This window comes from Enterobacter sp. Cy-643 (genome assembly GCF_011752815.1).
Classification (GTDB): domain Bacteria; phylum Pseudomonadota; class Gammaproteobacteria; order Enterobacterales; family Enterobacteriaceae; genus Cedecea.
This window is the reverse complement of the sequence record NZ_VWWV01000001.1, coordinates 55,347-113,017: the sequence shown is the minus strand read 5'-3', so window position 1 is coordinate 113,017 and position 57,671 is coordinate 55,347. Positions and strand designations below refer to the sequence as shown.

At 56.4% G+C, this 57,671-nt stretch carries 49 protein-coding genes and 1 pseudogene (2 of these 50 cut by a window edge); 18 read left to right on the top strand and 32 right to left on the bottom strand.

The genetic code is table 11. The annotated features are described in order from the left end of the window. Positions 1 to 960: the 5' portion of a M24 family metallopeptidase gene (locus F3J29_RS00550; RefSeq protein ID WP_166862179.1), read on the bottom strand. The gene continues 246 nt to the left of window position 1, outside the view; the window shows 960 of its 1,206 coding nt (coding positions 1-960); its start codon is at positions 958 to 960; its stop codon lies beyond the left edge, outside the window. 211 nt (positions 961 to 1,171) lie between these two features. Here F3J29_RS00550 and F3J29_RS00545 point away from each other — a divergent pair, with 211 nt between their 5' ends. The 3 genes and pseudogenes from F3J29_RS00545 to F3J29_RS00535 form a co-directional block, all read left to right on the top strand. Then, positions 1,172 to 1,414: a type II toxin-antitoxin system CcdA family antitoxin gene (locus F3J29_RS00545; protein WP_034809527.1), complete on the top strand. Its 243-nt coding sequence runs from the start codon at positions 1,172 to 1,174 to the stop codon at positions 1,412 to 1,414. Positions 1,415 to 1,416: 2 nt separating this feature from the next. Then, positions 1,417 to 1,728, top strand: a complete 312-nt coding sequence (locus F3J29_RS00540) for a CcdB family protein (RefSeq protein WP_166862177.1) — start codon at positions 1,417 to 1,419, stop codon at positions 1,726 to 1,728. Positions 1,729 to 1,735: 7 nt separating this feature from the next. After that, positions 1,736 to 1,894, top strand: a pseudogene (locus F3J29_RS00535) (DUF2000 family protein); the annotation flags it as partial. Between the two features lie 66 nt (positions 1,895 to 1,960). Here F3J29_RS00535 and guaA read toward each other — a convergent pair. Both guaA and guaB read right to left on the bottom strand, forming a co-directional pair. After that, a complete protein-coding gene (gene guaA / locus F3J29_RS00530) occupies positions 1,961 to 3,538 on the bottom strand; it encodes a glutamine-hydrolyzing GMP synthase (RefSeq protein WP_008459400.1) in 1,578 nt (525 codons plus the stop codon). Positions 3,539 to 3,604: 66 nt separating this feature from the next. Continuing rightward, positions 3,605 to 5,071 (bottom strand): IMP dehydrogenase, encoded by a 1,467-nt coding sequence (gene guaB, locus F3J29_RS00525; protein ID WP_166864831.1) that lies wholly within the window; start codon positions 5,069 to 5,071, stop codon positions 3,605 to 3,607. A 160-nt stretch (positions 5,072 to 5,231) separates the two neighbouring features. On the opposite strand from guaB, the gene xseA reads away from it, so the two are divergent. Then, the gene (gene xseA, locus F3J29_RS00520; protein WP_166862175.1) at positions 5,232 to 6,617 is read left to right on the top strand and encodes an exodeoxyribonuclease VII large subunit; all 1,386 of its coding nucleotides are present in this window, start codon (positions 5,232 to 5,234) and stop codon (positions 6,615 to 6,617) included. 5 nt (positions 6,618 to 6,622) lie between these two features. On the opposite strand, the gene F3J29_RS00515 is transcribed toward xseA, so the two are convergent. Further along, on the bottom strand, positions 6,623 to 6,844 hold the full coding sequence (locus F3J29_RS00515) for a zinc ribbon domain-containing protein (protein ID WP_166862173.1): 222 nt from the start codon (positions 6,842 to 6,844) through the stop codon (positions 6,623 to 6,625). Between the two features lie 259 nt (positions 6,845 to 7,103). On the opposite strand from F3J29_RS00515, the gene F3J29_RS00510 reads away from it, so the two are divergent. Genes F3J29_RS00510 through biuH form a run of 3 tightly spaced genes read left to right on the top strand, consistent with a single transcriptional unit; the run spans position 7,104 to position 10,555 of the window. Continuing rightward, on the top strand, positions 7,104 to 8,552 hold the full coding sequence (locus tag F3J29_RS00510; RefSeq protein WP_166862171.1) for an amidase: 1,449 nt from the start codon (positions 7,104 to 7,106) through the stop codon (positions 8,550 to 8,552). Continuing rightward, positions 8,545 to 9,855, top strand: coding sequence for a purine-cytosine permease family protein (locus tag F3J29_RS00505; protein WP_166862169.1), 1,311 nt, complete (start codon positions 8,545 to 8,547; stop codon positions 9,853 to 9,855). The genes F3J29_RS00510 and F3J29_RS00505 overlap by 8 nt, the downstream gene beginning before the upstream one ends. Next, the gene (gene biuH, locus F3J29_RS00500) at positions 9,848 to 10,555 is read left to right on the top strand and encodes a biuret amidohydrolase (protein ID WP_166862167.1); all 708 of its coding nucleotides are present in this window, start codon (positions 9,848 to 9,850) and stop codon (positions 10,553 to 10,555) included. Before F3J29_RS00505 ends, biuH begins: the two co-directional genes overlap by 8 nt. A gap of 52 nt (positions 10,556 to 10,607) precedes the next feature. Here biuH and der read toward each other — a convergent pair whose 3' ends face one another. The 10 genes from der to F3J29_RS00450 all read right to left on the bottom strand — a co-directional run bounded on the left by der (position 10,608) and on the right by F3J29_RS00450 (position 27,418). Next, the gene (der, locus tag F3J29_RS00495; RefSeq protein ID WP_166862165.1) at positions 10,608 to 12,113 is read right to left on the bottom strand and encodes a ribosome biogenesis GTPase Der; all 1,506 of its coding nucleotides are present in this window, start codon (positions 12,111 to 12,113) and stop codon (positions 10,608 to 10,610) included. Between the two features lie 123 nt (positions 12,114 to 12,236). Further along, positions 12,237 to 13,418 carry an outer membrane protein assembly factor BamB gene (gene bamB, locus F3J29_RS00490; RefSeq protein WP_039296126.1) on the bottom strand — a complete coding sequence of 394 codons (1,182 nt, stop codon included), beginning with the start codon at positions 13,416 to 13,418 and terminating at the stop codon, positions 12,237 to 12,239. A 10-nt stretch (positions 13,419 to 13,428) separates the two neighbouring features. After that, entirely contained in the window at positions 13,429 to 14,049 is a 621-nt protein-coding gene (locus F3J29_RS00485; protein WP_166862163.1) for a YfgM family protein, read from the bottom strand. Between the two features lie 35 nt (positions 14,050 to 14,084). Beyond that, entirely contained in the window at positions 14,085 to 15,359 is a 1,275-nt protein-coding gene (hisS, locus tag F3J29_RS00480; RefSeq protein ID WP_166862161.1) for a histidine--tRNA ligase, read from the bottom strand. A 115-nt stretch (positions 15,360 to 15,474) separates the two neighbouring features. After that, positions 15,475 to 16,596, bottom strand: coding sequence for a flavodoxin-dependent (E)-4-hydroxy-3-methylbut-2-enyl-diphosphate synthase (ispG, locus tag F3J29_RS00475; protein ID WP_166862159.1), 1,122 nt, complete (start codon positions 16,594 to 16,596; stop codon positions 15,475 to 15,477). Positions 16,597 to 16,634: 38 nt separating this feature from the next. Further along, positions 16,635 to 17,627 carry a cytoskeleton protein RodZ gene (gene rodZ, locus F3J29_RS00470; RefSeq protein ID WP_166862157.1) on the bottom strand — a complete coding sequence of 331 codons (993 nt, stop codon included), beginning with the start codon at positions 17,625 to 17,627 and terminating at the stop codon, positions 16,635 to 16,637. Between the two features lie 422 nt (positions 17,628 to 18,049). After that, a complete protein-coding gene (gene rlmN, locus F3J29_RS00465; protein WP_166862155.1) occupies positions 18,050 to 19,213 on the bottom strand; it encodes a dual-specificity RNA methyltransferase RlmN in 1,164 nt (387 codons plus the stop codon). Between the two features lie 298 nt (positions 19,214 to 19,511). Next, positions 19,512 to 19,943, bottom strand: coding sequence for a nucleoside-diphosphate kinase (ndk, locus tag F3J29_RS00460; RefSeq protein WP_039296136.1), 432 nt, complete (start codon positions 19,941 to 19,943; stop codon positions 19,512 to 19,514). Positions 19,944 to 20,111: 168 nt separating this feature from the next. Next, complete coding sequence (gene pbpC, locus F3J29_RS00455) at positions 20,112 to 22,439, bottom strand: peptidoglycan glycosyltransferase PbpC (RefSeq protein ID WP_166862153.1); 2,328 nt, start codon at positions 22,437 to 22,439, stop codon at positions 20,112 to 20,114. A gap of 11 nt (positions 22,440 to 22,450) precedes the next feature. Then, positions 22,451 to 27,418: an alpha-2-macroglobulin family protein gene (locus F3J29_RS00450; protein WP_166862151.1), complete on the bottom strand. Its 4,968-nt coding sequence runs from the start codon at positions 27,416 to 27,418 to the stop codon at positions 22,451 to 22,453. Between the two features lie 239 nt (positions 27,419 to 27,657). On the opposite strand from F3J29_RS00450, the gene sseA reads away from it, so the two are divergent. Further along, positions 27,658 to 28,506 carry a 3-mercaptopyruvate sulfurtransferase gene (sseA, locus tag F3J29_RS00445; RefSeq protein ID WP_166862149.1) on the top strand — a complete coding sequence of 283 codons (849 nt, stop codon included), beginning with the start codon at positions 27,658 to 27,660 and terminating at the stop codon, positions 28,504 to 28,506. 51 nt (positions 28,507 to 28,557) lie between these two features. On the opposite strand, the gene sseB is transcribed toward sseA, so the two are convergent. The 11 genes from sseB to trmJ all read right to left on the bottom strand — a co-directional run bounded on the left by sseB (position 28,558) and on the right by trmJ (position 37,442). Further along, the gene (gene sseB / locus F3J29_RS00440; protein WP_039296146.1) at positions 28,558 to 29,334 is read right to left on the bottom strand and encodes an enhanced serine sensitivity protein SseB; all 777 of its coding nucleotides are present in this window, start codon (positions 29,332 to 29,334) and stop codon (positions 28,558 to 28,560) included. A gap of 209 nt (positions 29,335 to 29,543) precedes the next feature. Beyond that, entirely contained in the window at positions 29,544 to 30,830 is a 1,287-nt protein-coding gene (gene pepB / locus F3J29_RS00435; RefSeq protein WP_166862147.1) for an aminopeptidase PepB, read from the bottom strand. Between the two features lie 66 nt (positions 30,831 to 30,896). Then, complete coding sequence (gene iscX / locus F3J29_RS00430; RefSeq protein WP_126355229.1) at positions 30,897 to 31,097, bottom strand: Fe-S cluster assembly protein IscX; 201 nt, start codon at positions 31,095 to 31,097, stop codon at positions 30,897 to 30,899. Positions 31,098 to 31,108: 11 nt separating this feature from the next. Then, entirely contained in the window at positions 31,109 to 31,444 is a 336-nt protein-coding gene (fdx, locus tag F3J29_RS00425) for an ISC system 2Fe-2S type ferredoxin (protein WP_008459424.1), read from the bottom strand. 1 nt (position 31,445) lies between these two features. Continuing rightward, the gene (gene hscA / locus F3J29_RS00420; RefSeq protein WP_166862145.1) at positions 31,446 to 33,296 is read right to left on the bottom strand and encodes a Fe-S protein assembly chaperone HscA; all 1,851 of its coding nucleotides are present in this window, start codon (positions 33,294 to 33,296) and stop codon (positions 31,446 to 31,448) included. Between the two features lie 35 nt (positions 33,297 to 33,331). Continuing rightward, complete coding sequence (hscB, locus tag F3J29_RS00415; RefSeq protein ID WP_166862143.1) at positions 33,332 to 33,847, bottom strand: co-chaperone HscB; 516 nt, start codon at positions 33,845 to 33,847, stop codon at positions 33,332 to 33,334. Between the two features lie 84 nt (positions 33,848 to 33,931). Next, positions 33,932 to 34,255 carry an iron-sulfur cluster assembly protein IscA gene (gene iscA / locus F3J29_RS00410; protein WP_039296157.1) on the bottom strand — a complete coding sequence of 108 codons (324 nt, stop codon included), beginning with the start codon at positions 34,253 to 34,255 and terminating at the stop codon, positions 33,932 to 33,934. A gap of 75 nt (positions 34,256 to 34,330) precedes the next feature. Then, positions 34,331 to 34,717, bottom strand: coding sequence for a Fe-S cluster assembly scaffold IscU (gene iscU, locus F3J29_RS00405; protein WP_038479961.1), 387 nt, complete (start codon positions 34,715 to 34,717; stop codon positions 34,331 to 34,333). A 42-nt stretch (positions 34,718 to 34,759) separates the two neighbouring features. Beyond that, positions 34,760 to 35,974, bottom strand: coding sequence for a cysteine desulfurase (iscS, locus tag F3J29_RS00400; protein WP_039296161.1), 1,215 nt, complete (start codon positions 35,972 to 35,974; stop codon positions 34,760 to 34,762). Positions 35,975 to 36,089: 115 nt separating this feature from the next. After that, positions 36,090 to 36,578: a Fe-S cluster assembly transcriptional regulator IscR gene (gene iscR, locus F3J29_RS00395; RefSeq protein ID WP_008459430.1), complete on the bottom strand. Its 489-nt coding sequence runs from the start codon at positions 36,576 to 36,578 to the stop codon at positions 36,090 to 36,092. 129 nt (positions 36,579 to 36,707) lie between these two features. Continuing rightward, complete coding sequence (trmJ, locus tag F3J29_RS00390) at positions 36,708 to 37,442, bottom strand: tRNA (cytosine(32)/uridine(32)-2'-O)-methyltransferase TrmJ (protein ID WP_166864828.1); 735 nt, start codon at positions 37,440 to 37,442, stop codon at positions 36,708 to 36,710. A gap of 119 nt (positions 37,443 to 37,561) precedes the next feature. Between trmJ and suhB the strand changes: the two genes are divergently transcribed. Next, positions 37,562 to 38,368, top strand: coding sequence for an inositol-1-monophosphatase (gene suhB, locus F3J29_RS00385; RefSeq protein WP_166862141.1), 807 nt, complete (start codon positions 37,562 to 37,564; stop codon positions 38,366 to 38,368). Between the two features lie 96 nt (positions 38,369 to 38,464). Here the strand turns inward: suhB and F3J29_RS00380 are convergent, their stop codons facing one another. Together F3J29_RS00380 and F3J29_RS00375 are read right to left on the bottom strand one after the other, a co-directional pair. Further along, positions 38,465 to 39,445 (bottom strand): nickel/cobalt transporter, encoded by a 981-nt coding sequence (locus tag F3J29_RS00380; RefSeq protein WP_166862139.1) that lies wholly within the window; start codon positions 39,443 to 39,445, stop codon positions 38,465 to 38,467. Continuing rightward, positions 39,436 to 40,083 (bottom strand): DUF1007 family protein, encoded by a 648-nt coding sequence (locus tag F3J29_RS00375; RefSeq protein ID WP_166862137.1) that lies wholly within the window; start codon positions 40,081 to 40,083, stop codon positions 39,436 to 39,438. The genes F3J29_RS00380 and F3J29_RS00375 overlap by 10 nt, the downstream gene beginning before the upstream one ends. A 124-nt stretch (positions 40,084 to 40,207) precedes the next feature. On the opposite strand from F3J29_RS00375, the gene csiE reads away from it, so the two are divergent. Further along, on the top strand, positions 40,208 to 41,488 hold the full coding sequence (gene csiE / locus F3J29_RS00370; protein WP_166862135.1) for a stationary phase inducible protein CsiE: 1,281 nt from the start codon (positions 40,208 to 40,210) through the stop codon (positions 41,486 to 41,488). Here csiE and F3J29_RS00365 read toward each other — a convergent pair. The 4 genes from F3J29_RS00365 to F3J29_RS00350 form a co-directional block, all read right to left on the bottom strand. Continuing rightward, entirely contained in the window at positions 41,485 to 42,639 is a 1,155-nt protein-coding gene (locus tag F3J29_RS00365; protein ID WP_166862134.1) for a 3-phenylpropionate MFS transporter, read from the bottom strand. The two genes, csiE and F3J29_RS00365, sit on opposite strands and share 4 nt — an antisense overlap. A 103-nt stretch (positions 42,640 to 42,742) precedes the next feature. After that, the gene (locus tag F3J29_RS00360; protein ID WP_166862132.1) at positions 42,743 to 43,564 is read right to left on the bottom strand and encodes an aldose 1-epimerase; all 822 of its coding nucleotides are present in this window, start codon (positions 43,562 to 43,564) and stop codon (positions 42,743 to 42,745) included. Continuing rightward, positions 43,564 to 45,003: a sugar porter family MFS transporter gene (locus F3J29_RS00355; RefSeq protein WP_166862130.1), complete on the bottom strand. Its 1,440-nt coding sequence runs from the start codon at positions 45,001 to 45,003 to the stop codon at positions 43,564 to 43,566. Before F3J29_RS00355 ends, F3J29_RS00360 begins: the two co-directional genes overlap by 1 nt. 66 nt (positions 45,004 to 45,069) lie before the next feature. Then, complete coding sequence (locus F3J29_RS00350; RefSeq protein ID WP_166862128.1) at positions 45,070 to 48,342, bottom strand: DUF5107 domain-containing protein; 3,273 nt, start codon at positions 48,340 to 48,342, stop codon at positions 45,070 to 45,072. A gap of 116 nt (positions 48,343 to 48,458) precedes the next feature. On the opposite strand from F3J29_RS00350, the gene F3J29_RS00345 reads away from it, so the two are divergent. After that, positions 48,459 to 49,652, top strand: a complete 1,194-nt coding sequence (locus F3J29_RS00345) for an ROK family transcriptional regulator (RefSeq protein ID WP_166862126.1) — start codon at positions 48,459 to 48,461, stop codon at positions 49,650 to 49,652. 60 nt (positions 49,653 to 49,712) lie between these two features. On the opposite strand, the gene F3J29_RS00340 is transcribed toward F3J29_RS00345, so the two are convergent. Beyond that, the gene (locus tag F3J29_RS00340) at positions 49,713 to 50,207 is read right to left on the bottom strand and encodes a DUF2569 family protein (RefSeq protein WP_166862124.1); all 495 of its coding nucleotides are present in this window, start codon (positions 50,205 to 50,207) and stop codon (positions 49,713 to 49,715) included. Between the two features lie 177 nt (positions 50,208 to 50,384). Here F3J29_RS00340 and F3J29_RS00335 point away from each other — a divergent pair, with 177 nt between their 5' ends. From F3J29_RS00335 to F3J29_RS00305, 7 genes are all read left to right on the top strand, one after another. After that, positions 50,385 to 50,807, top strand: coding sequence for a DoxX family protein (locus F3J29_RS00335; RefSeq protein WP_166862122.1), 423 nt, complete (start codon positions 50,385 to 50,387; stop codon positions 50,805 to 50,807). A gap of 383 nt (positions 50,808 to 51,190) precedes the next feature. Further along, a complete protein-coding gene (locus F3J29_RS00330) occupies positions 51,191 to 52,174 on the top strand; it encodes an autoinducer 2 ABC transporter substrate-binding protein (protein ID WP_008459446.1) in 984 nt (327 codons plus the stop codon). Positions 52,175 to 52,281: 107 nt separating this feature from the next. Beyond that, entirely contained in the window at positions 52,282 to 53,781 is a 1,500-nt protein-coding gene (locus F3J29_RS00325) for a sugar ABC transporter ATP-binding protein (RefSeq protein ID WP_166862120.1), read from the top strand. After that, complete coding sequence (locus F3J29_RS00320; RefSeq protein ID WP_166862118.1) at positions 53,774 to 54,763, top strand: ABC transporter permease; 990 nt, start codon at positions 53,774 to 53,776, stop codon at positions 54,761 to 54,763. Before F3J29_RS00325 ends, F3J29_RS00320 begins: the two co-directional genes overlap by 8 nt. Before the next feature lies 1 nt (position 54,764). Beyond that, positions 54,765 to 55,718 (top strand): ABC transporter permease, encoded by a 954-nt coding sequence (locus tag F3J29_RS00315; RefSeq protein WP_166862116.1) that lies wholly within the window; start codon positions 54,765 to 54,767, stop codon positions 55,716 to 55,718. A 16-nt stretch (positions 55,719 to 55,734) separates the two neighbouring features. Continuing rightward, positions 55,735 to 57,372, top strand: coding sequence for an FGGY-family carbohydrate kinase (locus F3J29_RS00310; RefSeq protein WP_166862114.1), 1,638 nt, complete (start codon positions 55,735 to 55,737; stop codon positions 57,370 to 57,372). Continuing rightward, positions 57,369 to 57,671: the 5' portion of a KpsF/GutQ family sugar-phosphate isomerase gene (locus F3J29_RS00305; RefSeq protein ID WP_008459451.1), read on the top strand. 297 nt of this gene lie beyond the right edge of the window; 303 of the gene's 600 nt are visible here — the first part of the coding sequence; it begins with the start codon at positions 57,369 to 57,371; its stop codon lies beyond the right edge, outside the window. Before F3J29_RS00310 ends, F3J29_RS00305 begins: the two co-directional genes overlap by 4 nt.

Here is a 57,671-nt window from a genome sequence, read left to right as displayed (position 1 = left end):
GCTGGTTTTAATTTTGCTCATCGTGTCGTTAAACACGTGGCTGAGCTTCACACCCGGGCCAATCAGGCTGAGCATGTGCTCGTGGCCCTGCAGGATGGTTTGGTAGATCCGCTCCGCCATTTCCGTTGGCTGGCCGAACACTACCGTACGCGCCAAATCCGCGCCGTAGCCAGCGACATCCACGCCGCAGTCAAATTTGATTAAATCCCCGGATTTAACCGGTTCGCGGCTCGGGATGAGTTTGGGGGCAAAATCATCCCCTACTGAGATCAAATGGAAGCGTGAAAGGTTGGTCTCCGGGTGCTGCATCACGGCCGCTTTATAGGCGGCGGTGAGATCCCACGCCGAACAGCCCGCGCCAATCGCCTTAAAGGCTTCGCTGATGCCGTACTCGGTTACCTGCGCACTTTTACGCAGAAACGCTATCTCCCACGGGCTTTTGACCATTCGTAGCTCATTGAAGATTGCCGTGGAGTCCACCAGGCGTAGGTTCGGGATCACCTTATCCAGCGTCTGTTTGCCGCCGTTGCTCATCGCATTCAGCTCAATAGCGATGTTTTTATCCAGCACGCCCGCGTCCGCCAGGGTGGACTTGAGCAGCGTGAAAACGGACTCAACCGGCGGGCCAATCGGCCGCTCTTTCACTACCCGCTGCGGGTTGAAAGGCTCATCGACGTCCACCCAAACCGGGAAGGTCTTCAGCTCATAGTTTGCCAGCTCAAACTGCAGGCCAGCCGCCTCAAACTCGTTCATCACGACCAAAGATGGCAGCTTTTCATCCCGGAAAATGACCGCCAGCGCCGCGCCGGTATGGCGGAAGGTGTACATAAAGAAACTGGCAAACCCGGTGACATGGCAAAAGTTGTCCGGGGTTGTCACCACCAAAGCCTCAATATTGTTCCGGGCCATGATCGCCCTGGCTTTGGCCGTGACCGCCTGGAGATGATCTGCTTTATTCATGGTGCTCGTTACCTCAGTCTTGTTTAACTTTTGCCGTAGCGGGATCGCCAGATGTTTTAACAGATCAATCGGGATTTATATAGCGGGCTTGAAACCCGGACATGAAGTCGATTTTTAACCAAAGACATTTGGTGATATTTTAGCCATACAGTATATGTGCTACTGTATGCGTTATTAACACATACAAAAACACAGTTCTTGAGGGGGAGCCATGCCTGCATCAGCAAGTATACGAGTGAAAAAAACCGTCACCGTCACACTAGAGCCAGATCTGATTCAGGAAGCAAAAGCGGCAGGAATCAACTTGTCACAAACGTTACGTAAAGCGCTAAAAGCCGAAATCAAGGAGATTGAAGCCGCTCGCTGGAAGAAAGAAAACGAAGCCGCAATCGACTATCTGAACCAGCTCACGGAAGAAAACGGGCTTTTATCCGACACCTACAGGACGTTCTAATCATGCAATTCACCGTCTACAAAAACACGGGAAAGCCCACGGCTTATCCGTATTTATTGAATGTTCAGAGCAACATTATCGGGCGCAGAAATACCCGAGTCGTCATTCCTCTCTTTCCGGCTGAAAACTATAAAGGGCCACGCACGGACAAACTCACCCCATCCATTCATCTGGCCGGTGAAGATTTTATTGTGATGACTCATGAACTCGCGAGCATCCCTGAACGGATCCTGGGCGCAGAACACTGCAGCGCGGCTGAACATGAAAATACAATAAAAGCGGCGCTTAACTTCCTTTTCTATGGCATCGAATAGCTAGTTCCCTTACGTACACGCCATGTTTTCCACCGGGCATGACGAAACCCACCGGGAAGTGTTCAAAGCAGAAGATGCCGACAGCATGAACCTGGTCGGCCTGTCGATGCGCGGCCCGAAGAAGGTGGTGGATAAGGTGATAAAGGGGATGAAGCTGCATAAGTAAGGGAAGATAAATATAAAAAAGCCCGCAATCGCGGGCTTTCAGCACGTCACACAACGAAAAGAGTGATTATTCCCACTCAATCGTCGCCGGTGGCTTACCGGAGATATCGTAAACCACGCGGGAGATGCCGTTCACTTCGTTGATGATGCGGTTGGACACGCGGCCGAGGAAGTCGTACGGCAGGTGCGCCCAGTGCGCGGTCATAAAGTCGATGGTTTCTACCGCACGGAGGGAAACAACCCAGTCGTACTTGCGGCCATCGCCCATTACGCCTACGGAACGGACCGGCAGGAACACGGTGAACGCCTGGCTCACTTTGTTGTACAGGTCGGCTTTGTGCAGCTCTTCGATGAAGATAGCGTCGGCGCGGCGCAGCAGGTCGCAGTACTCTTTCTTCACTTCGCCCAGCACGCGAACGCCGAGGCCTGGGCCCGGGAACGGGTGGCGGTAAAGCATGTCGTACGGCAGGCCCAGCTCGAGACCAATTTTACGCACTTCGTCTTTGAACAGCTCGCGCAGTGGCTCAACCAGGCCCATCTTCATCTCTTTCGGCAGGCCGCCCACGTTGTGGTGAGATTTGATGACGTGTGCTTTGCCGGTCGCGGAGGCCGCAGACTCGATAACGTCAGGGTAGATGGTGCCCTGCGCCAGCCATTTAACGTCTTCCAGCTTCAGCGCTTCTTCGTCGAATACTTCCACGAACACGCGGCCGATGATCTTACGCTTGGCTTCCGGGTCGTTCTCGCCCGCCAGCGCGGTCAGGAAGCGGTTTTCGCCTTCAACGTGAACGATGTTCAGGCCGAAGTGATCGCCGAACATGTCCATTACCTGCTGAGCTTCGTTCAGGCGCAGCAGGCCGTTGTCCACGAACACGCAGGTCAGGTTTTTGCCGATGGCGCGGTGCAGCAGCATTGCGGTCACGGAAGAGTCAACGCCGCCGGACAGGCCGAGGATAACTTTGTCGTCGCCGACCTGCTCGCGGATGCGAACAATCGCATCTTCGATGATTTTTGCCGGGGTCCACAGCGCTTCACAGCCGCAGATTTCCAGCACAAAACGCTCCAGCAGACGCTGGCCCTGACGGGTGTGGGTTACTTCCGGGTGGAACTGCACGCCGTAGAAGCGTTTTTCTTCGTTGGCCATAATGGCGAACGGACAGGTTTCGGTGCTGGCAACGGTCACGAAGTCGGACGGGATAGCGGTGACTTTGTCGCCGTGGCTCATCCACACGTCCAGCAGCGGTTGACCGGCTGCGCTCAGGGAGTCTTCGATGCCGCGAACCAGCGCGCTGTCGGTTTTCACTTCGACCTGCGCGTAGCCGAATTCACGCTCGGTAGAGCTTTCAACGTGGCCGCCCAGCTGCATGGCCATGGTCTGCATACCGTAGCAAACGCCGAACACCGGCACACCGGCTTCGAACACGTACTCAGGCGCACGCGGGCTGTTTGCTTCGGTAGTGCTTTCCGGGCCGCCGGAAAGGATGATGCCGCTTGGGTTGAACTCACGAATTTGAGCTTCGGTAACATCCCAGGCCCACAGTTCGCAGTAAACGCCCAGTTCACGGACGCGGCGCGCCACCAGCTGAGTGTACTGAGAGCCGAAGTCGAGGATCAGAATGCGATGTTTATGAATGTTTTCCGTCATTGACGTTAATTCCGAGGCAAGTGATACAAAACAAAAACACCCGGCATAAAGCCGGGTGCATAAAGATTAAGAACCCATACGGTAGTTCGGGGACTCTTTGGTGATCGTCACGTCGTGAACGTGGCTTTCCTGGATGCCCGCGCCGCTGATACGTACGAATTCTGCTTTGGTGCGCAGCGCGTCGATAGTACCACAGCCGGTCAGGCCCATACAGGAACGCAGGCCGCCCATCTGCTGGTGAACGATCTCTTTCAGACGGCCTTTGTACGCTACGCGACCTTCGATACCTTCCGGTACCAGTTTGTCTGCGGCGTTGTCGGTCTGGAAGTAACGGTCAGAAGAGCCTTTGGACATCGCGCCCAGAGAACCCATACCGCGGTAGGATTTGAACGCACGGCCCTGGTAGAGTTCGATTTCGCCCGGAGATTCTTCGGTACCTGCCAGCATGCCGCCAACCATAACGGCTGCTGCGCCCGCGGCGATCGCTTTCGCGATGTCGCCAGAGAAGCGGATACCGCCGTCAGCGATAACCGGAATACCGGTGCCTTCCAGCGCTTCAACCGCGTCAGCCACGGCGGTGATCTGCGGCACACCGACGCCGGTAACAATACGCGTGGTACAGATGGAGCCTGGACCGATACCGACTTTAACCGCGCTGCAGCCAGCTTCTGCCAGGGCACGAGCACCAGCAGCGGTGGCAACGTTACCGCCGATGATTTGCAGGTCAGGATATTTAGCACGGGTCTCACGAATACGCTGCAGAACGCCTTCGGAGTGGCCGTGGGAGGAGTCAATCAGCAGAATATCAACGCCGGCCGCGACCAGCGCATCAACGCGCTCTTCATTGCCTGCGCCTGCGCCAACCGCAGCCCCAACGCGCAGACGGCCCTGCTCATCTTTACAGGCGTTAGGTTTACGTTCTGCTTTCTGGAAGTCTTTCACGGTGATCATGCCGCGCAGGTGGAAACCAGCATCCACAACCAGCGCCTTTTCAACGCGCTTTTCGTGCATTTTAGACAGCACGACGTCGCGGGCTTCGCCTTCTTTCACGGTCACCAGACGCTCTTTCGGAGTCATGTACACGCTAACAGGCTGAGTCAGGTCGGTCACAAAGCGCACGTCACGGCCGGTGATGATGCCCACCAGTTCGTTTTCTTCGGTCACTACCGGGTAACCGGCAAAGCCGTTGCGCTCGGTGAGTTCTTTCACTTCACGCAGGGTGGTAGACGGCAGCACGGTTTGCGGGTCTGTTACCACGCCGCTTTCGTGTTTTTTCACGCGTTTGACTTCTTCAGCCTGGCGCTCGATAGGCATGTTTTTGTGGATAAAGCCGATGCCACCTTCCTGTGCCAGGGCGATAGCCAGACGCGCTTCCGTTACGGTATCCATCGCCGCAGAGAGCATTGGAATATTCAGGCGAATTGTTTTGGTCAGCTGAGTGCTGAGGTCAGCGGTATTCGGCAGAACGGTGGAATGAGCGGGCACGAGGAGGACGTCGTCAAACGTCAGGGCTTCTTTGGCGATACGTAGCATGGGCAATATCTCTACCTGGAGGTTAATAAATATTGCCGCGGCATTATACAGAGCGTAATCGGTTGCATCCACACTTTTTTGCAAATAATGCTTGCCATCCCCGCCCTCCTGGTTACTATCGACTGAATAACCTGCTGATTTAGAATTTGATCCAGCTCACATGTCGACGCAAAACTCTCCCTCAATTTATACCGTTTCTCGCCTGAACCAGACGGTGCGTCTGCTGCTCGAGCAGGAAATGGGGCAAGTCTGGATCAGCGGCGAAATCTCTAACTTTAGCCAGCCCTCTTCCGGCCACTGGTACTTCACACTCAAAGACGATACCGCCCAGGTACGCTGCGCGATGTTCCGGAACAGTAACCGCCGCGTGACCTTCCGCCCACAGCACGGGCAGCAGGTGTTAGTGCGCGCTAATATCACTCTTTACGAACCGCGCGGCGACTACCAGATTATTGTCGAAAGCATGCAGCCCGCCGGTGAAGGGCTGTTACAGCAGCAGTATGAGCAGTTGAAGCAGAAGCTGAGTGCCGAAGGACTTTTCGACCCAATACACAAGCAGTCCCTGCCCGCTCCGGCTCGCCAGGTCGGCGTGATTACTTCTAAAACCGGGGCAGCCCTGCATGATGTACTGCACGTATTACAGCGTCGCGATCCGTCGCTGCCGGTCATCATTTACCCAACGGCCGTTCAGGGCGCAGACGCCCCGCTGCAAATTGTGCGCGCCATTGAGCTTGCCAATCTGCGCGACGAATGTGATGTGCTGATTGTCGGGCGCGGCGGCGGCTCGCTGGAAGACCTGTGGAGCTTTAACGATGAACGAGTTGCCCGGGCAATTTTCACAAGCAAGATCCCCGTCGTTAGCGCCGTAGGGCATGAAACTGACGTCACGATCGCCGATTTTGTCGCTGATTTACGTGCACCAACGCCGTCCGCCGCGGCGGAAATCGTCAGCCGCAATCAGACGGAGTTACTGCGCCAAATCCAGTCCCAGCAGCAGCGTATGGAAATGGCAATGGACTATTACCTCGCCCAGCGCTCACGGCGGTTTACCCAGCTACACCACCGCCTGCAGCAGCAGCATCCTCAGCTGCGTTTAGCCCGCCAGCAAACCACACTCGAGCGCCTGCGCCAGCGTCTGACCGTGGCAATGGACGGCAAAATGCGCCGGGCGAGTCAGCAGCAGCTGCGCCTTAGCCAGCGCCTTAACCAGCAGCAGCCGCAGCCACGTATTCATCGCGCCCAGTCTCGCTTACAGCAGCTGGAATACCGCCTGTCGCAGTTAGTAAGCGCTCAGCTGAGCCAGACGAAACAACGCTTTGGTACCGCGCTGGCACAGCTGGAAGCCGTCAGCCCGCTGGCGACGCTCGCGCGCGGCTATAGCGTGACCACCGCCGAAGACGGCAAAGTGCTGAAGAAAACCAAACAGGTGAAGTCCGGGGACACGCTAACCACGCGCCTGGATGACGGCTGGGTTGAAAGTCAGGTGACGGGCATCAAACCGGTGAAAGCGCCGCGTAAGCGCAAGCCCGCGGCGAAAGACGAATAAACCATTCAGAGCGCGGCGGGAACAAACTCCACGCGCTTTTTAGAAATCAGGCCGTGGCCGTTCTGGCAGAAATAATCCACCGCCCCACACGCTTTCAGCACCTGCAGCGGCTTATGGCAGTCCGGACAAACCGCTTCCAGGCGAAAGTCCTTCCCGCAGGCATCGCAGTGTGCCCCATCGTCCGTTTGTTTCAGTTCGCTTTTACACGCCGGGCAATTCACCATCATCCTTTCCTCCCGCTAAATCATTAATGAGCCCCATTATATACCCATAACGTTAAGATGGACTCATTCCGCTATTGAGCAAAAGACTGGCAAAGTTAGCGCATTAATGCACCGTTTTTGCCCAGCGTCTTCCTTCGTGGATGAGCACTTGTATCCAGACTGGTATCCCAGATAGCGCCGTAGCTGGAACCTTCAATTTTTTGAAGTCATTGGCATGATAATTGAATTACTCCCTTTACGTGGTCAATCGGGGAGGATTTTCATGTTTGATGAGCTGTTAGATAAAGATGCCACTGCGCTGGCCGCACTGATTCGCTGTGGCGAGGTTTCAGCCCGGGAAGTTGCTCAGGCAGCCATTGACCGCCAGCAGGCACGTGAGCCCTTGATTCAGGCGTTTTGTACCCCGACGCCGGAGCTGGCTCTTGCTCAGGCTGACGCGGTCGACGCGAAGCGCGCCAGCGGGCAGCCCTTAGGCGCGCTGGCGGGCGTTCCTCTGGCGGTGAAAGACCTGATTTGTACTGCAGGGGTGAAAACTACCTCAGGCTCTGTCGCCTACCAGGACTTTGTCCCGGAAGAAGACGATATTGCCGTGGAGCGTCTGCTGGCTGCGGATGCCATCCTGCTGGGCAAAACGACCGCCCCAGAATTCGGCTACAGCGGCGTGGGGCATAATCCTCTGTTTCCGTCCCCGCGCAACCCCTGGGATCTGAGCAAAACACCGGGCGGCTCCAGCGCAGGTTCTGGCGCAGCGCTCGCCGCCCGAATGTGCCCCATAGCGCTCGGTAGCGATGGCGGAGGCTCGGTGCGCATTCCGGCCGCCCACTGCGGCGTCTACGGCCTGAAAGCTTCTATGGGACGAGTCCCGCTCTGGCCCGGCTGCCGCGATGAACGCTACCCGGGTGTCTCCAGCTGGGAGTCGTTAGAGCACATTGGCCCGATGACCCGCACCGTGCGGGATGCCGCCCTGATGATGTCGCTGCTGGCAGGCCCGGACATGCGCGACCGCCACTCAATTCCCTGCTCTGACGTTGACTGGCTGGCATCGTTAGAAAAGCCCTTAAGCGGCCTTCGCATCGCCTTTAGCGCCGATTTTGGTTACGTCGCGGTAGACAGCGAAGTTCGCCGGATAACGACGGAAGCGGCGCATCGTTTTTCACGTGAGCTGGGTGCTGAGCTGGAAGAGGTTGACCCCGGTATTGCCGATGAGGCCGCGACCTTCTCCGCCCTTGTCGCCTTTGAAAGCGACCTGACGGGTATGCGCAAAATGCAGGCCGAACTGGGACAGCGCATGTCGCCGCACCTGAGCGCCATGCTGCAGCACGACTGGCGGGCCGAAACCTTCACCGACGCCAACACCCAGCGCAAAAAAATCTGCAATCAGCTTTGGCGTTTTATGCAGCGCTACGATCTGCTGCTTTCCCCCACGCTCGCCGTGCCGCCGTTTCCGCTCAACATGCAGGGCCCGGAAATCATAGACGGACGCATGGTCAGAAGCGACCACTGGCTTTCGTTCTGCTTCCCTTTCAACTTCACCGGCCAGCCGGCCGCTTCAGTGCCCGCAGGCTTTACCTCTGACGGCCTCCCCGTCGGGCTGCAAATCGTGGGTCGTCATCTGGATGATGGCCTGGTGCTCGCGGCAAGCGCCGCTTTCGAGCGCATTCAACCATGGAATCACATCAGCCCTGCTTCACTCGGAGTTGTCCATGAATAAGAAATCATCCCCTGCCCTGGAGCAGGAATTTGAGCACGAACCCGTGCCGCTCAGCCATCGCCACTCCACCGGGTCTGTTTCGGCCGTGTGGTTTGGCTTCCCGATGATCCTCACCAATGCGCTGTTTGGCGGCATCATTACCTGGTCGCTGGGCTTCTGGCCTGCCATTATCGCCATTCTGCTGGGTAACCTGGTGCTGTTTGCCTATGTGGGTTCCCTCAGCTGGTTTGCCGGGCAAACGGGCATGAATTTCGCTCTACAGGCCAAACGCACCTTCGGCACCAAAGGTTATATTTTGGTTTCTGGTTTTCTTTCCACGGTGGTAATTGGCTGGTACGCCTTCCAGACCGGTCTTACGGGCACAGTAATCAATCAGACCTTCGGCTGGAACGCGCTGGCGGTGACAGCGTTCGCCATCGTGCTCTATACCGGAGTGACGTTTCTGGGCGTGCGGGCCCTGTCGATTCTGGGAATGATTGCCGCCCCGCTGTTTGTGGTGCTTGGCCTGGTGGCGCTGTGGCTGATTAGCCAGCAGCATGATTTTAGCGCCGTCCTTCAATGGCACGGCAGCCCTGCCGCCATAGGCACCATGAGCATGGGCACCGCAGTCACTATGGTTGTGGCGGGCTTTGCCGATTCCGGCACCATGACCGCAGATTTCACCCGCTGGTCAAAAAACGGGAAATCTGCCGTCATAGCTGCATTCTCGGCCTTCCCCGTCGCCAACGTCATTTCTTATCTTTTCGGCGTGGTTATCGTGGCGGTCGGCGCAGCCGTTGACCCGGCAAGTAACGGTGGAAACTTCCTGCCGATTCTGATGGGGCACGGAGAAATTCTGTCTGCCATCGCCTGCCTGTTTGTGTTTATTAACCTTGGCTCCGTATGTACACACTGCCTGTACAACGGCGCCGTGGGCTACAGCCATCTTTTCCACAGCAAAATGCGGCTCTGGACGCTTATTCTGGGTGCTGCGGGCGGGGTGCTAGCATTAGCGGGCGTGTGGTCTTACTTCCTGGAATGGCTGAGCCTGCTCGGCATTGTCGTACCGCCGTTTGGCGCGGTGATGATCGTTGATTTGATCTTTATGGCCAAAATTAGCCAACACCGCAAAACAAGCCGTATGCGCGGCAGCGCCTTTACGGCCTGGGCTATCGGCAGCCTGTGCGCGGTAGTCGCCCACCTGCTGTTTCCGCAGTTTGGCGAAGCGGTCATTGGCCTGGTCACAGCGGCCATCAGCTACACCCTGATAATGAAAGTCAAAAGCGAAGCGCCAGCGAGCATTATGGAGGGAAAAAATGCCTGATTACACGCTAAATTCAACGCCCTACGCCTGGCCTTTTGATGGTCATTACAGCCCCAGCAACACAGCGCTGATAATTGTAGATATGCAGACCGATTTCTGCGGCAAAGGCGGCTATGTCGACAGCATGGGCTATGACATTGCGCTGACGCGCGCGCCGATAAAACCACTCCAGCGCGTTTTAGCGCGGATGCGTGAGCTGGGCTTTCCCATTATTCATACCCGCGAAGGGCACCGCCCGGACTTAAGCGATCTGCCGGCGAATAAGCGCTGGCGCTCGAAGCGTATGCACGCAGAAATCGGCGCAGAGGGCCCGTGCGGCCGTATCCTTGTGCGTGGAGAGCCGGGCTGGGAAATCATTCCGGAACTGGCCCCGCTTGAGGGAGAAGTGATTATTGATAAGCCGGGCAAAGGGTCATTTTATGCCACCGATTTAGAGCTAATCCTGCGCAGCCGGGGGATCCGCAACCTGATTCTGAGTGGTATCACGACGGATGTTTGCGTGCACACCACGCTGCGTGAAGCTAACGATCGCGGTTTTGAATGCCTGGTACTGGCCGATTGCTGTGCGGCCACGGAATTAAAGCATCACGAAGCGGCGCTGAGCATGATTCATATGCAGGGAGGGATTTTTGGGGCGGTGGCGAGTTCAGAGGTATTACTGGAAGGATTAAGTCATCGCTCGCCAACACTGGCGGTGTGATGCTTAAACCGGCGCGCTCACGCTTATAACATGTGGGCGCACCGGTTATCACTTACTTACTTTTCTTGATGTGCTTGATGAGGCGCTTACGCTTACGCATCTGGTTCGGCGTCAGGGTATTACGTTTCCCGGCGAACGGGTTCTCCCCTTCTTTGAACTGAATGCGGATTGGCGTCCCCATAACATCCAGCGATTTGCGGAAGTAGTTCATCAGGTAGCGCTTGTAGGAATCCGGCAGGTCTTTCACCTGGTTGCCGTGAATCACCACGATTGGCGGGTTATAACCACCGGCGTGCGCGTATTTCAGCTTAACGCGGCGACCGCGAACCAACGGCGGCTGATGGTCTTCTGCCGCCATGTTCATGATGCGGGTCAGCAGCGCGGTGCTTACGCGACGCGTGGAGCTGTCGTAGGCTTCACGCACGGATTCGAACAGGTTACCTACGCCGCTGCCGTGCAGAGCGGAGATGAAGTGCACACGGGCGAAGTCGATAAAGCCCAGACGGTAGTCCAGCGTCTCTTTCACCTGCTCGCGAACTTCGTTACTCAGGCCATCCCACTTGTTAACCACGATAACCAGTGAGCGCCCACTATTCAGGATGAAGCCCAGCAGCGAGAGATCCTGATCGGAAATGCCTTCGCGGGCGTCAATAACCAGCAGCACAACGTTCGCATCTTCAATCGCCTGCAGGGTTTTGATTACCGAGAACTTCTCAACCGTGTCGGTAATTTTCCCGCGCTTACGCACGCCCGCGGTGTCAATCAGCACGAATTCACGCTCATCGCGCTCCATTGGGATATAGATACTGTCGCGAGTGGTGCCCGGCATGTCATAAACGACCACGCGTTCTTCGCCGAGGATACGGTTAGTTAGCGTGGACTTACCTACGTTAGGACGGCCAACGATAGCGAGCTTAATCGGCAGATCCTGAGGGTTGAAGGCTTCTTCTTCCTCTTCTTCCTCAAACTCTTCGTCGTCGGACACAATGCCGTTTTTGGCGTTAAACGCGGCCCAGTAGGCTTCGTCTTCGTCCATCTCTTCCGGCTGTTCACGTGGGTCGATATCATCCATCCACGGCACCAGAACGTGTTCCAGCAGGGTGGTCACGCCGCGGCCATGGGAAGCCGCAATCGGGTGGATTTCGCCGAGACCCAGAGCGTAGAAGTCAATCACCGCCTGGTCCGGGTCAAGACCGTCGGTCTTGTTCGCCACCAGGAAAGTTGGCTTCTGGCGGGAGCGCAGGTGCTGAGCGATGGCTTCATCGGCAGGCATCAGGCCCGCACGTGCATCCACCATGAACAGCACAACATCCGCCTCTTCAATCGCCAGCAGCGACTGCTCGGCCATGCGCGTTTCCACACCGTCTTCCGTGCCATCGATACCGCCGGTATCAATACAGATAAACTCGCGGCCTTCGACTTCCGCACGACCGTACTTGCGATCGCGAGTCAGCCCCGGAAAATCCGCAACCAGCGCATCGCGGGTACGCGTTAAGCGGTTAAACAGGGTCGATTTACCGACGTTAGGGCGCCCAACAAGCGCGACCACAGGTACCATTATAAAAGCCTCATTACTCAAAATTTATTAATAAAACAGCGTCAATTTTCGGCTGTTTTTAAAAAGCCAAAACGGCTCCCGAACTACGGGAACCGTTTCAAACGTGACGATTATCCGACAAGTTTAGCGTTTGATGGCGTACAGCGTGCCGTCTTTTGCCTGGATAAGCAGTTTGTCGCTGGCAACCACTGGCGTCGTCTGGAAGCCGGAGCTGTCCACTTTCTGCTGGGCAACAAAGCGCCCATCATCGTTGTTGATCCAGTGCATGTAGCCTTCGCTGTCGCCAACGACCAGGTAGCCATTGTACAGCACTGGCGCGGTCAGGTTGCGGTGCAGCAGATCGCTTTGCGTCCACAGCGTCACGCCGCCGTCTACGTTCAGCGCCACAACGCGGTCATTCTGATCCACCAGATAAATGCGGTTCCCGTCCACGATGAAGTCGTTCACCGAGCCCATCTCACGTTTCCACATGATCTGGCCGGAACGCAGATCCAGCGCCGTCAGGTTGCCGTTGTAAGCCAGCGCGTACACCACGCCATTCACGATAACCGGCGTGGTATCCACGTCGCTCAGGCGGTCAATTTCTGTCGCGCCAGTCGCCTGGGAGATACGCTGCTGCCAGATAAGTTGGCCCTGCTGCATCAGCACGGCGCTTACGCGGCCGTTATCTCCGCCGACAATCGCGGCGCCAAAGGCGGTGGCCGGAGCCGATTCACCGCGCAGTGACAGCGCAGGCATATCGAGGTTAACGCTCCATTTGACCGCGCCATCAGCTTCGTTCAGCGCCTGCAGCATACCGTTGCTGGTATGAATCAGCACTACGCCGTCGCTCACGACCGGGCGAGACAGCGCTTCACCAGCCACTTTTGCCTGCCAGGCAATGCTGCCGTCGGAGGTATTCAGGGCGAAGACTTTCGCTTTTTCGGTGCCGACATAAACGTGGCCACCGTCAACGGTCAGGCCGCCAGACAGCAGAGCCGGGATATTGCTGGAGAAGAAGCCGGTTTTCTCAGAGAGATCGACCTTCCACTCTTCTTTGCCGTCGTCCGCGTTAAGTGCTTTCACGGTACCACGACGGTCAGCGGCATAGATGGTGCTGCCCTGCCAGGCCGGATGCAGGTTAGAGTAGAAATCACCGATTCCATCACCCACGGACGTGCTCCACGCTTTTTCCGGAGTGAACTGGTTTTCCACCGTTGGCAGCGGGGACATTTTAACCACATCTTCTTCGCCGCTGAACAGGGAGCAGCCGCTGAGCAGCGTCAAAGAGAGCAGCCCAGGCACAAATAGTTTACGCAATTGCATCGGGTCCCTCTTAGCTGGACAAATTATTGATTTTCATCTGCATCATTTCACGCAGGGCCGGAGAAGCATTGGTCTGTGAACCTTTGCTCCACGCATCACGAGCGCCCTGCTTATCCCCTTTACTGAGCAGCGCTTCGCCGCGCAGGTCGGCAACCATCGCTACCCAGCCTTCGCCTTTCACGCTATCCAAGGTTTTCAGCGCGGCATCAGCCTGTTTCTGCTGAATCTGAACGCGAGCCAGACGCAGATTGATCAGCGCCTGCATGTTCGCGTCTTTGGTGCTGCTAAGGCCGTTTTGCAGCTGCGTAGCCGCTTTATCCAGCTCGTTTTTATCCACAAACTGCTGCGCCAGCTCTAATGCCGCCAGCGCGCCATAGGTGTTTTTATTCTCAGCGGCAAATTTTTCAACCGCTTCCAGCGTTTGCGGCTGGTCTGCTTTCACCGCGCTGGTCACATTCTGGTAAGCCAGCGAGGCTTCACGCATGGAGTCGTCCTGGTGGCCGTTCCAGTAACGCCAGCCCACCAGAGCGCCGATACCCAGCACAACCCCGACTACCAGCGCTTTGCCGTTTTCCGCAAAGAAGCGTTTGACCGCTTCCATCTGATCGTTTTCGTTCTCGTAAACTTCCACGCAGTCCTTCTCCTTAACGAATAATCACCGGGGGATTAACCCAGTAACGCCTGCAGATGGGCGGCAGCATCGGCCTGTGCGACGTTTTGTTGCTCACCTGTGCGTAAATCCTTAACCACGACTTCGCCTTTAGCAGCTTCATCTTCACCCAGCACCAGTGCAACGCGAGCGCCCCACTTGTCGGCACGAGCGAACTGCTTCTTGAAGTTACCGCCGCCGTAGTTTGTCATCAATTTCAGGGCTGGTACCTGGTCACGTAGCTTTTCAGCCAGCAGCATTGCCGCGCCCTGCGTTCCCTGACCTGAAGATATCAGGTACATATCGACAACGGATTCTGCTTTAAATTCAGGATTAATCGCCTGAACAAGTAAAACAAGGCGTTCGAGGCCCATAGCAAAGCCAACCGCTGGCGCCGCGCGCCCACCAAGCTGCTCCACCAGACCATCGTAGCGGCCACCGGCACACACGGTACCCTGAGAGCCCAGGCTGTTGGTCACCCACTCAAACACGGTGCGGTTATAGTAATCCAGGCCGCGAACCAGACGCTGATTAACGGTGTAAGCAATGCCGGCGGCATCCAGGAACTGGCACAGACCGGCGAAGTGTTCGCGAGACTCTTCATCCAGGTAATCGCCCAGTTGAGGCGCGTCGTTCAGCAGAGCCTGAACGTCCTGATTTTTAGAGTCCAGCACGCGCAGCGGGTTGCTGTACATGCGGCGTTTGCAGTCTTCATCCAGCTTCTCTTCATGCTGCTCCAGGAAAGCAACCAGCGCATCGCGGTAGTTAGCACGCGCTTCCAGAGAACCAATAGAGTTCAGCTCCAGGCTTACGTGCTGGTCAATACCCAGCGCACGCCACCAGCGGGCCGTCAGCATGATGAGCTCGGCGTCGATATCCGGGCCGTTCAGGCCAAACACTTCCACACCCAGCTGATTAAACTGGCGGTAACGCCCTTTCTGAGGACGTTCGTGGCGGAACATCGGCCCGATGTACCACAAACGCTGTTCCTGATTGTACAGAAGACCATGTTCGATACCGGCACGCACGCAGCCCGCGGTGCCCTCAGGACGCAGGGTCAGGCTGTCGCCGTTGCGATCCTCAAAGGTATACATCTCTTTTTCAACCACGTCGGTGACTTCACCGATAGCGCGTTTGAATAACGGGGTCTGCTCTACAATCGGCAAACGGATTTCGCTGTAACCGTAGCTCGCGAGCACTTGCTTAAGAATGCCTTCAATACGCTGCCAAATGGCGGTTTCGCCCGGCAGGTAATCGTTCATGCCGCGAATGGCTTGAATATTTTTTGCCACGTTTGTTCTCTGCTTTATATACAAAAAATGAACCCGAAATCAGGCCACTTACTCAGGTAAATGGCCGTGCGGGCTCAATCATACACGGGAAGCCCTGTGCTTCCCATGCTTCGCATTATTTTTCCAGCTGTTGGATATCAATACGCTGTTTTTCATCCAGCATGCTGGCTTTGGCACGAATACGCGCTTCAAGCTGCGCAATCATGTCGTCGTTGTCCATACGATCTCGCTGGCGAACGCCATCTTCGTAGAAACCACTTTTCTTATTGCCGCCGGTCACCCCAAGCGTGGAAACCAGCGCTTCGCCTGGGCCATTCACCACGCAGCCGATAATGGAAACGTCCATCGGGGTGATAATGTCTTCCAGGCGCTGCTCCAGGGCGTTTACCGTTCCGATAACGTCAAACTCCTGACGCGAACAGGTTGGGCAGGCGATAAAGTTGATCCCACGGGAGCGAATACGCAGCGACTTAAGGATGTCGAAGCCCACTTTGATCTCTTCCACCGGATCTGCCGCCAGGGAAATGCGCAGCGTGTCGCCGATCCCTTCAGAAAGCAGCAGCCCGAGGCCGATAGCGGATTTTACAGAGCCAGCACGCGCGCCGCCCGCTTCGGTGATCCCGAGGTGCAGCGGCTGATCGATCTGTTTTGCCAGCAGGCGATAAGACTCAACGGCCAGGAATACGTCCGATGCTTTTACGCTCACCTTAAATTGATCGAAGTTGAGACGATCCAAATGATCGACGTGGCGCATAGCGGATTCGAGCAGCGCCTGAGGCGTAGGCTCACCGTATTTTTCCTGCAGATCTTTTTCCAGAGAGCCGGCATTCACGCCAATACGGATAGGAATGTTTTTATCGCGCGCGCAGTCAACCACCGTGCGAATACGCTCTTCGTTGCCGATGTTGCCGGGGTTAATACGCAGGCAATCAACGCCGTATTCCGCGACTTTAAGCGCAATACGGTAATCGAAGTGGATATCGGCGACCAGCGGAACGTTGACCTGCTGCTTAATAAGCTTAAACGCCTCTGCGGCGTCCATTGTCGGCACGGATACGCGAACGATGTCGGCACCCACGCGTTCTAATGCTTTGATTTGATTAACCGTGGCTTCCACATCGGTGGTACGCGTATTAGTCATCGACTGAACGGCGATAGGGGCACCATCGCCGATTGGCACATTACCGACGTAGATCCGCTTGGATTTGCGACGTTGGATGGGTGCGGCATTATGCATGGTAAATCTCCACAATTACGCGTCTGAACTGGCGCTGATTATTCAGCACCGACAGTGAGACGTGCAACCTGGTTAGTTCTGATAAAACGACTCAGGTCCACAGGTTTGCCCTGATATTGAACCTGTACTGCTGACGGAGCGCCAATTTTCAGTTTATAAGGCGCTTTACCCGCTAAATCGAGCTTCGCATCTTTGCGCTGCAGGCCGCTAAACAGCTTTTTGCCGCTGGCATCGGTGACTTCCAGCCAGCAGTCAGCGGTAAAGTGCATGGACAGCCCTTGAGAGGCATCTGCAGTCTGATTCACACCGGCCTGATCGGTTGGCAGTTGGCCGGCAGTTGGCGCTGGCGTAGCCTGTGCGTTATCAACGGGAGCCTGGCTTGGGGCAACAACGGCAGGTTGCTGAGCCGCATCTGCAGCAGCAGTTTGCTGAGCTGGAGCAGAAGAAGCGGTGTTCTCCACCGGCGTAGGCAGTTCAACAGGTTGCGCAGGCGTTGATGTCGTAGATGCTGCATCGGCAGGCGCATCACTGCCGGTGTTCAGCGGCACAGATTGGCCGCCGCTGGTTGAAAGTTCGGTAGAAGATTGATCGGCCATGGTCGACAGTTCTTCCTGCTGCGCTTTGTGATTTTGCCACCACCATGCGCCGGTCAGGCCAATAACCACAAACAGAATCAGCCAGGTAAAGCTCATCAGCCAGCCGTCGCGCTTTTTACGACGCTTCCCGAGAGAGAAGCTTTGCATCGGCTCAACTTTGGCCGCCTTAATCGGCGCCTGTTTAGCCATCATCGGCAACAGCTCTTCTTCAGGAATATGAACCAGTCGCGCATAAGAGCGGATATAGCCACGCAGGAAAGTCGACGCCAGCTCGGCAGGCGCCTTGTCGTCTTCGATATCCCTGACGGTGGAAACTTTCAGGCACAGGCGTTCAGCCACAGCCTGCTGGCTGAGCCCCATTTGCTCACGTGCATTACGTAAACGCTGGCCTGTGGTTTGTGCTGCATTTGATTCGTTAGTGGCTTCAGTATTCATTAGCTACAACTGCTGGTACTGTTCAAATTAAAGAATTTGGCACAAGTCCTGTACCGCAGCGTCTCCGCTACGTCAGATTGACTCGCACCGCGAAACAAATCTGATACCCGAAGGCTACCCTTCAGTAAAAATACCCGATACCAGCCATGCTGTTAGCGCTAGCTGGCACTATACCGGGCTACCGGACCCGCCGGTTAGTTAACCATAGTCACCCTTTGGCAGGCTGTCCGTTAACTTTACGAAATGGGCACAACTAAACTGTTGTTGCGACGCTACATACTGCCTTAAAGCCGCCAGAAACGCACCGTAATTATTATACTGAATGATGTATTAGGCCACGTTATTGACTGTTCATGCACTTTTGCCCGTTTTTTATACCGCGCGGAGCACTCTCGCCCAGCGCGGCAAGTCGCCATCTACAATCAAACGGCTTTTACGGCAATCGATTCGCCCTGCATACGTTTACGCATAGTGCGCTTGGTGCGGTCGATCACTTCCCCGGCCAACTGACCACATGCTGCGTCAATATCGTCGCCGCGAGTCTTACGAACAATGGTCGTAAAACCATAGCTCATCAGTACTTTAGAGAAGCGATCGATACGGCTGTTGGAGCTGCGGCCATATGGTGCGCCCGGGAACGGGTTCCATGGAATCAGGTTGATTTTGCACGGCGTATCTTTCAGGCATTCAGCCAGCTGATGCGCATGTTCGGTACCATCATTGACGTGATCCAACAGAACGTATTCCACCGTGACGCGGCCCTGGTTGGCGTTGGATTTCTCCAGATAACGACGCACGGCCGCCAGGAAGGTTTCGATGTTGTACTTTTTGTTGATCGGCATGATTTCGTCACGGATATCATCGGTCGGCGCGTGCAGGGAGATAGCCAGCGCGACATCAATCATATCCCCGAGCTTGTCCAGCGCGGGTACCACGCCAGAAGTAGAAAGCGTGACGCGACGTTTGGACAGGCCAAAACCAAAGTCGTCGAGCATGATTTCCATCGCCGGAACAACGTTGTTCAGGTTCAGCAGCGGTTCGCCCATGCCCATCATCACCACGTTGGTGATAGGACGCACGCCTGTTTTCTTCTGGGCACCGATAATCTTCGCCGCGCGCCAGACCTGACCAATAATTTCAGACACACGCAGGTTACGGTTAAAGCCCTGCTGCGCGGTTGAACAGAATTTACATTCCAGCGCACAGCCAACCTGGGAAGAAACGCAGAGCGTGGCGCGGTCTTCTTCCGGGATATACACCGTTTCAACCAGCTGGTCGGCAATCTTAATTGCCCACTTGATGGTGCCATCGGCAGAACGCTGCTCTTCAGCAACTTCCGGTGCACGAATCTCGGCGATCTCTTTCAGCTTATTACGCAGGACCTTGTTGATGTCCGTCATTTCGTCGAAGTCATCACTGCAGTAGTGATACATCCACTTCATGACCTGATCCGCGCGGAAAGGTTTCTCGCCCAGCTCGGCGAAAAATTCGCGCAGCTGCTGGCGGTTAAGATCGAGCAGGTTAATTTTTTCGGCTTTATTGGAAACAACAACAGGTGTTGCTTCAGGCGTGTTCATTTCAGACATAATGTTTTCCGGCCTCGTTGTTACACGTTATGGCCCCTGGAGGGTTAGAAAAAGAAACGCCCCGGTGAGCAGGCTCTTCCGGGGGCGTTGCATTGTACAAATTCTATGGCATAGATGCCACGACTGAAAGCGAACAACGATTAAAAAATATCATGTCTGCTTTCTTGTCGAGAATATCCAAAATCATTTGAGTTGCAGGTAGGCAGCAAGGGAATGAGCCCCAGGAGCTTACTCAGGTAAGTGACTGGGATGAGTTCCTGCAGCTAACACCCCTGCGGCTCTAAGGATGACGGATATTTTAGCGTGTGCGTGGGCACACTTCCCCTTCGCCGAAGAAGTAGGCGATTTCACGAGCTGCGGATTCTACGGAGTCAGAACCGTGGGTGCCGTTTTCGGTGAAGCTGTCAGCGTAGTCTGCACGCAGTGTACCGGCCAGGGCGTTAGCAGGGTTAGTTGCGCCCAGCAGGTCGCGGTGACGCTGTACTGCGTTTTCGCTTTCCAGCACGGAAACAACGATTGGGCCGGAGGTCATGAACTCAACCAGACCGTCGAAGAACGGCTTACCGTCGTGCTCAGCGTAGAAACCACGAGCCTGCTCAACGGTCAGGTGCAGCATTTTTGCGCCAACGATTTTAAACCCTGCAGATTCAAAACGAGCATAAATGTTACCAATAACGTTTTTTGCCACCGCGTTTGGTTTGATGATGGAAAAAGTACGTTCAATAGCCATGATTACCTCTGTAGATGTTCTGTGTGTCCGGGAAACCCGGTTATGAAATTGGCGCAGATTATAAAGAGCAAGTTTGTCGTTGCCTATGGATGGAGATAACATTTTTTTAAAATAAGATTAGTTTTGGCAACACTATTGCTGCAGCGGGTGAAATTTCACGTTTTGTCGTCACTGCAGGGTAAAGGTCGCGCTGGCAACCTGCCCGGAATCATCCATCACCACGACCTGATAGTCGCCCGGTTTATTGAGCATTAAGGCCAGCCCGTCGCCTTTACTCTCTTCGCTTTCTCCGTTAATGAACCACCACCGCTGGCCCTGCCCGCCCTGGCTGGAAAGCCGCAGCGGGAGCTGCATCTGCCCCGGTAAGCGTTTCAAAATAGTGCCGTCACGCACGCCGAGCAGCAGCAGCGGCGTTGCACTCTCTTTCTGTAGCGGTGGACAACTGGCTGAAACAGCTGGCAAACGAGCAGCACGGCGTTCAGTCGGTGGTAGCCAGGGTTCAAGGGGCAATGGCCAGAGAGCGACTGTCTCCTGGCGAGCTCCAGGACAATCGGGTGCCACTCGCTTACCCTGCGCATCCACCCAAATAAGCTGGCGCGTTCCCTGAGCGCCTTCTTGCCCCTGTGCCAGCAGCGTGGGCGGCTGAGCATCGTCCAGAAGCCATGTTGCCAGCCGTCGACGACAGTTCACATCCCCGGCTGGCAATGCCTGGCCGCCAGGCCAGCAGATCTCTGCGGCAGTAACGGAAGTGGGCCGGGGATCGGTCGGTAAATGGAGCTGCTGCACGCGCGAATTAGCCTGCAGCAAATTATTCACCTGATTAAGCAGCGGTACCGCACTCCCTAACCCAAACTGCCCCGCCACCGGCGTGCTATCCGGCCTGCCGGTCCAGATGCCAATCAGATAGCGCGAATTAATGCCTATGGCCCAGGCATCGCGGTAACCGTAGCTGGTCCCTGTTTTCCACGCCAGCGGCACAATGGGCGGTAGAGAAACATCCGGCTGAGGCTGGGCTTCCCCGGCAAGAATGCGACGGATAATCCACGCCGCACCCGGCGACATCAGCGGGCGTTCCCGCAAGACATCACTCTCCAAAACCCGCAGGTGAGCGGCTTTGCCATGGCGGGCAAACGCGCTGTAGGCTGCCACTATCTGGTCCAGCCTGACGCCACCGCCCCCAAGAATAAGCGACAGGTTGGGCTCACTGCCCTGAGGGAAGCGAAGGTTAAGCCCCACGTTGCCCATCTGCCCGGCAAAACGCTTCGGCCCGTAGGCCTCAAGCACCTGAACAGCAGGTAAATTCAGCGAACGCACCAGGGCATCACTCATGCTTACCGGCCCGTGAAAACCGGTGTCGAAGTTCCCAGGGCGATAATCGCCGAACCGACGCGGGACGTCCTGCAACAACGACGCCGGATGAATCAGCCCGTCATCCATCGCCATGCCGTAAACAAACGGTTTTAACACGGACCCCGGCGAGCGAATGGCGGTGACCATATCAACATGCCCAAACCGGCTGTCGTCGTTGATATCCGCCGATCCCACCCACGCGCGAACCCGCATTGTGGTGTGATCAACTACAAGCATGGCCAGCGAGGAGCGAGGCGGCAGACGTGATTTCCAGTTCAGCGCCAGCTCTTCCAGTTGGCGCTGGAGAGATGCACTCAACGTGGTCGTAATCAGCGTTGACTTGCTTTTCGCTACCAGCGCACGCGACAGTAACGGAGCCAGCTGCGGCATCTGTCGAGGTGCCAGCCAGACAGGCTCCTGCAAAGCCTCATCAACCTGCTTTTGCGACCACACGCCCTGTTCCGCCATGCGACGCAATACTTTATCCCGCGCCTGTTGCGCTCGTTCAGGCCAGCGATCGGGCCGCAGGCGGCTGGGTGCCTGAGGAAGTACCGCCAACAGCGCAGCTTCTGAATAACTTAGCTGCTCAGGCGCTTTTCCAAGATACGCCCAGCTTGCCGCGCCGATCCCCTGTAGTGTGCCGCCAAAAGGAGCACGATTAAGGTAGAGCGTCAGGATCTCCGTTTTGGATAGATGCCACTCGAGCTGAAAAGCGCGCCAGACCTGGCGTATTTTTCCGCCAAGAGTGCGGGGATGGGGATCCAATAAGCGGGCAACCTGCATCGTCAGCGTACTGCCGCCAGAGATCACTTCGCCATTGCGCAGATCCTGCCAGGCCGCACGCAAGATCGAGAACGGATTGACGCCGGGATGATCCCAAAACCAGCGATCCTCATAGCCTACTAGCGCTTCAAGGTAACGAGAAGAAACTTGATTCATCTCCACGGGATAACGCCAGATCCCTTCGGCATCCGCAAAGCGCCATAGAGGAGTACCGTTTTCAGCGACCACTACGCGAGCCGGGCTGACCTCATGCAAAGGCAGAGGCCAGAGCTTATCCGCCAGCCAAACAAAAGAGGCAACCAGCAGCGGTGCTATCAACCAGAGATAGCGCCGCCGCCAGCGTAGTCTTGATCCGTTAAGCACCGACGTTCTGCTTACGGCACAACGGTCAACGTGCCGGTACTGCTACCGGTTGCGCGCCACTGAGGGACGTACATGGATTCCACCTGCGGGACAGGCACGGTGTAGATTCCCGGCGTAACGGCTCGAGCCAGATAGATAAGGGTTGCATGCTGGCCCTCATTCAGCGGCAGCGCGGCCACAAAGCGATCGTCCCTGAACTCCATATGCTGTATGTCCTGCTGCTGCATTTGGTTCAACAATGCCTGCACTTCACTCGCGCTGTCGCTCAGGCTCGCGCTGCTGTTCGCCAGATTCTGGTTTTCCAGTTCGAGCCCGGCCGGCAGTAAATCGACAACCAGCGCATCCGGCACGTTTTTGTCTGCCCAAACGTCCAGCCAGACCATCACCAGCTCACCGCTTTTCAGCGAAGACAGCGGCCGGGTGTTACCTTTCGCATCAAGGAAGTGACGTTCAATATGCAACACATTGCTATAGGCCGCCGGTGCCTGCTGCGGATATCCCGCGCTATCAAGCCGTAAATAGAGGCTGGCCATCCCGCTGTTAGTGACCTGCAGGCCAGAAAGCTGCTGCGCGCTAAGATTGCGCGTTACCGACTGGCTTGATGCCAGTGGCTGTACATCCAGCGAAGTCTGTGCCTGCCAGTCGCCTTTCACGTTTTGCAGACCGTGGCCAGCAATGAACAACGCGTTGGTTTCCTGAGTGGATAACCAGCGCTGGCTCCAGGCCATGTCAGACAGCTCAAGCAGCAGCTGATTCTGGGTGTCAGGAAGCAGCTTGTTCTCTTCCAGCAGGCTCAGCATCATCGCCTTATCCCGCAGCTCGCTGCCGTAATCCGCCATCCAGATCTGTTTATCGCTGCGCTGAGTTTTCAGCCCCAAAGCAATCGCCTGTTGGCTGCGAGGTTCATCCCCCATGAGCTTCAGCGCGATGCCCAGCTGCACGAGCGGCAGCCCGGCACGCGCCTGATCGTGGCGCAGCCAAAGCTCGCGCAATACCCCAAGGGGCGCTTTTTGCTGACGAGCCAGCACCAACCCGGCATAAGCCTGTACCGCAAAGCGGCTGGCCGGAGCATCGTCGCTGTAGCGTAAGGCAATTAAACCAGGATCCTGCAGATAGCGCAGCAGGCGCTGATTGGCCTTGTTGAGTGCATCCCCATTGACGCTGTATCCCTGCTCACCGGCTCGCACCAGGAAGTCCGTGACATAGGCCGTCAGCCAGTACTCTTCCGGCCCTGCCTTATCCCACAGCCCGAATCCGCCATTGTCGCTTTGCATTTCCAGCAGGCGACCAATCCCTACATCAATGGCAGCCCGGCGATGTTGGTCGGTAATGCCTTTGATACCCAACGCATTCAGTTCAGCTTCATTGGTGTACAGAGACGGGAACAGGCCGCTGGTCGTTTGCTCAAGGCAGCCATACGGATAGGCTTTTAGCTCGCGAATGTAGCGCGCCAGGTTCAGTGGCGGGCGCCCGCTCAGCAGCAACTGGCCTTCCAGGGTTGATTCAGCAATCCCGGACAGATGCTTAGGCGGAAGCGTCCATGTCTCTCCTGGTTTAACCACGGCACCGCTGTTCACCGTCTGTGCAGGAAACGCAGGGCGAACGCCGATTTTCCACTGTTTGACCGGGTCAGCCAGCGTTTCGCCCGGTAATGCGAGGCCGTTAATCACGGCTTTGATTTCACCGTCACCAAAACCTTCCAGGGCATGCACGGGAATAAGCAGCGTACCGCGGGCACCGGGAGCGAGCTTCACGTCCATCGTCGACGCACCATTGAGCGCTAACAGCCCCTGAGCGCTGAGTACCACGCTAAGCTGCTGGGGCCTGTCCGTCAGGTTAGTGAGATCCAGCGCGAGGCGGCTGGTATCGCCACTCGCCATAAACCTCGGCGCGGCCAGTTCGCTCACCAGCGGCGCGGCAACCGTGACTTTTTCTTCGCTATTACCAAAGCGATCGTCGGTCCAGGCCTGTGCCATAACCCGCAGCTCGCCGTTGAAATCACCAATCGGCAGCGTTACCGTTCCTTCGCCGTTTTCATCCAGCGCAACCGGTTGGGCCTGCTGAGCGATGATAGTGACATGATTCACCGGCTTTTTACCGCCGCGGCTTAGCTCATCGCCTTCATCGCCGTCACCGCCAAAGCGCAGCGCAGCCAGTCGCCCCTCGCCTTCAATCACCTGCCCGTAAATGTCGTAGATGTCTGCGCCATAGCGCTTGCGTCCAAAGAAGGCGTCCCACGGATCCGGCGTTTTGTAATCGGTGATATTAAGCACGCCGCTGTCCACGACGGACAGCAGCACGTTAATCTGCTTCGGCACTTCGCCATTTTTCACGCTGGCCTTTACCTTAACCGTGAGGTTTTGGTTCGGACGCATTTTGGCTGGATTTTGTAGCGTCAGATCGAGGCGGCGGCTCTCGTCCACTAGCGGTAGATGAAGGATCCCAACCGCGCGTTTAGGCGTGGCGGAACGCGCCTTGTCTCCGGGACGAATAACTACGGTGCTTAAGTAAAGATCGTGCCGCTGCCAGCTCTTATCCACCGGAATGGCAAGATCCATGCCGTCTGCCGGAACATCTATTTCTTTCCACCACAGTGGCCCGTCACTGGATTCCACCAGCGCATAGCCTTTACCTGCTGCAGGCGCGGCAATATGCAGATTGATGGTATCGCCAGCTTTGTAAGACGGTTTATCTATTTTTAGCGTCACTCTGTCCGGACGCACTGCTCCCGTGCCGTCGCTGTTATCCTGCCAGCTATAACCTGCCCAGAAGCGCAGGCTACTGACAAGGTTATTCTCCGGATCGCGTACTTCCAGGCGGTAAGAGCCCCACTCTACCGGGAAGGCAACTTTGCCCGTTTCTCCGGCAGCCAGCGTCAACTTCTGCTCGGCTTCCACCAGATCTTTTTGATCGTACTGAGACCGCCAGCCTTCACCTTCGTCCCAGCTCCAGTAGTAGTCCCGGCGTTCGCGAATCAGGCGCACGTCCAGGTCGCTTACCGCCAGCTTCTCCCCTTGTGCATCTGCATAGACAATGTCAAAGCCCGCGCTGCTGTCTTCATCGACGATGGGCTGAGTACGGGTAGTGTCAGTCCGGTAGTCATAGACCTCTTTACTGGCAAATTGAGGGCGGATCCCAGGCATTGCCTGAGCGGGCCAGATAGCCTGCTCAACGCGGCGTGTCACCGGACGGCCGCCGGACTCCAGCAGGCTAGCCTGCAAAATAAGGCGCAGAGGAGAATGCACGTCCCCCCACTGGCTTTCCGCGCTGACGGTCGTATGCCCTTGTTCATCGAGCGTTAGCTCAACGGCATCCAGGCTGCGGGCAAGGTTTTGCTCATTGATGTCGCCAAACTGGAACCCCGGCAGCTTTGCAACGGCATCACGTAAAGGGCGCAGGAAGAGCTGCCCCTGAAGGCTGTTACCCGCGGCAGGCGCACCGTAGAGATAGCGCCCGGCAACGTCAAAATTGACGGTATCTTCAGGGGCTATCGGCGCACTTTGCGCCGTGAGATTCAGCGCCATACGCTCCGGCATGAAGTCTTCAACTTTAAATGACCAGATACGCGGCTGGTTATCCCCGGTATTGACCCGCATTTGCCAGTTACCGGTTGCCGCGCTTTCACTCAGAGGATATGTAAATTGATAAAGTCCGTTGGCAGACTGCCACACTTCGGTGCGGGCAACCTGGCCATCCGGTTTTACAACCTCAAGCTTCACCGGCTGCGGCGGGAGCGGTTTGCCGTCCCCATCCCTGAGCAGGGCATTCACGATGACGGGCTCTCCGGGACGATAAAGATCTCGCGGGCCAAACATGAAGAACTGTTTGCTGTAGCCTTGCTCACCGGCAATATCAAACTCCGCCAGATCCAGCGCCGGGCGGCTGAGATCCAGCAGCGTAGTTTGCTCTCCATTGCGTGCCAGCAGCAACGTGCCTTTGTTCAGCTTCTCAAGCGTGGCATGCCCGTCACTATCACTTTTCGTTTGCCCTACCGTTTGGCCTTTTTCGTTCAGCAGCGCGATCTCTACGCCCGACTGCGCGGCGCCGTTTTCCAGACTTTGGGTAAAGACGTCAATTCTGTCATGGTAGCGGTGCACCGAAACACCCACATCGCTCAGCGTGAAAAGCGTTGCGGCATTGCTATAGGCGTAATGCCCGGCCTGATTCATGATGGCGAGGTAAACGCCGGGCTGCTGCAGGGGCTTGATATCACCGAGCGGCAGCATCAGCTTCTCGCGAGTATTGCGGGCAGGATTGAGGTCAAAACGCCCCGTGTAAACCAGGTCGGCCAGCTTAAGCAGGTTGTCGGATTCCCAGTTTGAAACCGAGTTACGGTACTGCCACTGGCTGACAAACGCGCTTAGCGAGCTGTCTTTAATACGGTAAAAGTTGACGTCAACGTTATCGACGTTAAGCGCCATCACCGGCAACCCCGCAATCACTTTAGTCGGCAGCAAGGAGCCCCGGCTGGCAAAGCCAACGCTCGGCTGAATATCACGTGTGGCAATTTGCTTTTCAAAGCTGTCGTCGAACGTCGCTTTATTGAGCGCGAGCAGCCCGCTGTCTACGGTCACAATCAGCGTGCGTTTGGGCTCCAGATGCCGCAGACGAAGTTCTTTTAGGTCGCTGGAAAGCTCCCAGGCACCGTCCACTTTGCCGCTGGTTTTATCCACCAGATGGGCAACTTTATTGAAGTCCTGATTGGGGTCGAGCGGAATCGAGAAGGTCAGCACTAACGTACTGGCACCGTCCAGCTGAACTTCAGAGGCATCGAGCAGCTTCAGCGGCTTCCCCGCAGACTGCTGAGCCAGTTTTTCCAGTTGAGCTGCATCCGGTTTAGTTTCAGCCTTACTGTTTTGTTCCGCTGCTGCAGAGGCGGCGGGCTGAACGGTTTGCTGATTGTTTTTATCGTCACAGCCGGAAAGCGCCAGCAGGCCGCAAACCAGTACGGCAAGGCTCGTCAAACGTAGTGCATTCATTCTTTCATCCCTGGCCAATAAGGACCGCCAAACATTACGTAGAGCAAGTATTATGCGGATTAGCCAGAAAAGCGAAAGTCGGAATACTCTGCCTTGCGCGAAGCCTCGCAGGCGGCAGTAAATTTACGGGAGTATTCATTAAGTTTTACGAAGTATCTCGCGGTGTCGGGCAAGGCCGCTTGCCGGGTTATAGAAAAACACCGACAATCCATTTTTCTTTGATGAACCGGAGGCTCATTGTGTCCACCTCTTTCTTCGTCGCGAGCGACTGGCTCGCAGAACATATTAACGATGACGATATCCAGATTTTAGATGCCCGCATGGCACCAGCAGGCCAGGAAGCACTTCGCGATATGCCTGCGGAGTACCGTGCCGGGCATCTGCCAGGTGCGGCCTATTTCGACATCGAAGCGCTCTCCGATCACACCAGCCCTCTTCCTCATATGATGCCACGTGCAGAAGCGTTTGCCGTGGCTATGCGCGAGCTTGGCGTTAGCAGTGACAAACATCTGGTGGTTTACGACGAAGGCAACCTGTTCTCCGCGCCTCGCGCCTGGTGGATGCTGCGCACCTTCGGCGTCGAGAGAGTGTCCATTCTGGCCGGTGGGCTGGCGGAGTGGCAGCGTGAAGCATTGCCGCTGGAGCAAGGGGATGCGGAGCTGCCGGAAGGTGAGTTCGAGGTTAACTTCGATCCGCTGGTGATCAAACGCCTGACGGACGTGCTGCTGGTCAGCCACGAAGGTACTGCACAAATTGTGGATGCCCGCCCTGCTCCACGATTCAACGCGCTGGCCGATGAACCACGCCCGGGCCTGAAACGCGGCCATATTCCAGGCGCACTTAATGTGCCGTGGGTAGATTTAGTGGAAAATGGTCAACTGAAGACCACGGACAAACTGAGCGAGATCTTCGAACGCCAGGGCGTGAGCTTTGAGCGACCAATCATTGCCAGCTGTGGTTCAGGCGTTACCGCCGCGGTTGTGGTGCTGGCGCTGACCACTTTGGGCGTAAACGGCGTGTCGCTTTACGATGGTTCGTGGAGTGAATGGGGCGCTCGCCCGGACCTGCCTGTTGAGCCTGCACAATAAATACAAAAAGGGAGGCGCGAAGCCTCCCTTTAAAATTGTGACATCAAACCGTTAAATAATCCGGTTTTGTTTGAAGTCGCGCAGGAAGCTGCCCCAGCGGCGTTCATAAAACGGCGTGATGTGGGCAATCATAAAGTGGCTGATGCCCTTCTCGCCTTCAACAACCTGGCAGATATCAACCGGTTCATCGCCCGGTAACGTATCGGTAGCCACACTTCCGGCCTGGCGAATAATCGCCTCGATGTCGCCGTCGGCCTCAATGCCAATCAGCAGATTTGGCTCCTCGTCCGCCTGTTCTTTGATGGAGCAGATGAACGCACGCTTGACCGTTTTCAGGTTTTTAAACAACGTGGTCAGAGAATCAACCATTTGCGCTGGCGGTTCAGCGACTTCGGAAAGCAGCAGTGAAGTACCGCCCTCCAGCACTTCCTGCTGGCTCAGTGGATCGCTTTCCGCGCTGACCAGATGGCTGATTTCATTTGGCGTAAATTCTTTGCCTGTCGGCAGTTTGGCGTTGAGGAACAGCGCTTCACCCAGCGTCATTTCAAATAAAGTGCGCACGGGCATTACCACAAACGCCTGCTCGTGACTGACCGCTTCCTGCAAAGCTTCCAGGGAGGTGAAGAAAGGGATCACCGAAGTGCCGTCTTCTTTTTCCCAGTGCTGCAGTTCAACCGCGCTATCGGCGTCAATCGCTTCACCTTCTGCCGCATTGCCCGGCACCCAAACGGTGGATTCCAGCAGGGTACGGAAAAATGCCGGGCGATGCGCCGGCTCGGTTGCCGCCTGCTCAAGCAGGGTTTCTAGTTCGTTTTTTGTTTCTGACATTGTGATTCCGGGATAACGCTTAAGAGGTTTACCCTCACCCTAACCCTCTCCCTGAAAGGGAGAGGAAACAGTTCTGAGTATCTCTTCCTGAAAGGGAAAGGAGAACCACTCAAAGTGTCTCCCCTTCCAGAGAGACTGTTGGTGTTAACTCCCCCCGAACTTTTTTCTCCCTCTCCCCTATGGGGAGAGGGCCGGGGTGAGGGGCAGTATTACTTCGCTAACAGCAGATTGGCGATCGCACGCACGCCGAGACCGGTCGCACCGGCAGACCACTGCTCAACGGCACCTTTACGGTAGGTCGCAGAACAGTCAACGTGCAGCCAGCCTTCGTGGTAGTTTTCCACAAAGTGAGACAGGAAACCTGCCGCCGTGCTCGCACCCGCAGGGTAAGAGGCGTTTGCGGTATTGTTCAGCTCAGCGAAGTTAGACGGCAGCTGGCTGCGGTGGAATTCAGCCAGCGGCAGGCGCCAGAACGGCTCGTTCTCTTCCGCCGCGCTTGCCAGCAGGCGGGCCGCCAGCTTGTCATCGAAGCTGAACAGCGCATGGTAGTCGTTACCCAGGGCCGTTTTTGCTGCCCCGGTCAGGGTCGCGCAGTCGATGATCAGTTCTGGCTTCTGTGCGGCGGCGTCAATCAGGCCATCGGCCAGCACAAGTCGCCCTTCGGCATCGGTGTTCATCACTTCAACGGTTTTGCCGTTGCGGTAGCTGATGATGTCACCCAGCTTCATCGCGTTGCCGCTGATCATGTTATCCGCACAGCACAGGAACAGCTTAACGCGCTTGTTCAGGCCACGGGTAATAGCCAGAGCCAGTGCGCCAGTGATCGTCGCGGCACCACCCATATCGGATTTCATGGAATCCATAAACGCGGTCTGCTTGATGCTGTAGCCGCCGGAGTCAAAGGTAATGCCCTTCCCGACCAGGCTTGCATAAACCGGTGCATCCGGATTGCCGGTTGGGTTGTAGTCCAGCGCCAGCAGCACAGGCGCGCGGTCTGAGCCACGGCCAACGGTGTGAATGCCGGCATAGTTCTGCTCACGCAGATCTTCGCCCTTGGTGATGCGGTAAGAAACGTGATCGCATGCAACATCGCACAGCAGATCTACCGCGCGGGAAGCAAGCTGCTCCGGGCCAAGCTCTTCAGCCGGGGTGTTGATGGTATGGCGAACCCAGTCGATCACTTTCAGGCGGTTATCCAGCTCTTTCTGCTCGGTTTCACTCAGCACCGCCCAGTCAATTTTGCGGGTACCTTTTGGGGCTCGATAGCCCTGCCAGAAAGCCCAGCTTTTCTCAACGTCCCAGCCTTCACCAGCCAGCTGGACGTGCTTCAGCCCCTGGCCGTCAATTTTGCGCGCCGCGCGCTGGATCAGACCGAGGCAGTCTTTGCCGGTCAGGTGTAGGGTAATGCCGTCATTGTTAATGCTATACGTCGCCTTTTCGCCCCAGCGTGCGTCCGCTGGCTGCGTGGAAAGGGTGATTTTCATGGCTTCAGTCATTTTCCAATCCTTCATTATTCAGCACAGGCAAAATGCAAAAACGGGCCGCCCAAGGCAGCCCGTGTATCATTCAGCTTCATCTAACCAGACAAGTAAAATCGCTTCCAGTACTTTCTCGTTAGAAGCGTTTGGATCGTCATCAAACTCTTCCAGGTCGCAGATCCACTGGTGCATATCGGTGAAGCGCACCGTCTTAGGATCGAGATCCGGACGGCTGTCGTACAGCGCCTCGCCGATTTCGCGGCTGTCGGTCCACTTCAGTCCCATGGCGGCTCCCGTTAGTGTTCGCGTGCGTGGTTAATGGTGTACCGCGGCATCTCAACCACCAGGTCTTCATCGCTGACGCGAGCCTGGCAGCTCAGGCGGCTTTCCGGCTCCAGACCCCATGCTTTATCCAGCATGTCGTCTTCGTCTTCGGTGCTTTCCGCGAGGGAATCAAAACCTTCACGCACTACGCAGTGGCAGGTGGTGCAGGCGCAGGACTTCTCACAGGCGTGTTCAATCTCAATGCCGTTGCGCAGCGCAACGTCGAGAATGGTTTCACCTTGCTTCGCTTCCAGAACTGCGCCATCCGGACACAGGTCCTGATGAGGCAGAAAAACAATCTTTGGCATATTAAACCTCGTCCACGGAATGGCCGGTCAGCGCTTTACGGATCGATTGATCCATACGACGTGCGGCGAATTCCTGGGTTTGCTTGTCTACGTTTTTGATTTCATTTTGAATAGCGTCGGCATCTTCGCCTGCGGCAGCAGCGCTTAACGCGGCCATCGCGGCATCAATGTCGGCACGCTCTGCGGCGCTTAGCAGCGCGGCATCCGCCGTCAACGCGCTGGTCAAACTCTCCAGCACGCGGGCAGCTTCGACTTTTTGCTCGGCCAGCATGCGTGCCTGCACGTCATGCTCGGCGTAACTCATGGAGTCCTGAATCATACTGGCAATTTCGCCATCGCTCAGGCCATAAGACGGTTTCACCTGGATTGATGACTCAACGCCAGTCGATTTTTCCATTGCCGTCACGCTCAGCAGGCCATCGGCATCCACCTGGAAGGTAACGCGGATGTGGGCCCCGCCCGCGGACATTGCCGGGATCCCGCGCAGCGTAAAACGCGCCAATGAACGGCAGTCCTGGACGAGCTCACGCTCGCCCTGCAGCACGTGGATAGCCATCGCTGTCTGGCCATCTTTGAAGGTGGTGAATTCCTGTGCGCGCGCCACCGGGATAGTGGTGTTACGCGGGATAACCTTCTCGACCAGGCCGCCCATCGTTTCCAGGCCAAGGGACAGCGGAATCACATCCAGCAGCAGCATTTCGCTGTCCGGCTTGTTGCCCACCAGAATATCGGCCTGAATGGCTGCGCCGATGGCAACAACTTTATCCGGATCGATAGAGGTCAACGGCGTGCGGCCAAAGAACTCACCTACGCGCTCACGCACCAACGGTACGCGGGTTGAGCCGCCGACCATCACCACTTCCAGCACGTCTTCTGCTTCCACGCCCGCGTCTTTTAACGCGCGACGACAGGACAGCAGCGTCCGTTTCACCAAGGAAGAGATAAGCTCGTTGAACTGCTCGCGGGTGACTTCGCCCTGCCAGCCGGCCACTTCTACACTGGCGGTAGTAGCATCGCTCAGTGCGATTTTGGCGGCGATGGCGGCGTCCAGAAGCTGACGCTGTACGCGGTCATCGCTACGGTCGGCAACCCCGGCCTGCTCACGCAGCCAGTCGGCCAGCAGATGGTCGAAGTCATCGCCTCCCAGCGCGGAATCACCGCCGGTGGCCAGCACTTCAAACACACCACGGCTCAGGCGCAGGATGGAAATATCAAACGTCCCGCCGCCCAAATCATAAACGGCAATAACGCCTTCTTTACCAGAATCCAGGCCGTAGGCAATCGCCGCGGCAGTGGGTTCGTTCAGCAAACGAAGAACGTGCAGCCCGGCAAGGCGAGCAGCGTCTTTGGTGCCCTGGCGCTGCGCGTCGTCAAAATAAGCAGGCACCGTAATCACCACGCCATCCAGTTCCCCTTCCAGAGTTTCGCTGGCTCGCGCGGAGAGAGATTTCAGGATGTCAGCAGAGATACGCACCGGGTTAAGTAAACCGGCAGGCGTTTCAATCATCGGCAGGCCATTTTCACTGGCCTGAAGGCGATACGGAAGATGAGGATAACGCGTCTGGATGTCCGCCAGAGAGCGGCCCATCATACGTTTTACCGAGCTAATGGTATTCGCGGGATCCTGCGCGGCAAGCGCGCGTGCCTCGAAGCCAACCAGATGCCCCTGCGGCTGGTAATGCACCACGGAAGGCAGCAGGTGACGACCTTCATGGTCGGCAAGAGTTTCGGCCTGGCCGCTGCGAACGGTAGCCACCAGCGAGTTGGTGGTGCCAAGGTCGATGCCCGCAGCCAGCCTGCGCTGGTGCGGCGCTGCCATCATGCCAGGCTCACTAATTTGTAATAAGGCCATGTATCGCTTCCAAAAATCGGGCCTGAGTTCAGGCGTTAAAAGTCGAGCAGCTTTTCTTCTAGTTGTTCAATTTGGCTCTGTAATTTGTCGAGGAAACGCAGCTTGCGCACAGTGTCCGCGGCCTGTTCCCACTGCTGGTCATCCAGCTGCTTTACCATCTGCGCGCTGCGGTTTTTCACCATCGTTTTTACGCGCGAGGCAAAGCTTTCAAGCTTATCGCTGTCTTTCGCCTGTTCGATATCGTCCAGCTCTTCGCGCAGCTCCAGCTGTTCCATCAGGAACGCAGTGTCGCGCACGGTGTGCTGTTCATTCGCGAGGTCGAAACCATTCAAGGACAGGATGTATTCGGCGCGGGCAAGCGGGTGACGCAACGTCTGCCAGGCCTGGTTGATGGTGGCGGATTGGCTCACGGCCAGAAGCTGTTCTGCCTGGGGGCGGCTGGCGTATTTGTCCGGGTGGAACTGGCGCTGCAGCTCCTGGTAACGGCTGGCCAGTTGCTCGGTGTTCAGGGTATAGCCTGGCGTCAGCCCAAACAGGGTAAAATAATCCATAACAGACTCGGGTTCAGGTCAGGTAAGTGCTGTGTGGTAAAGCAAAATCCCCACGGACCAGAGTCAGTGGGGAATTGCGTGGGATCAGACGTGGAAGCTTTCGCCGCAGCCACACTCATCCTTCACGTTCGGGTTAGTGAACTTAAACCCTTCGTTAAGGCCTTCTTTGACGAAGTCGAGCTCGGTCCCGTTTAAGAATTGCAGGCTTTTACCATCGACAACCACCTTCACGCCTTTGTCCTCGAACACGGTGTCATCCGCCATCGGTTCATCAACAAATTCGAGAACATAAGCCATCCCAGAGCAGCCTGAAGTGCGTACGCCCAGACGCAGACCAAACCCTTTACCGCGGTTGGTCAGGAAGGCACTTACACGGGCAGCAGCGCTGTCGCTAAGGGTAATCGACATACAACAACCTCAATAAAAATTTTAACTCGTCATACTTCGAGCCGCTGCCGGGCAGCAAGCTCGAATGCGTTAGAGTTATTTTGTTTCACGTTTGCTTTTGTAATCCGCGATAGCCGCTTTGATAGCGTCTTCAGCCAGGATTGAGCAGTGAATTTTCACCGGCGGCAGTTCGAGTTCGTCTGCAATGTCGGTGTTTTTGATCGCCTGCGCTTCGTCCAGGGACTTGCCCTTCACCCACTCGGTCACCAGCGAGCTGGACGCAATCGCCGAGCCGCAGCCGTAGGTTTTGAAACGCGCGTCTTCAATGATACCTTCATTGTTGACTTTGATCTGCAACTTCATCACGTCGCCACAGGCCGGTGCACCCACCATGCCGGAACCTACGCTGTCGTCGCTATTGTCGAAAGAGCCAACGTTGCGTGGGTTTTCGTAGTGATCAATTACTTTTTCGCTGTAAGCCATTTTTACTTCTCCAGAATCTGAAATCGACGTCCTGACGAACGATCAGTGATGAGCCCATTCGATGGAATTAAGATCCACGCCCTGTTTGAACATTTCCCACAGCGGAGAAAGGTCGCGCAGACGGCCAATGGATTTACGTACCAGCTCGATGGTGTAATCGATCTCTTCTTCAGTGGTAAAACGACCCAGAGAGAAACGGATAGAGCTGTGTGCCAGTTCATCGCTCATCCCCAGCGCGCGCAGCACGTAGGATGGCTCGAGGCTAGCGGAAGTACAGGCTGAGCCCGAAGAGACCGCGAGGTCTTTCAGCGCCATGATCAGCGACTCGCCTTCAACGTAGTTAAAGCTGACGTTGAGGATGTTTGGCGCGCCGTGCTCCAGGTCACCGTTCAGGTAAACTTCTTCCATATCTTTCACGCCGTTCCACAGACGGTTACGCAGCGTGCGCAGACGGGCCATTTCGGTCTCCATCTCTTCTTTTGCGATACGGTAAGCTTCGCCCATGCCGACGATCTGATGCACAGGCAGCGTACCGGAACGCATGCCGCGCTCGTGACCACCGCCGTGAACCTGAGCTTCGATGCGAATACGCGGTTTGCGACGTACGTATAGCGCACCGATCCCTTTCGGCCCGTAAATTTTGTGGCCAGAGAAGGACATCAGGTCAACTTTCAGCTGGCTCAGGTCGATAGGCAATTTGCCCACGCTCTGGGTAGCATCAACGTGGAAGATAATGCCACGGGAACGGCACATTTCGCCGATAGCCGCGATATCCTGCACCACGCCGATTTCGTTGTTAACGTGCATGATGGACACCAGAATCGTGTCTTCACGCATAGCCGCTTCCAGCTGCTTCAGGTCAACGATACCGTTGCTCTGCGGCGCCAGATAAGTCACTTCAAACCCTTCACGCTCGAGCTGGCGACAGGTGTCCAGCACGGCTTTGTGTTCGGTTTTGGCGGTGATGATGTGCTTGCCTTTCTTCTGATAGAAGTTAGCCGCACCTTTGATGGCCAGGTTGTCTGACTCGGTTGCGCCGGAGGTGAAGACGATCTCACGCGGGTCTGCGCCAACCAGTTCAGCGATTTGGTTACGGGCAATATCAACGGCTTCTTCAGCCTGCCAGCCAAAACGGTGGGAACGAGAGGCCGGGTTACCGAAGGTGCCGTCCATCGTTAAAAACTGCATCATCTTCTCAGCAACACGCGGGTCTACCGGCGTGGTTGCGGAGTAGTCGAGGTAAATCGGTAATTTCATTGCTCTTAAGCTCCGTACATCACTTCAATGCGAAGAATCAGGCTTAAAATATGTTGCCGTTATAGACAGGGAGCACCGCTCCCTCAACCTGATTCTAAAATTCTTGTTCTTCTGCTTATGCGCGCAGTTTGACGTCAATAGCGTCTTGAGAACGGGTGCTGCGATGATTTTCACTATGTTGACGATCGGACACGTCCAGCACTTCCTGGTTGTTTACCAGTTCACCGAGGGTGATGTTGTTCAGGAAGCCGGTCAGGCGATCGCTCAGGTCGCGCCACAGCGCGTGAGTCAGGCACTTATCGCCGCCCTGACAGCCGCCTTTGCCCTGGCAACGGGTGGCGTCTACGGACTCATCAACGGCGCTGATCACTTCACCTACGGCGATGCTGCTCGCGTCTTTACCTAACAGATAACCACCGCCAGGACCGCGCACGCTGGCCACCAGGCCATTTTTACGCAGGCGGGAGAACAGCTGCTCCAGATAGGAGAGTGAAATTCCCTGACGTTCAGAAATATCAGCCAACGGAACCGGGCCCGATTCAGAGTTCAGCGCAACGTCAAGCATCGCGGTTACGGCATAGCGCCCTTTTGATGTCAGTCTCATGTCTTACTTAACCTCAAATAGCCCCTCGAGCCGGGGGTTTTTAAAAGTGTGATTGTCACATAGCAGGACGCAAGTCTGACATTCCTGAGTAAAATGGTCAACTATTTAACCTACCATTTTACTCAAGTATTATTGGCCCGATTTTTTGGGGTTTTCCAGCGATGCCAGCATGCCGCGCAGGATGTTTAATTCCTGACTTTCCGGGCGTGCGCGGGTAAATAGACGGCGCAGTCGGCTCATCACCTGGCCCGGATGGGTTGGGCGAATAAAGCCGCTTTCCTGCAGCGCTTTTTCGAGATGCACGTAGAAGCGCTCCAGGTCATCCACCAGCGGATAAGGCGCGTCTTCTTCTTTGGGCGCTTCCGGCTGATCTTGCGTGGCGAGCCAGGCAATACGCACTTCATAGGCGAGGATCTGCACCGCCATGGCCAGGTTAAGGGAGCTGTATTCCGGGTTCGCCTGAATGGCAACGTGATAATGGCACTTTTGCAGCTCTTCGTTGGTTAAGCCTACGCGTTCGCGGCCAAACACAATTGCCACCGGAGCGTGCTGCGCTTCGCTAATGCTTTTTAAACCGCATTCGCGCGGATCAAGCATCGGCCATGGCAGCGTACGGGAGCGCGCGCTGGTGCCGACCACCAGGCTGCATCCTGCCAGCGCTTCATCAAGCGTATCGACGATCTGAGCATCGCCAATGACATCGCTGGCACCGGCCGCCAGGGCGATGGCCTGGGAGTCCGGTTTGACCAGCGGATTGACCAGCCACAGGTTAGTTAAGCCCATGGTTTTCATAGCACGAGCCACGGAGCCCATGTTGCCGGTATGCGAGGTTTCGACCAGCACGATTCGTACGTTTTGCAGCATTATCATTCACAGCCTGGGAAGAATATCGCAATATCTTATCATATCCCTGAGACATATTCCGAACGCTCTGCTATACTCCGCCGCGATTTCCGTTCTTTAACATCCAGCGAGAGAGACCGATGCAACATCCTATGTTGACCATCGCCGTGCGTGCTGCGCGCAAGGCGGGTAATGTAATTGCCAAACACTACGAAACTCCAGACTCCGTAGAAAGCAGTCAGAAAGGCAGCAATGACTTTGTGACCAACGTCGATAAAGCCGCAGAAGCGATTATTATCGAAACAATCCGCAAATCTTACCCGCAGCACACCATCATCACCGAAGAAAGCGGTGAACATGCAGGCGAAGATCAGGATGTGCAATGGGTTATCGATCCGCTGGATGGCACCACCAACTTCATCAAACGTCTGCCGCATTTCTCCGTATCTATCGCTGTTCGTATCAAAGGCCGCACTGAAGTTGCCGTTGTTTACGATCCAATGCGTAACGAACTGTTCACCGCGACTCGCGGCCAGGGCGCCCAGCTTAACGGCTACCGCCTGCGCGGCAGCAACGCTCGCGACCTGGACGGCACCGTTCTGGCGACCGGTTTCCCATTCAAAGTGAAACAGCACGCTACCCCTTACATCAACATCGTTGGCAAACTGTTCACCCAGTGCGCAGACTTCCGCCGCACCGGTTCCGCTGCGCTGGACCTGGCCTACGTTGCCGCTGGCCGCGTGGACGGTTTCTTCGAAATTGGCCTGAAGCCATGGGATTTCGCCGCAGGTGAACTGCTGGCTCGTGAATCCGGCAGCATCGTGTGTGATTTCACCGGCGGCCATAACTACCTGACCACCGGTAACATCGTGGCCGGTAACCCACGCGTCGTGAAAGCCATGCTGGCGACCATGCGTGATGAACTGAGCGAAGCGCTGAAGCGCTAAGCTTTTTTGCCTCTTCTTAATAAATAGAGGCAAAAACAAAAATCCCCTCAGCTTTACGGCGAGGGGATTTTTTTATGCCTGTGTTTAAGTCCCCGTTCAGAAAGGCCGAATGCCTCTCGCCATCGGCTGTGCGCTCAGCCACATTATCAGCGCGGCCGCGACCAGAATAACCCCTCCCGCCAGCGCGAGCGTTGACCAGCCAACCTGCCGCCACAGTACCGGGGCCCGGTTCCCGCTTAAGCGAACCGCCAGCGCACGGAAGCTGTGTACCAGCAGCGCCAGGCCGGAAATGGTGATCGAGGTGCCTGCCGCCATCGCCAGCGCAGACAGCACTCCCCAGCTAAAGACGCCAATCACCTTGCTGAACAGCAGCACCATAATCGCACCAGAACAGGGGCGCATGCCCATCGACAGAACAATCATCAGCCTGGCTCGCCAGTCGCTACTTGCCGCCAGCTGTTTCTCATCCGGGACATGCTGATGCCCACAGCCGCAGTTAGCATCATGCACATGATGCGGCGTAAACGAGGTGAATTTGGGTTTGCGGCGCAGCTGAGTTCGTAAACGCCCCAGCGCCCGCCAGCTCAACAAGAGGCCCAGGATCCCCACAAGCAGGTAGCTGCCCTTCTCCATCCAATAGCTGCTGAGATGAAGCTGCCGGGAAGGCAAGGCCAGCACGCCCAGTACCACGACCACCAGCACAATGGCTACCAGCCCCTGCAGCAAAGAGGCGGCGAAGGTCAAACCGAGGCTGCTTTTGATTTTTGAGGGATGGGTTGCAAGCCAGGTGCTGATGACGATTTTGCCGTGCCCCGGCCCCAAAGCATGGAGCACGCCGTAGACAAAACTGAAAGAGAGCAGCGATAAGCCTGCGCGAGCGGGGTTGTCCGCCACCTGGCGCAGCAGCCCGCTTAATTCCTGATTGATTGAACGCTGCCAGACGGCCGAACTCAGCAGAATTTGCGGCCAGTAAAGCCACAAGGCATAAAGCCCGGCGGTGGCAAGCAGCATAAACAGCGCCAGCGGCCACAGATGGCCCCAGCGGCGGACGGGAGAAGAGGCGGTGATTATTGACATGCCAGCGTCACCTCCTGAGCAAACTGTTTCCCTAAGTCCATATCCTCCGGCGGGGCATCAGCTTTATCCAGCGACTGCGCGAACAGCAGCGTCTCTTCGCTGGGCTTTGGCGTGTGCACGGCAACTTTACAGCTTGAGGCCAACGCCTGCGGCAGATGAACGTCTCCATCGTGGTCATAACTCATGTCGACAAAATAGGTCGGGTCGAAGGTCGAGAAACGATAAGTCTGCCCTTTCAGCGGCTGCGGATGCGCCAGCGGCAGAATAAACGTCAGCACCGCCTGATGATTGCTGCGGCTCAGGCCATATTCCGGCGGCAAATTGCCAAATTTCACCTTCTCTTTGTCATGCCAGAACTCGGTAAAGTAGTGCTGGCCCAGCACGTTAGCCATCACTTCTGCCGCCAGCTTTTTCCACACCGGCGACTCCGGCTTTGCGTCGCCCGCGTCATACAACAGATCTGCTGAAGTAATGTCGTCCATCGTCCACTGCATTTTTAGCCCCGTCAGCTGCCCCTGTTCAACCACCGGCGTAGTGACGATGGAGATAAAACTGTGGGGATGCGCCTGCACGCTCGCCGCTGAAAGCCCTGCCAGCAGCAAGGCTACTCCTTTCAGGCTGATTCTTTTGTCGCTCATGCTTCCCTCAAGATTTAAATTCTGTGAGCCAGCCGTAATTCCGTGATGAAAAACTAAAAAGGGCAATATATTGGCCGAAACCTTTAGCTATTCTTAACTTCTGACACCACATTGGGACAGCCAGATGATGACTTTACTGACGCCGCCACCGTCTGTGCTCTCCAGTTCGCAGCGCCGCTGCCACCTGCTTCTGATGCTCTATCTCCCGGAGCAGAGCGTCACGCCGGAGGTCATTGCCAGCCTTAACGGCGTGGACCAAAGGCAAACCCTGCAAGATATAGCCGACACGGGCCACGAGATCCAGAGTTATCACCGTCTCTCCCTGACGCAGCAGCAGGACGGCAGCTACCGGATTGAAGGCACAGTCCTTGACCGCCGCCTTTGCCTGCTGCACTGGCTGCGACGCTCGCTGCGCCTTTGCCCGCAGTTTGTGCAACACCACTTTAGTCCGGCACTAAAGTCCCAGCTAAAGCATCTGGGGCTTATCAAGGCGCTGTATGACGAAACTAATTTACGTGCGCTGGTGAATCTGTGTGGTCGCCGTTTAAAAAGGCAGTACGACAGCCGGGACAGCCAGTTCCTGACGCTGTTTTTGCAGTATTGCCTCCACCAACATCACTCCGGCAACGCGCCAGTCCTTTCGCCGCAGCAGCGCGAATGGAGCCAGATGCGGCCTGAGTTCGCCGTCGCCCAGGAAATAGCCCGCCACTGGAAGCGCCGCGTCATGCAGCCCGCGGATGTCGATGAGCAGCATTTCCTGGCCCTGCTGTTTCAACTGCTCCGAATACCCGATCCGATTAATGACGAACACGAACAGGATGCGCGTTTACACAACGAAATCGCGAGGATGATTGAACGCTTCCGCCGGCAGGCCGGGCTCTCTTTTAGCGATGAACAAGGGCTGAGCGATCAGCTTTATATTCACCTCGCCCAGGCGCTGAACCGCTGCCACTTTAATATCGGCATCGACCATAGCCTGCCCGAAGAGATAACGCGCCTCTACCCAAGGCTGATGCGAACCTCGCGAGAGGCGCTTGCAGATTTTGAACAGCACTACGGGATTCAGTTTTCTGATGCGGAAAGGGGCCTGGTCGCGGTGATCTTTGGTGCCTGGCTGATGCAGGAAAGTGACATTCAGGAAAAACAGGTGTTGCTGCTGACGGCCGACGATCGGGAGCTGGAGCAGAAAATTGAGCAGCAGCTGCGCGAACTGACCCTCCTGCCGCTCAACATTAAGCATCTGGCGGTGCAGCAGTTTCAGAGCCTGGGGGCGCCGCGTGAAGTGGTGCTGGTCATTACGCCCTACGCGACCTCACTGCCGCTGTTTTCTCCCCCGCTCATTCACGCCACGCTGCCGCTGGGAGAGCACCAGCAGCAGCGTATCAAAGCGCTGTTAGAGGCTTAGCTTTCCGCAACCGGGCTGACTGCGGCGACTTTTGGCCGCAGGAACAGCGCCGGAGCCGCCACCAGCGCCATGACCCAGAACATCCCGCCCTGCAAATGCTGATAGAGGAAGCCCGAGAAAATCGTCATCACGGCGATACCGCCGCCCATCGCTACGGCGGAGTAAACGGCCTGCAGGCGGATCACCTCGCCGCCTTTGCGGGCAGAGATATAGCGCATCGTCGCCAGGTGGCAAACCGTGAAGCTGCCGCAGTGCAGGATTTGCGCCACAATCAGCCACGGCAGTTCGGTGGTGCTTGCCATCAGGCTCCAGCGAATAATGCCGGTCACGGTGGACAGCAGCAGCAAATCTCTGGCGCTCCAGCGGCGGAACAGTTTGTTGCTGAGGGCAAAGATAACGATTTCCGCGACCACGCCCAGCGACCATAAATAGCCCACAACAGAAGCGGAATAGCCTGTGCTCTGCCAGTAAATCGCGCTAAAACCGTAATAGGCCGCATGTGCGCCCTGCAGCAGAGAAACACAGGCCAGAAAACGCCAGGCGCTGATAATGAGTCCTTTCCAGGCCGGCCAGCCTGCCGAAGCCTGATGCCGGGTTTCGCCCTGCGGCATAATGGAAGGCCGCAGCATCATGCCAATCAGCATCGACGCCGCGCCAATGGTCAGCAGGACCAGAATAGCCTGATAGCTATACTCACTCACCAGCTTACCGGTAATGGCGGAGCCGATAACAAACGCCAGCGATCCCCAGAGCCGCACCCGGCCATAATCCAGCGGCATCTGCCGCTGCCAGGTGCCCGCCAGCGCATCGGTCAGCGGCACCAGCGGCGAGAAGAACAGGTTAAAGCCCACCATCGTTAGCAGCAGCCAGAGCGCAGCATGGCCCAGCCAGAAACCGGCGGCAAAAATTAAGGTGGCAAGGGCTAACAGACGAAGGGCAAAAACAAGGCGGGAAGGATCGGTCACGCGGGGGGCTAATAATAAACTGCCGAGGAAACGGGCGATTAACCCGGAGCCTAACAGCAATCCGATTGTTTCCGGGGGAAGCCCGACGCCTTTGAGCCAGACGCTCCAGAACGGCAAAAACACGCCATAGCTAAAGAAGTAGGTAAAGTAACTGAGCGCCAGCCAGCGCGTGGAATGCAAAACCATGATCCCTCCCGTTTTGGAGGCGATAGTGTCGGGGATAGCCGGCTGGCATGCAAGCAAACATTAACAGCGCAATAACACACATCAAAATAATGGTTATTGCACGCTAGCTCACCTCAATTTCCATCTCCAGATGCGTGGTCTGCCCCTTCTCCAGCATGACTAAACCCGGCATTCCCGGCAAATTATGCGCGTTAACCGGATGCGTTTGCGGCTCAAGGCAGATAAACGGCTGGTTCTCCATGCGAAACACCATCAAACTGGTCGCCGGGCTGCGCAGGCAAACGTTCATCTCCGAGTGCGCAATAACCGCCCTGCCGCTCCAGCCGGAATATCCCACGTTAAGCCACTTGTTCTCCGGCGTTTTTGCACGGGAAAAATCTGCCTGCGGGGTGAACGTCCCTTCCCAGGCCAAAGGCAGGTGCTGCTCGCCTTCGGGCCAGTAGCCGCTAGCGGAAAACTGCACCTGGCTGGCTGACTCCAGCGCGAAATAAGGATGCAAACCCAGCCCGTAAATCATCGGCTTCTCGCCGGTATGCGTCAGCTCAAGCCGGGTTAACAGCCTGTTGCCTGCCAGGCGGTAAGTCAGATTCGCCAGATAGTTAAAACCACAGGCATGCCGGCTACGCAGACTCAAGGTCACGGAGTCTGCCCCGTGCTGCTCAACGTGCCAAAGCTTTTGCCAGCCATCTCCATGCAGGAAAAAGCGCTCATCGACAGGGCTTTCTGGCAGCTGAATCCGCTCGCCATGCAGATAGAAAGCGTTCCCGGCCACCCGATTAGCCAGCGGCAGCATCGGAAACAGCGCCGGGTTCGCCGGATGAAAAATCGGTTTCCCGTGCTTCCGTGATTCAAAGTTGAGAACTGAGGCCCCCTGCGGGGCAACAGTCAAACTGAGCAAAGCATTTTGCAACTGTAGCGTGTCCATTAGTGCAGCACCTTCGCGGCCTGCGCGGGAGAAGCATTGACGCGGCCTTCAGCCAGCTGTTGTTCCAGCGCTTCAAGGCTCACGCCTTTGGTTTCCGGCACAAAGCGGCGCACGTAGATAAAGCCTGCGGCACAGATAACGCCGTACAGCAGGAAGCTCCCCGATGCACCCAGGCCCGCATTCAGCAGCGGGAAAGTGTAAGTCAGCAGGAAGCAGGCGATCCACAGGGCTAATGTTCCCAGCGACATCGCCAGGCCGCGAACGCGGTTAGGGAATATTTCCGCCAGCAGCACCCACGTTACCGGCGCCAGCGTAAGCGCATAGGTCGCAATCGCGGCCAGCACCAGAATCAGTACCGGCAGCCCCATAATGCCCAGGCCGTAGGCGGCACCAATCAGCGCATAGATAATCGTCAGCCCGGCGGCCCCGAACAACATCAGTTTTCGGCGGCCAATTTTGTCTACCAGCGGCAGCGCGGCGATGGTGAACACCAGATTAATCAGGCCGGTGGCCACGATCGATTTCAGCGTACTGTTAATATCGAACCCGGCAGAGGCAAAAATCTCCTGCGCATAGTTGAAGATAACGTTAATTCCGCACCACTGCTGAAACACGGCCAGTACCATACCAATCACGATGATCGGACGAACTTTCGGTGTCCAGAGCGCAGACCACGACACTTTTTGATTGTCCTTGCTTAACGTTTCCTGAATATCTTTCAGCGTTGCATCGGCATAGCTTTTACTGCCGATGCGGCTCAGCATCTGGTGAGCGCGGTCGCTTTTCCCGGCACGTACCAGCCAGCGCGGCGACTCCGGCACAAAGAACATCAGGATCAAAAACGCCGCGGCAGGAACGGCGCCCGAGCCAAACATCCAGCGCCAGCCCGCCTGTCCATTCCAGCTCGCACTGATTTCCTGCATTGTCGCGTGGCTGGCGACCGGTTCGGCAATCATCAGGTTGATAAGCTGTGCCGCCAGCACGCCAATAACAATAGTGAGCTGGTTGACCGCGACAAAGCGTCCGCGCTGTGCCGCCGGGCTGATTTCCGCGATATACATCGGGCTAAGCGCCGAAGCGAGGCCGATCCCCACCCCGCCGACAATACGCCAGACAACAAACAGGTCGAAGTTGCTTGCCACCGCCGTGCCCCATGCCGATACGGTAAATAGCAGTGCCGCAATAGTAAGGGGAATTTTGCGGCCAAACTTATCGGCACACCAGCCGGAGAGCAGCGCCCCGATGATACAGCCCACCAGGGCAGAACTCATCGCCCAGCCGGAAACCGCCGGGTCGGTAATAGAAAAATAGGCTTCGTAGAAGGGTTTCGCCCCGCCGATAACCACCCAGTCATAACCAAACAACAGCCCGCCACAGGCGGCTACCAGACAGATGGTCCAGACGTAACCCATGCGTAGTTGCGATGGCATACTTTCCATGGTCGATCCTCATCTTGTATTTGTAGGGTAAGGGAGCGGGCGCTCATCGTCGCCCACCGATTATTGTTAAAGTACGCCGGTGCTAAGGGCCTGACGCAGCAGATGGGCTTTGTCATGGGCCGGGTTAAGGATCAACAGGGCTTCAAGGCGCTGGTTGAAGGCGGCAATATCCCCCAGACCAAGCCACCCAAGCGCTTCCACGAACAAGCAATGCTGCTGATGTTGTTTCAACGCGTCACCATTAAGCGCAATCAGATCAGGCAGGGAAACGGCGAAGAAATCGGCCTCAACCCCGTCTTCACGGTGCGCCTGTGCCCACTCAACAAAGGCTTTGAATTGCTGATGGGCCGCCTCAAGCTCTCCCAACTGTTTGAGGGCCATAGCCTGATAGAAGAGGTAGTCCACGGGCTGGTCGTTGTAGTAGCGCCCGGCCGCCAGAGAACTCCCGCCCTTCAGCGCCTGCTGGAAGTAGGTTTTAGCCAGTTCGTGACGCTGCAGGCGCTGCGCGCTGCGCCCAAGCAGATACCAAATATCGTTGTCGGTTTGCCCGACCAGGCGGCCTTCGCCGAGGTTTTCCGGGTAGCTCAGCGCCTGTTGCAGCAGTTCCTCCGACTGGCCGTACTGACCAGCAGCCATGCAGGTCAGGGCTCGCCGCTGTTGGCTGATAATGTACTGCCCCGTCACTTTGCCTTCACCGCCCTCCCACGGATGGAACTTGCGTTCAGCCAGCACCTTCGCGGCGGCTTCATGCTTGCCGTGCTGGTTCCACAGGCTCAGCAGCTCGGCTGTGAGATCGTCACGTTTTAGCGCAACGTCACGCTTCGCCTCCAGTCGGGTAAGACGCTCCTCCGGCGAGCGGCCATTCAGCTTCAGCAGGAAGTCGAGTTCAAACAAGAAGCGCGCATTATCAGGTTCGAGATCCACGGCACGCTGCAGCAGCGTTTCAGCTCGCTGAACGTTCTGCTCTTTGTTCCAGGCATGAATCGCCAGCACGCGCTGTACGGAGGCAAATTCCGGCATCTGTTCAGCGCAGAATGCCCAGCAGCTCAGCGCTTGTGCATAACGACGTTTGCTATACCAGAAGCAACCCAGCAGATACTGGGCAAAACCATCCTGCGGGAGGCGCATCAGCATTTGCACTTCATCCAGGCTGTTAGGGAAGCGAACCCGGGCGGTAAACTGCTCCCGAGCCTGCGCGAGATAATCCTGCTGTCGTTGCGACTCGGACTCCAGCGAGGCCTGCCACAGCAACGGCATCGCTTCCTGCGCATTCAGAACGGTGAGCAGTTCACGCGCGGCATGCTCTGTCCCAAAGCTCATCAGCCAGCCGGCCAAAACGCTGGCGTTGGTGCCACGCTGGCCGGTTACCTGCCGCAGTTTTTGCTTGTCATCTTCGCTCTGCGTAATCGCCCAGCGGGCATAATGCAGGGCATAACTCAGCGGCCAGACGGCAAGCTGCTGCTCAACCCACGCCAGCGCCGCGGCTTTTTCTCCTGATTGAGACAACGCCAGCGCTTTGAGCCCCATTGCCAGGTTATTAGAGGCGTTGAACTGCAGGCTTTGGGACACCAGCGTTAATGCGCGCGCGGTTTCCCCTTTACGCATCGCCAGGCGAGCCAGGGCATAAAATGCCGCATCCCGGCAGTTGCCGCTCCAGCTAGCCTTGTAGTAATCATCGAAGGCGCCGTCGTAGTCGCCCAGGCGCTCTTTCACCGAGCCGAGAAGCTGGCTGGCATCGCCGTTTTGCGGGTTTTTGTTCAGGCGATGGGCGCGCTGCAGCGCCGCATCAGCGTGCTCTTTCGCTTTTTGCCAGTTGCCCCGGTTGAATTCCAGCGTGCCCAGGGCAACGTTACAGCGGAAGTCGAGCGGATCAATGTCCAGCGCTCGCCGGTAGTAGTCGAAGGCCGACCGGCTGGCGTGCAGATACTGCTCCAGATGTTGGCCTATAAAATAAAGTTCGTCGCAGTTAGCGATCTGTTCAGGCTTAGCCGGAGCCTGCGCCGCCTGCGGCAGAGGCAAGGCTTCCGCGATGTGTTCCAGGTAGCTGAGCACCACTTCGCCTTGCGCGCTGAGTAAGCTCAGCGTCAGTCTCTGCGGCCAGTCATCCGTCAGTTGATGCAGCCAGGCTTCCGCCGGTTTCAGGCTGAGCGGCGTTTGCCACAGGACTACGCCGTCGCTTTCCAGACGCAGCGTCACCGTTTCCAGCGGGGAAATAGCGTAGACGCCGAGCTCCAGCCTGCCCTGCGCGCGCTCAAGCTTAATGGCGGCTTCCGTGTTGGCGTTTTGCAGCGTCCCCAGCTTGCTGTACGGCAGGAAGTTTTGCACAAACACTTTTTCTTCAAACGGTGCCAGCCAGGTAAAGTCCGGCTGGTTGTCGGTGAACACGCCGGTCATCAGCTCGATGTACGGGCCGTTGGTGTCGGTCAGGTTGCGATCCCAGGCCAGGCCAAAGTCGCAGTTGCCCCAGGTCCACTGTTTTTTGCCCGGTGACACATGGTGATCGGCTATGTGCAGCAGCCCACCCTGTTCGCCGTGGTGATAAGCCCCAACAAAATCGTAATCTGACTTATCGGCCATGTAGGACGTTGGCACCGGGATATTTTTGTAGCGCGAGATATCCACGCCCGCGGAGTAATCCACCTTGTAGTAGGTGCCGTGGGCAATCGGAAAAGCGGAAACATCACGTTTGCCGTGGTCAAACACCGCGGTCACGTCCGGCGGGAATACGCTCTGATGGTCGTCGCCCCCCTTCACCGCCGGGTTTGCCCACCAGAGGAAATGACGCGGCGTGGCGTTGCCGTTAAAGACTTTGCCGGTAATTTCAATCAGCGCTTTTTCCGGATAAAGCGTAAAGCCGGTCATCACCTGCAGGCCACGCATCGGCTCCACTTCACCCAGCCAGACGGTTTGCGCCCCGCTTTCATGCTGCTGAAAGGTCATGTCCACCGGCTGAAAGGTGGTCGGACGGTGGTGCTGCGGCCAGTTAAATTCAATCCCACCGGAGATCCACGGCCCGATCAGGCCCACCAGCGCGGGTTTGACCACTTCGTTGTAGTAAACGAAGTCGCGCTCCATCACTTTATCCCAGGCGCGGTGAATACGGCCGCCCAGCTCCGGCAGCAGCATAACGCGGATGAAATCGTTCTCCAGCCAAACCGCCCGGTACTCACGCATCTCACGTTTACCGGTCAGGGTATCGATCACGCCGTAGGGATAAACCGCGCCGGAAGATCCCTGATAGACACGGTTTTCCAGGAACATCGGGTTTGGATCTTCTGCTCCGGTGGTCCAGGTCGGGAGCGAGATCGTTTCCTGCCAGACTTTAACGGCTCCGTACATAGCAACTCTCCAGTAAACAAATAACAGTGAATGGGCGATTGCAGACAGTTTGAAGCAGCCGTTCATGTTTTAATCGCTCAATGCTCACGCAATACAGTTAATGAGGTTTAGTAAAAATGCAGGAGTCAGGTCTCAACAATCAGCGGGTGCGTCAGTTCAACCGGCAAACGCTGATGGCGCTGGTATGGCGGCACAAGCAGCTGAGTAAATCGCAGTTTGCCCGCTACACCGGGCTGTCCATTCCCGCCGTGAGCAACATCCTTGAGGAGCTGGTCGATGAAGGCAAACTTAGCCATTCCAGCGAAAATCTCAGCAGCCGGGGATTAAACAGCGGCAGCTATCAGATTCCGCCGGAAGGGGATTACATCCTCTGCATGAACGTCACCCCCACCAGCATTGAGAGCCAGCTGTGCAACGCCCAGCTTTCACCGATAGCCGACTTTGAACGCCGCGCTATTGTGGCCCCTTCTCCCCTGGCGCTGCTGTCGGCCATTGAGGCAATCTGGCAGCAACAGCGAAAACGCTGGCCGAAAAAAACGATTAATCTCGCGCTGGGCATACACGGACAGGTCGATCCCGTCACCGGCGTGTCGCAAACCATGCCCCAGGCGCCCTGGCGGGAAGCGGTGGAAATTAAATACCTGCTGGAAGAGAAGCTGGAGGTCAAAGTCCGGCTGGATAACGACTGCGTGATGCTGGCTCTGGCAGAAAAATGGCAAAACAACGGCAACCGGGAAGATTTCTGTGTGCTTAACATAGATTACGGCATCGGCTCTTCGTTTGTGATCAACGGGCAAATCTATCGCGGCAATCTGTACGGCAGCGGGCAAATTGGCCACACCATCGTTAACCCGGACGGCATGGCGTGCGACTGCGGGCGCTATGGCTGCCTGGAGACCGTGGCTTCGCTCAGCGCGCTGAAAAAACAGGCCCGCATCTGGCTCAAAACGCACCCTGGGGCGCAGCTTCAGGATCCGGAAAAGCTCACTTCCCGGCAGCTGGTTCAGGCGCTACATGCTGGGGATGAAAGGGTCGCCCGCTGGGTAGAAGATTCGGCTAATGCGATTGGGCTTAGCCTGTATAACTTCCTTAATATTCTCAATATTAACCAGATCTGGTTCTATGGCCGCAGCTGCGAGTTTGGCGAAAACTGGCTGAACGCCATTAAACAGCGCATCGGTTTTAATCCGTTCGATCACGGTGATGGCCTGAAGAGTCACGCCACGCAAATAAACTTCGGGCAGCTCACCCGTGCCCGGCAAGTGATGGGGATAGGCTATTTATATGCCGAGAAGGCGCTGATGGAGTAAGGAGAGGAAGCGAGGGGCTTCATGCCAGGTCTTTGAAAGCCCTCTTTTCGGCGGCAGTTCTTAACGGCAAAACACCACATTAATGCGTTTTGAGAAGAGGAAATAGGGAATTCCGAGAATAATGCCGGCCACCGCGTAACCAATATCCACAATCGCGCGAGCGGGAATGTCGATGCCAAATAGCCCGGCAGGGATCCATAGCAGGCAAAACAGGTAAACCACGTTGTAGATAAATTGGGGGATGATAATTTCCCGAATGCCTTTTCTGCGGGTGAAGAAACACCAGCTTGTCGCCAGCGTTAGCATCAAACCGATGACCAGGACCACGATCCCCATCAGCAGGTAGAAATGATAAATTCCGTCGAGACGTGAATTTCTCAGTTCCGTGGCGACAAAAAGATAGAGCGCATAAGGCACACAGACCAGGTTCACCAGCAGCCAGAGCGCGGCGACATACAGCCAGCCGTCAATTTTTCCGCCTTGTCCCGCGCCACAAGTTATGCCGGACCCGGAGCGATTATCCGCTTCCCGCAGCTGGCCTTGTTCATTCTTCATGGTTGCCCCAGATGAGTCCTTAAACAGCAATTTTACACCGCCCACCTCAAACAAGTAGAGCAGCGTAAAATAAAAAACATTCATTAACACAAACAATACGGTAGAGGCGCAGCGGTAATGGCAGGCTCGGATGTTGTGTATTAACTTTAAATTGAGTCCACTACAGGCGAGCCCGCTATGAACACACTCCGCTATTTCGATTTTGGTCAATCCCGTGCCCTGATCCTGCTTATTGCCCGTATTGCGTTGATTCTGCTGTTCATTATTTTCGGCTTGCCGAAGATCAGCGGATTCAGCGGCACCGTGGCCTATATGGAGCATCTTGGGACACCACTCCCTACGCTTGCCGCCGCCATTGCGGTGTTGATGGAAGTTGTTGCCGCCATCCTGGTCATCATCGGGTTCTTTACCCGCCCGCTGGCCATTTTGTTTGTGTTTTATACCCTCGGCACGGCGCTTATCGGTCACCATTACTGGAATATGACCGGGGATGCAGTGATGCCTAATATGATTAACTTCTATAAAAACATAAGCATAGCTGGTGGATTCCTGCTGCTGGCGGTCACTGGCCCTGGCGCGATTTCCGTCGATAAGCGCTAAATTTCTGCCTCACTTAAAGGCCGCTTCTGCGGCCTTTTTCATGTGTTTCCCGCCCATTTTGCTTGATACGCTTCAGCTCACAATTTCGTAACATTCTTTTGCTGGCTTGCCGCCTCTTTGGTGCCCAAAACGTCCCCTTAACGGCAAATTGTTTATTAATTGTTGCCTATATGTTTCATTTCCGACTGTTAATTAACACCACCATGTCCGTCCAGTTTAAAAAAACATCATATATTTAACCATTTTTTAACTGAATTAGATCTAAAAAAAAACAATAATGGGCGTGCATCACATTTAGAAAAACTGCGATTCATTCCCTCTTCCCTTCGTTGCTAGTCTCCTCTCCGTGACATGCCTCAGTCCCTAATAAAAAAGGTACACCTATGAAATTCAAACTCGCATTACTCAGTGCAACCCTGATTTCTGCATGCATGTTGTCCGGTACGGCCGTTGCGGCGGATAAGTATGAAATCGCAGTGGTGGCAAAAGTCACCGGGATCCCATGGTTTAACCGGATGGAAACCGGCGTCAACGAAGCTGCAAAAAAACTCAACGTTAACGCTTACCAGACCGGAGCCTCAACGCCCGATCCGGCTCAGCAGGTAAAGGTGATTGAGGATCTGATCGCCAAGAAAGTAAACGCCATTATCGTGGTGCCTAACGATGCCAAAGTACTGGAGCCAGTGCTGAAAAAAGCGCGCGATCAGGGCATCGTGGTGCTGACGCATGAATCCCCTGACCAGCAGATCGGCCAGTGGGATATCGAAACCATCGACAGCGAAAAATACGCTCAGGCCAACATGGACGAGCTGGCGAAAGACATGGGCGGCAAAGGCGGCTATGCGATTTACGTCGGGTCGCTCACCGTGCCGCTGCACAACGCCTGGGCGGATTCCGCCATTAAATATCAGAAAGAAAAATACCCGGATATGTTTGAAGTGACTTCGCGCCTGCCGGTGGCGGAGAGCATCGACAAATCCTATTCCACCACGCTTGATCTGATGAAAACGTATCCGCAGATGAAAGGCGTGATTGGCTTTGGTTCCCTCGGCCCAATCGGCGCGGGCCAGGCGGTACAGAAAAAACGCGCGAAGGACAAACTGGCGGTTGTCGGCATTGCCATGCCGGGCCAGGCGGCACCTTATCTGATGCGCGGCGACATTAAAAAAGCGCTGCTTTGGGATCCTAAAGATGCCGGTTACGCGCTGGTTACCGTAGCTGACCAGCTGCTGCAGGGAAAAGCCGTGACCAAAGACCTGACCATTGACGGTCTGGGTAAAGCCGATGTCGACATGGATAAGAAAGTGATCCGCTTTAACAAGATCCTCGAAGTCACCAAAGATAACGCTCAGTCACTCGGTTTCTAAGGCACTCCGCCAACACCAGGGAAACCGGAATGCCGGTCAGCCGACCGGCATTCTCCAACCAGATTATTTTGTGGCGCCCACATCGGGCGCCGGCAGGGGCATTACCCATGACCGACACATCCGCATTTATCACTCTTGAGAATATCAGCAAGCAATTCCCGGGCGTGCGGGCGCTGGATAACGTCAATCTGACGCTCAGAAAAGGCGAAGTTCATTGCCTGGCCGGGCAAAACGGCTGCGGTAAAAGCACGATCATCAAAGTGATTTCCGGCGTCTATCACCCGGAGAAAGGCGCACAGATTGCCCTCGACGGCAAACTGTTCCATACCCTGACGCCCACGCTTTCCGCGCATTACGGCATCCAGGTGATCTACCAGGATCTGTCGCTGTTCCCCAATTTCAGCGTGGCCGAGAATATCGCCGTGCACCGCTATCAGCCCGGCGGCAGCCTGTGGGTTAACCGCAGCGCGATGAAAGCCCAGGCGCTGGCGGCCATGCAGCGCATTGGCGTCACGCTCGACCCGGACAAAAAAGTCGAAAAACTCTCGATAGCCGATCGTCAGCTGGTGGCGATTTGCCGCGCCATTGCTGCCGATGCCCGGCTGGTTATTATGGACGAACCCACAGCGTCGCTTACCCGCCAGGAGGTTAACGGCCTGCTGCGGGTGGTGAATGAACTCAAAGCGGACGGAATTTGCGTGGTGTTTGTCAGCCACCGCCTGGACGAAGTAATGGAAGTCGCCGACCGCATTAGCGTGATGCGTGACGGGAAGCTGGTCGGCACCTGGCAGGCCAGCGAGCTGGACAGCAACGAGCTTGCGTTCCTGATGACCGGGCAGCGCTTCCACTACAGCCCGTTGCCGGAAAAACCGCCGGTAGAAAAACAGCCGATGCTGGAGCTGCGCGGCCTCAGCCGCAAAGGCAAATACCACAACATCAATCTGGCGCTGCGCAGCGGCGAGATTGTTTCCATCGTTGGCCTGCTCGGGTCGGGCCGCACCGAACTGTGCATGAGCCTGTTCGGCATGACGCAGCCGCAAAGCGGTGAAATGCTGATCGACGGCGTGCCGGTGACGTTTCGCAATAACCACGATGCGATCAAACACGGCATCGGCTACGTGTCCGAAGATCGTCTTACCCAAGGCCTGATCATGGAGCAGTCGATCTACGACAACACGATTGTGACGGTCTTCGACAGGCTTCATACCCGCAGCGGCCTGCTCGATCACGCAAAAGCCCGTCATCTGGTGGCCGATCTCATTCGTGAGCTAAACATCAAAGTCTCCGATCCCGGCCTGCCGGTTAAAACCCTTTCTGGCGGCAACGCCCAAAGGATCGCCATCGCTAAATGGGTGGCGACTAATCCGCAAATATTGATCCTCGACTCGCCCACGGTGGGCGTGGATATCGCCAACAAAGAAGGTATTTACCAAATCGCCCGTTCCCTGGCGGAACAGGGGCTGGCGGTACTGATGATTTGCGATGAAATCCCTGAAGCGTACTACAACAGCCACCGCGTGCTGGTGATGCGCCGGGGCGAGCTGGTCGCAGAGTTTAATCCTCATCGCAGTAGCGAGCAGGACATTGCTGAGGTGGTCAATGAATAACCCTCGTTTTTCCCGCCTGGCCGGGCAACATGAGTTCTGGCTGGGTCTTCTGGTGGTGGCGCTGGCCGTTGGCCTGAGTATCAGTACCGATGAGTTTTTATCTCTCGGTAACCTGACCGATGTCGCCACCAGCTACGCCATTCTCGGCATTCTGGCCTGCGGGCTCTTCGTGGTGCTGATTTCCGGGGGGATTGATATTTCGTTCCCGGCGATGACCGCCATTGCCCAGTACGTGATGGCAAGTTGGGTCATCACCCACGGCGGCAATTTTGCGCTGGCGCTGGTGATTTCCATTGCCGTGGGGCTGCTGCTCGGGCTTATCAACGGCTTCCTGGTCTACTGGCTGCGGGTCCCGGCGATCATCATTACCATTGCCACCCTCAACGTTTATTACGGCCTGCTGGTTTACCTCACCAAAGGCACGTGGCTGTACGGCTTCCCGGACTGGTTTATGAACGGCATCAACTGGTTCTCTTTCACCGCCAAAGACGGTTACCAGTACGGGTTAACCCTGCCGCTGCTGTGCCTGGCCGCAGTGATTATCTTTACCGCCGTGCTGATGAACTACACGCGCCTTGGCCGCCAGATTTATGCCATGGGCGGCAACCGCGAGGCGGCATCCCGGCTGGGGATGAACCTGCTTAAGCTGCACTTCTACGTCTACGGCTATATGGGGATTCTGGCCGGTATTGCCGCCGTCGTTCAGGCGCAGATCACCCAGTCCGTCGCACCAAACTCGCTGCTGGGCTTTGAGCTAACGGTTCTGGCGGCGGTGGTCCTCGGCGGGACAAGCATGAGCGGCGGCCGTGGCACGCTCACCGGTACCCTACTCGGGGTTATCCTGCTGGCTTTCTTACAAAATGGCCTGACGCTGCTGAGCGTGTCCTCTTACTGGCACGCCGTGTTCAGCGGCGTAATTATCCTGGTCAGCATCAGCGCCACGGCCTGGAATGAAAAACGCAAACTCGCAAGGGAGCTTTGAGATGAAAACCTTCGCCAGATTTTTACCCGGTGACGCGATCATCCGGCTTCAGTGCGTGATTATTGTGGTGGTCGCCGTGGCGTTTTCACTGCTGCTGGGCGGGCGTTTCTTTAGCCTCGCCAACTTCCAGTCCATCGGCTCGCAGTTGCCTATTCTCGGCATGCTGGCGCTGGGCATGGGAATGACGATGCTGACCGGCGGGATCAACCTGTCGATTATTGCCGGGGCGAACGCCTGTTCGCTGGTGATGGCGGGGATCATCGTCAGCCATCCGGATAACCCGCTGTTCTTCGCGCTGGCGCTGCTGGCAGGTATTGCCGTCGCGGTAGCTATTGGCACGCTAAACGGCGCGCTGGTCGCCTGGGTCGGGGTTTCACCTATTCTGGCCACGCTCGGCACCATGACGCTGATTTCCGGCCTCAATATTTTGCTGTCTAACGGCACGGTGATTTCCGGCTTCCCGGCGGCAATTCAGTATCTGGGCAACGCCACGCTGCTCGGCATTCCGGTCGCGCTGCTGCTGTTCCTGCTGGTTGCCGTTTTGCTCTGGGTATTGCTGGAGCACACCACGCTCGGGCGCAGCCTTTATCTGGTCGGCTCCAACGAACAGGCCACTCGCTACAGCGGCGTTAACACCGTGCGGGTGCAGATATCGGTGTACGTGATTTCCGCGCTGCTCGGCTGGGTGGCCGCCATTCTTATGATGGCGAAATTCAACTCGGCCAAAGCCGGGTACGGTGAGTCTTACCTGCTGGTCACCATCCTTGCTTCGGTGCTGGGCGGCATAAACCCGGACGGCGGCTTTGGCCGTATTATCGGCCTGGTGCTGGCGCTCATCGTGCTACAAATGCTGGAAAGCGGCTTTAATTTGCTGGGGATCAGCAGCTATCTGACCATGGCGCTCTGGGGCGCGGTGCTGATCCTCTTTATCGCATTACAGAATCGTAAAGCCTGAGTTCAGGAGAATCATTATGGCGAGTTACTTCATTGGGGTGGATGTAGGGACGGGAAGCGCCCGCGCGGGCGTCTTTGACCTGAATGGCAGAATGGTTGGCGAGGCAAGCCGGGCGATTGAGATTTACCGCCCGCAGGCGGACTTCGTCGAGCAATCCTCGGACAATATCTGGCAGGCGGTTTGCAACGCGGTGCGGGATGCGGTTAACCAGGCCGACATTAATCCGATTCAGGTAAAAGGGCTGGGATTCGACGCCACCTGTTCCCTGGTGGTGCTGGATAAAGAAGGCAAGCCGCTGACCATCAGCCCTTCAGGGCGCAGCGAACAGAACATCATTGTGTGGATGGATCACCGCGCCATTACCCAGGCCGACAGAATTAATGCCCTGCACCACCGCGTGCTGGACTACGTGGGCGGGATTATTTCCCCGGAAATGCAAACGCCAAAATTGCTGTGGCTTAAGCAGCACATGCCGAATACCTGGTCCAACGCAGGCTACTATTTTGACTTACCGGACTTCCTGACCTGGCGAGCTACCGGGGATGATACCCGCTCGCTCTGCTCCACCGTTTGTAAATGGACCTACATGGGCCACGAAGACAAATGGGACAGCAGCTACTTCCGCCAGATTGGGCTGGAAGATCTGCTGGAGCACGATGCGGAAAAAATTGGCCGCTATGTGAAAACCATGGGCGAGCCGTTGGGCCACGGTCTGACGCAGCGCGCCGCAAGCGAGATGGGGCTGATTGCCGGCACCGCCGTCAGCGTCTCGATTATTGATGCCCATGCCGGTACGCTCGGTACGCTCGGCGCCTGCGGCGTTTCGGGCGAAGTGGCAGACTTTGACCGCCGCGTGGCGCTCATCGGCGGCACCTCTACCGGGCATATGGCCATTTCAAAAGAGGCGCGCTTTATCAACGGCGTTTGGGGGCCATACTACTCCGCCGTGCTGCCGGGCTACTGGCTCAATGAAGGCGGCCAGTCGGCCACCGGAGCGCTGATCGACCATATTATTCAGTCTCACCCTTGCTATGAGACGCTGCTTGCCCAGGCGAAGACTCAGGGGCAAACCATTTACGAACTGCTGAACGCCCTGCTGCGTAAAATGGCCGGGGAGCCGGAAAACATCGCCTTCTTAACGAAGGATATGCACATCCTGCCCTACTTCCACGGCAACCGTTCGCCGCGCGCCAACCCGACGCTAACCGGCGTTATCAGCGGACTGAAGCTTTCCCGCACGCCGGAAGATATGGCGCTGCAGTACCTGGCGACGATTCAGGCCATTGCGCTTGGCACTCGCCATATTATCGAAACCATGAACCACAGCGGTTACACCATCGACACCGTCATGGCGAGCGGCGGCGGTACCAAAAATCCTATCTTCGTTCAGGAACACGCCAACGCCACCGGCTGCGCAATGTTGCTGCCGGAAGAGAGCGAGGCGATGCTGCTGGGCAGCGCGATGATGGGCACGGTGGCGGCGGGCGTATTCGACTCCTTCCCGGAAGCGATGTCGGTCATGAGCCGCATAGGCAAAACGGTCACGCCGCAGACCAACCGCATCAAGCAGTACTACGATCGCAAATACAAAGTGTTCCACGAGATGTACCTCGACCACATGAAATACCGCCAGCTGATGCAGGAGGAAGCATGAGTCATTCATGGCAGCAGGCCGTCAGCGCGTGGGCAACCTGCAGCCGCGAGCTTGCCGCGCTGGAACAGCATTTAAGCGAGCCGCAGTGGCTCGCCTTGCTGGCCGAACTGAGAAACTGTAAAGGCAAGATTGTGGTCACAGGCGTCGGTACTTCGGGCATCGCCGCGAGGAAAATTGCCCATATGCTGGCCTGCGTCGAACACCCGGCCATTTATCTCAGCGCAACGGACGCAGCGCATGGCGATCTGGGTTTTCTCCGTGCGGACGATCTGATGATCATGCTTTCCCGGGGCGGGAAT

What these genes read in the sequence shown, in the direction of transcription:
- F3J29_RS00545 (WP_034809527.1), top strand. Translation starts at nt 1,172, where the DNA reads ATGCCTGCATCAGCAAGTATACGAGTGAAAAAAACCGTCACCGTCACA.
- F3J29_RS00540 (WP_166862177.1), top strand. Translation starts at nt 1,417, where the DNA reads ATGCAATTCACCGTCTACAAAAACACGGGAAAGCCCACGGCTTATCCG.
- guaA (WP_008459400.1), bottom strand. Translation starts at nt 3,538, where the DNA reads ATGACGGAAAACATTCATAAACATCGCATTCTGATCCTCGACTTCGGC.
- guaB (WP_166864831.1), bottom strand. Translation starts at nt 5,071, where the DNA reads ATGCTACGTATCGCCAAAGAAGCCCTGACGTTTGACGACGTCCTCCTC.
- xseA (WP_166862175.1), top strand. Translation starts at nt 5,232, where the DNA reads ATGTCGACGCAAAACTCTCCCTCAATTTATACCGTTTCTCGCCTGAAC.
- F3J29_RS00515 (WP_166862173.1), bottom strand. Translation starts at nt 6,844, where the DNA reads ATGATGGTGAATTGCCCGGCGTGTAAAAGCGAACTGAAACAAACGGAC.
- F3J29_RS00510 (WP_166862171.1), top strand. Translation starts at nt 7,104, where the DNA reads ATGTTTGATGAGCTGTTAGATAAAGATGCCACTGCGCTGGCCGCACTG.
- F3J29_RS00505 (WP_166862169.1), top strand. Translation starts at nt 8,545, where the DNA reads ATGAATAAGAAATCATCCCCTGCCCTGGAGCAGGAATTTGAGCACGAA.
- biuH (WP_166862167.1), top strand. Translation starts at nt 9,848, where the DNA reads ATGCCTGATTACACGCTAAATTCAACGCCCTACGCCTGGCCTTTTGAT.
- der (WP_166862165.1), bottom strand. Translation starts at nt 12,113, where the DNA reads ATGGTACCTGTGGTCGCGCTTGTTGGGCGCCCTAACGTCGGTAAATCG.
- bamB (WP_039296126.1), bottom strand. Translation starts at nt 13,418, where the DNA reads ATGCAATTGCGTAAACTATTTGTGCCTGGGCTGCTCTCTTTGACGCTG.
- ispG (WP_166862159.1), bottom strand. Translation starts at nt 16,596, where the DNA reads ATGCATAATGCCGCACCCATCCAACGTCGCAAATCCAAGCGGATCTAC.
- rodZ (WP_166862157.1), bottom strand. Translation starts at nt 17,627, where the DNA reads ATGAATACTGAAGCCACTAACGAATCAAATGCAGCACAAACCACAGGC.
- rlmN (WP_166862155.1), bottom strand. Translation starts at nt 19,213, where the DNA reads ATGTCTGAAATGAACACGCCTGAAGCAACACCTGTTGTTGTTTCCAAT.
- ndk (WP_039296136.1), bottom strand. Translation starts at nt 19,943, where the DNA reads ATGGCTATTGAACGTACTTTTTCCATCATCAAACCAAACGCGGTGGCA.
- F3J29_RS00450 (WP_166862151.1), bottom strand. Translation starts at nt 27,418, where the DNA reads ATGAATGCACTACGTTTGACGAGCCTTGCCGTACTGGTTTGCGGCCTG.
- sseB (WP_039296146.1), bottom strand. Translation starts at nt 29,334, where the DNA reads ATGTCAGAAACAAAAAACGAACTAGAAACCCTGCTTGAGCAGGCGGCA.
- pepB (WP_166862147.1), bottom strand. Translation starts at nt 30,830, where the DNA reads ATGACTGAAGCCATGAAAATCACCCTTTCCACGCAGCCAGCGGACGCA.
- iscX (WP_126355229.1), bottom strand. Translation starts at nt 31,097, where the DNA reads ATGGGACTGAAGTGGACCGACAGCCGCGAAATCGGCGAGGCGCTGTAC.
- fdx (WP_008459424.1), bottom strand. Translation starts at nt 31,444, where the DNA reads ATGCCAAAGATTGTTTTTCTGCCTCATCAGGACCTGTGTCCGGATGGC.
- hscA (WP_166862145.1), bottom strand. Translation starts at nt 33,296, where the DNA reads ATGGCCTTATTACAAATTAGTGAGCCTGGCATGATGGCAGCGCCGCAC.
- hscB (WP_166862143.1), bottom strand. Translation starts at nt 33,847, where the DNA reads ATGGATTATTTTACCCTGTTTGGGCTGACGCCAGGCTATACCCTGAAC.
- iscA (WP_039296157.1), bottom strand. Translation starts at nt 34,255, where the DNA reads ATGTCGATTACCCTTAGCGACAGCGCTGCTGCCCGTGTAAGTGCCTTC.
- iscU (WP_038479961.1), bottom strand. Translation starts at nt 34,717, where the DNA reads ATGGCTTACAGCGAAAAAGTAATTGATCACTACGAAAACCCACGCAAC.
- iscS (WP_039296161.1), bottom strand. Translation starts at nt 35,974, where the DNA reads ATGAAATTACCGATTTACCTCGACTACTCCGCAACCACGCCGGTAGAC.
- iscR (WP_008459430.1), bottom strand. Translation starts at nt 36,578, where the DNA reads ATGAGACTGACATCAAAAGGGCGCTATGCCGTAACCGCGATGCTTGAC.
- trmJ (WP_166864828.1), bottom strand. Translation starts at nt 37,442, where the DNA reads ATGCTGCAAAACGTACGAATCGTGCTGGTCGAAACCTCGCATACCGGC.
- suhB (WP_166862141.1), top strand. Translation starts at nt 37,562, where the DNA reads ATGCAACATCCTATGTTGACCATCGCCGTGCGTGCTGCGCGCAAGGCG.
- F3J29_RS00380 (WP_166862139.1), bottom strand. Translation starts at nt 39,445, where the DNA reads ATGTCAATAATCACCGCCTCTTCTCCCGTCCGCCGCTGGGGCCATCTG.
- F3J29_RS00375 (WP_166862137.1), bottom strand. Translation starts at nt 40,083, where the DNA reads ATGAGCGACAAAAGAATCAGCCTGAAAGGAGTAGCCTTGCTGCTGGCA.
- csiE (WP_166862135.1), top strand. Translation starts at nt 40,208, where the DNA reads ATGATGACTTTACTGACGCCGCCACCGTCTGTGCTCTCCAGTTCGCAG.
- F3J29_RS00365 (WP_166862134.1), bottom strand. Translation starts at nt 42,639, where the DNA reads ATGGTTTTGCATTCCACGCGCTGGCTGGCGCTCAGTTACTTTACCTAC.
- F3J29_RS00360 (WP_166862132.1), bottom strand. Translation starts at nt 43,564, where the DNA reads ATGGACACGCTACAGTTGCAAAATGCTTTGCTCAGTTTGACTGTTGCC.
- F3J29_RS00355 (WP_166862130.1), bottom strand. Translation starts at nt 45,003, where the DNA reads ATGGAAAGTATGCCATCGCAACTACGCATGGGTTACGTCTGGACCATC.
- F3J29_RS00350 (WP_166862128.1), bottom strand. Translation starts at nt 48,342, where the DNA reads ATGTACGGAGCCGTTAAAGTCTGGCAGGAAACGATCTCGCTCCCGACC.
- F3J29_RS00345 (WP_166862126.1), top strand. Translation starts at nt 48,459, where the DNA reads ATGCAGGAGTCAGGTCTCAACAATCAGCGGGTGCGTCAGTTCAACCGG.
- F3J29_RS00340 (WP_166862124.1), bottom strand. Translation starts at nt 50,207, where the DNA reads ATGAAGAATGAACAAGGCCAGCTGCGGGAAGCGGATAATCGCTCCGGG.
- F3J29_RS00335 (WP_166862122.1), top strand. Translation starts at nt 50,385, where the DNA reads ATGAACACACTCCGCTATTTCGATTTTGGTCAATCCCGTGCCCTGATC.
- F3J29_RS00330 (WP_008459446.1), top strand. Translation starts at nt 51,191, where the DNA reads ATGAAATTCAAACTCGCATTACTCAGTGCAACCCTGATTTCTGCATGC.
- F3J29_RS00325 (WP_166862120.1), top strand. Translation starts at nt 52,282, where the DNA reads ATGACCGACACATCCGCATTTATCACTCTTGAGAATATCAGCAAGCAA.
- F3J29_RS00320 (WP_166862118.1), top strand. Translation starts at nt 53,774, where the DNA reads ATGAATAACCCTCGTTTTTCCCGCCTGGCCGGGCAACATGAGTTCTGG.
- F3J29_RS00315 (WP_166862116.1), top strand. Translation starts at nt 54,765, where the DNA reads ATGAAAACCTTCGCCAGATTTTTACCCGGTGACGCGATCATCCGGCTT.
- F3J29_RS00310 (WP_166862114.1), top strand. Translation starts at nt 55,735, where the DNA reads ATGGCGAGTTACTTCATTGGGGTGGATGTAGGGACGGGAAGCGCCCGC.